Origin of the sequence: Brevibacterium sp. HMSC063G07 (assembly GCF_001810665.1) — a bacterium.
GTDB lineage: Bacteria > Actinomycetota > Actinomycetes > Actinomycetales > Brevibacteriaceae > Brevibacterium.
Genome location: NZ_KV802363.1, coordinates 197,672 through 255,342, shown reverse-complemented (window position 1 = coordinate 255,342; position 57,671 = coordinate 197,672). Strand labels below are relative to the sequence as shown.

Annotated in this window: 48 protein-coding genes, 2 tRNA genes and 1 riboswitch (2 of these 51 running past the window's edge); of the genes, 28 read left to right on the top strand and 22 right to left on the bottom strand. The window is 60.5% G+C overall.

All coding sequences use genetic code 11. The features are described from left to right. Both HMPREF2757_RS09780 and HMPREF2757_RS11940 read left to right on the top strand, forming a co-directional pair. A protein-coding gene (locus tag HMPREF2757_RS09780; RefSeq protein WP_070776642.1) for a CBS domain-containing protein crosses the window boundary here: on the top strand, positions 1-311 show its 3' portion. 430 nt of this gene lie to the left of the window's left edge; only the last 311 of its 741 coding nucleotides appear in the window; its start codon lies beyond the left edge, outside the window; its stop codon occupies positions 309-311. A 228-nt stretch (positions 312-539) separates the two neighbouring features. Next, on the top strand, positions 540-3,815 hold the full coding sequence (locus HMPREF2757_RS11940) for a type ISP restriction/modification enzyme (RefSeq protein ID WP_070576058.1): 3,276 nt from the start codon (positions 540-542) through the stop codon (positions 3,813-3,815). Positions 3,816-3,934: 119 nt separating this feature from the next. On the opposite strand, the gene HMPREF2757_RS09770 is transcribed toward HMPREF2757_RS11940, so the two are convergent. After that, the gene (locus HMPREF2757_RS09770) at positions 3,935-4,768 is read right to left on the bottom strand and encodes an aldo/keto reductase (RefSeq protein ID WP_070576055.1); all 834 of its coding nucleotides are present in this window, start codon (positions 4,766-4,768) and stop codon (positions 3,935-3,937) included. A 41-nt stretch (positions 4,769-4,809) separates the two neighbouring features. Further along, positions 4,810-5,022, bottom strand: coding sequence for a hypothetical protein (locus HMPREF2757_RS09765; protein ID WP_070576052.1), 213 nt, complete (start codon positions 5,020-5,022; stop codon positions 4,810-4,812). Between the two features lie 655 nt (positions 5,023-5,677). Between HMPREF2757_RS09765 and HMPREF2757_RS09760 the strand changes: the two genes are divergently transcribed. Genes HMPREF2757_RS09760 through HMPREF2757_RS09745 form a run of 4 tightly spaced genes read left to right on the top strand, consistent with a single transcriptional unit; the run spans position 5,678 to position 9,791 of the window. Beyond that, complete coding sequence (locus HMPREF2757_RS09760; protein ID WP_070576049.1) at positions 5,678-6,418, top strand: ABC transporter ATP-binding protein; 741 nt, start codon at positions 5,678-5,680, stop codon at positions 6,416-6,418. Then, the gene (locus HMPREF2757_RS09755) at positions 6,418-7,836 is read left to right on the top strand and encodes an ABC transporter permease (RefSeq protein WP_070576045.1); all 1,419 of its coding nucleotides are present in this window, start codon (positions 6,418-6,420) and stop codon (positions 7,834-7,836) included. The genes HMPREF2757_RS09760 and HMPREF2757_RS09755 overlap by 1 nt, the downstream gene beginning before the upstream one ends. Before the next feature lie 49 nt (positions 7,837-7,885). Continuing rightward, positions 7,886-9,121 (top strand): sensor histidine kinase, encoded by a 1,236-nt coding sequence (locus HMPREF2757_RS09750; RefSeq protein WP_070576042.1) that lies wholly within the window; start codon positions 7,886-7,888, stop codon positions 9,119-9,121. After that, the gene (locus tag HMPREF2757_RS09745; protein WP_070576039.1) at positions 9,114-9,791 is read left to right on the top strand and encodes a response regulator; all 678 of its coding nucleotides are present in this window, start codon (positions 9,114-9,116) and stop codon (positions 9,789-9,791) included. Before HMPREF2757_RS09750 ends, HMPREF2757_RS09745 begins: the two co-directional genes overlap by 8 nt. 187 nt (positions 9,792-9,978) lie before the next feature. Here HMPREF2757_RS09745 and HMPREF2757_RS11935 read toward each other — a convergent pair whose 3' ends face one another. The 11 genes from HMPREF2757_RS11935 to dnaA all read right to left on the bottom strand — a co-directional run bounded on the left by HMPREF2757_RS11935 (position 9,979) and on the right by dnaA (position 22,624). Further along, positions 9,979-10,128 (bottom strand): hypothetical protein, encoded by a 150-nt coding sequence (locus HMPREF2757_RS11935; RefSeq protein WP_176745920.1) that lies wholly within the window; start codon positions 10,126-10,128, stop codon positions 9,979-9,981. Positions 10,129-10,280: 152 nt separating this feature from the next. Next, positions 10,281-10,895, bottom strand: a complete 615-nt coding sequence (locus HMPREF2757_RS09740) for a hypothetical protein (protein WP_070576037.1) — start codon at positions 10,893-10,895, stop codon at positions 10,281-10,283. A 408-nt stretch (positions 10,896-11,303) separates the two neighbouring features. Continuing rightward, positions 11,304-11,376, bottom strand: a tRNA-Ala gene (locus HMPREF2757_RS09735). A 161-nt stretch (positions 11,377-11,537) separates the two neighbouring features. Beyond that, a tRNA-Ile gene (locus HMPREF2757_RS09730) sits at positions 11,538-11,611 on the bottom strand. Between the two features lie 130 nt (positions 11,612-11,741). After that, positions 11,742-12,314 (bottom strand): DUF3566 domain-containing protein, encoded by a 573-nt coding sequence (locus HMPREF2757_RS09725; protein ID WP_083304249.1) that lies wholly within the window; start codon positions 12,312-12,314, stop codon positions 11,742-11,744. Between the two features lie 452 nt (positions 12,315-12,766). Next, a complete protein-coding gene (gene gyrA, locus HMPREF2757_RS09720; RefSeq protein ID WP_256278316.1) occupies positions 12,767-15,337 on the bottom strand; it encodes a DNA gyrase subunit A in 2,571 nt (856 codons plus the stop codon). Positions 15,338-15,496: 159 nt separating this feature from the next. Further along, positions 15,497-17,494 (bottom strand): DNA topoisomerase (ATP-hydrolyzing) subunit B, encoded by a 1,998-nt coding sequence (gene gyrB / locus HMPREF2757_RS09715; protein WP_070576031.1) that lies wholly within the window; start codon positions 17,492-17,494, stop codon positions 15,497-15,499. 229 nt (positions 17,495-17,723) lie between these two features. After that, positions 17,724-18,230 (bottom strand): DciA family protein, encoded by a 507-nt coding sequence (locus tag HMPREF2757_RS09710; RefSeq protein ID WP_070576028.1) that lies wholly within the window; start codon positions 18,228-18,230, stop codon positions 17,724-17,726. Beyond that, the gene (gene recF, locus HMPREF2757_RS09705; protein ID WP_070576025.1) at positions 18,227-19,438 is read right to left on the bottom strand and encodes a DNA replication/repair protein RecF; all 1,212 of its coding nucleotides are present in this window, start codon (positions 19,436-19,438) and stop codon (positions 18,227-18,229) included. The genes HMPREF2757_RS09710 and recF overlap by 4 nt, the downstream gene beginning before the upstream one ends. A 10-nt stretch (positions 19,439-19,448) precedes the next feature. Beyond that, on the bottom strand, positions 19,449-20,594 hold the full coding sequence (gene dnaN, locus HMPREF2757_RS09700) for a DNA polymerase III subunit beta (protein ID WP_176745919.1): 1,146 nt from the start codon (positions 20,592-20,594) through the stop codon (positions 19,449-19,451). 464 nt (positions 20,595-21,058) lie between these two features. Next, positions 21,059-22,624 (bottom strand): chromosomal replication initiator protein DnaA, encoded by a 1,566-nt coding sequence (gene dnaA, locus HMPREF2757_RS09695; protein WP_070576021.1) that lies wholly within the window; start codon positions 22,622-22,624, stop codon positions 21,059-21,061. A gap of 473 nt (positions 22,625-23,097) precedes the next feature. On the opposite strand from dnaA, the gene rpmH reads away from it, so the two are divergent. The 8 genes from rpmH (at position 23,098) to HMPREF2757_RS09660 (ending at position 28,194) form a co-directional block, all read left to right on the top strand. Continuing rightward, positions 23,098-23,235, top strand: coding sequence for a 50S ribosomal protein L34 (rpmH, locus tag HMPREF2757_RS11505; RefSeq protein WP_083304228.1), 138 nt, complete (start codon positions 23,098-23,100; stop codon positions 23,233-23,235). A 1-nt stretch (position 23,236) separates the two neighbouring features. Continuing rightward, positions 23,237-23,575, top strand: a complete 339-nt coding sequence (rnpA, locus tag HMPREF2757_RS09690) for a ribonuclease P protein component (RefSeq protein WP_070576398.1) — start codon at positions 23,237-23,239, stop codon at positions 23,573-23,575. Between the two features lie 94 nt (positions 23,576-23,669). Beyond that, positions 23,670-23,930 (top strand): membrane protein insertion efficiency factor YidD, encoded by a 261-nt coding sequence (gene yidD / locus HMPREF2757_RS09685; protein WP_256278306.1) that lies wholly within the window; start codon positions 23,670-23,672, stop codon positions 23,928-23,930. 23 nt (positions 23,931-23,953) lie between these two features. Further along, positions 23,954-24,898: a membrane protein insertase YidC gene (gene yidC, locus HMPREF2757_RS09680; protein ID WP_070576016.1), complete on the top strand. Its 945-nt coding sequence runs from the start codon at positions 23,954-23,956 to the stop codon at positions 24,896-24,898. A 6-nt stretch (positions 24,899-24,904) separates the two neighbouring features. Continuing rightward, a complete protein-coding gene (locus HMPREF2757_RS09675; RefSeq protein WP_070576395.1) occupies positions 24,905-25,408 on the top strand; it encodes a Jag family protein in 504 nt (167 codons plus the stop codon). After that, the gene (rsmG, locus tag HMPREF2757_RS09670; protein WP_070576015.1) at positions 25,405-26,028 is read left to right on the top strand and encodes a 16S rRNA (guanine(527)-N(7))-methyltransferase RsmG; all 624 of its coding nucleotides are present in this window, start codon (positions 25,405-25,407) and stop codon (positions 26,026-26,028) included. The genes HMPREF2757_RS09675 and rsmG overlap by 4 nt, the downstream gene beginning before the upstream one ends. Before the next feature lie 95 nt (positions 26,029-26,123). Then, positions 26,124-27,023, top strand: a complete 900-nt coding sequence (locus HMPREF2757_RS09665) for a ParA family protein (RefSeq protein WP_070576012.1) — start codon at positions 26,124-26,126, stop codon at positions 27,021-27,023. Then, entirely contained in the window at positions 27,016-28,194 is a 1,179-nt protein-coding gene (locus HMPREF2757_RS09660) for a ParB/RepB/Spo0J family partition protein (protein WP_070576009.1), read from the top strand. The genes HMPREF2757_RS09665 and HMPREF2757_RS09660 overlap by 8 nt, the downstream gene beginning before the upstream one ends. Before the next feature lie 567 nt (positions 28,195-28,761). Here HMPREF2757_RS09660 and HMPREF2757_RS09655 read toward each other — a convergent pair. The 7 genes from HMPREF2757_RS09655 to HMPREF2757_RS09625 all read right to left on the bottom strand — a co-directional run bounded on the left by HMPREF2757_RS09655 (position 28,762) and on the right by HMPREF2757_RS09625 (position 38,152). After that, positions 28,762-29,886, bottom strand: coding sequence for an N-acetylmuramoyl-L-alanine amidase (locus tag HMPREF2757_RS09655; RefSeq protein WP_070576006.1), 1,125 nt, complete (start codon positions 29,884-29,886; stop codon positions 28,762-28,764). A 73-nt stretch (positions 29,887-29,959) separates the two neighbouring features. After that, a complete protein-coding gene (gene trxA, locus HMPREF2757_RS09650) occupies positions 29,960-30,280 on the bottom strand; it encodes a thioredoxin (RefSeq protein WP_070576003.1) in 321 nt (106 codons plus the stop codon). A gap of 2 nt (positions 30,281-30,282) precedes the next feature. Then, a complete protein-coding gene (gene trxB / locus HMPREF2757_RS09645; protein ID WP_070576000.1) occupies positions 30,283-31,221 on the bottom strand; it encodes a thioredoxin-disulfide reductase in 939 nt (312 codons plus the stop codon). A 114-nt stretch (positions 31,222-31,335) separates the two neighbouring features. Next, the gene (locus tag HMPREF2757_RS09640; RefSeq protein WP_070575997.1) at positions 31,336-33,603 is read right to left on the bottom strand and encodes a hypothetical protein; all 2,268 of its coding nucleotides are present in this window, start codon (positions 33,601-33,603) and stop codon (positions 31,336-31,338) included. A 53-nt stretch (positions 33,604-33,656) separates the two neighbouring features. Next, positions 33,657-35,285 carry a murein biosynthesis integral membrane protein MurJ gene (gene murJ, locus HMPREF2757_RS09635; protein ID WP_083304226.1) on the bottom strand — a complete coding sequence of 543 codons (1,629 nt, stop codon included), beginning with the start codon at positions 35,283-35,285 and terminating at the stop codon, positions 33,657-33,659. Between the two features lie 120 nt (positions 35,286-35,405). After that, complete coding sequence (locus HMPREF2757_RS09630) at positions 35,406-37,670, bottom strand: DUF6049 family protein (RefSeq protein ID WP_070575995.1); 2,265 nt, start codon at positions 37,668-37,670, stop codon at positions 35,406-35,408. Beyond that, positions 37,667-38,152: an NUDIX hydrolase gene (locus HMPREF2757_RS09625; protein ID WP_070575992.1), complete on the bottom strand. Its 486-nt coding sequence runs from the start codon at positions 38,150-38,152 to the stop codon at positions 37,667-37,669. Before HMPREF2757_RS09625 ends, HMPREF2757_RS09630 begins: the two co-directional genes overlap by 4 nt. 81 nt (positions 38,153-38,233) lie before the next feature. Between HMPREF2757_RS09625 and HMPREF2757_RS09620 the strand changes: the two genes are divergently transcribed. The 12 genes from HMPREF2757_RS09620 to HMPREF2757_RS09565 all read left to right on the top strand — a co-directional run bounded on the left by HMPREF2757_RS09620 (position 38,234) and on the right by HMPREF2757_RS09565 (position 53,345). Then, on the top strand, positions 38,234-39,751 hold the full coding sequence (locus HMPREF2757_RS09620; RefSeq protein ID WP_070575989.1) for a CCA tRNA nucleotidyltransferase: 1,518 nt from the start codon (positions 38,234-38,236) through the stop codon (positions 39,749-39,751). Positions 39,752-39,797: 46 nt separating this feature from the next. Further along, positions 39,798-41,510: an AMP-binding protein gene (locus HMPREF2757_RS09615; protein WP_070575986.1), complete on the top strand. Its 1,713-nt coding sequence runs from the start codon at positions 39,798-39,800 to the stop codon at positions 41,508-41,510. A gap of 271 nt (positions 41,511-41,781) precedes the next feature. Next, positions 41,782-44,061 carry a transglycosylase domain-containing protein gene (locus HMPREF2757_RS09610; protein WP_070575983.1) on the top strand — a complete coding sequence of 760 codons (2,280 nt, stop codon included), beginning with the start codon at positions 41,782-41,784 and terminating at the stop codon, positions 44,059-44,061. Between the two features lie 3 nt (positions 44,062-44,064). Continuing rightward, positions 44,065-45,336 carry a hypothetical protein gene (locus tag HMPREF2757_RS09605; RefSeq protein WP_070575980.1) on the top strand — a complete coding sequence of 424 codons (1,272 nt, stop codon included), beginning with the start codon at positions 44,065-44,067 and terminating at the stop codon, positions 45,334-45,336. Between the two features lie 118 nt (positions 45,337-45,454). Beyond that, positions 45,455-45,745 carry a 30S ribosomal protein S6 gene (gene rpsF / locus HMPREF2757_RS09600; RefSeq protein ID WP_019174235.1) on the top strand — a complete coding sequence of 97 codons (291 nt, stop codon included), beginning with the start codon at positions 45,455-45,457 and terminating at the stop codon, positions 45,743-45,745. A gap of 41 nt (positions 45,746-45,786) precedes the next feature. After that, positions 45,787-46,401 (top strand): single-stranded DNA-binding protein, encoded by a 615-nt coding sequence (locus HMPREF2757_RS09595; RefSeq protein ID WP_070575978.1) that lies wholly within the window; start codon positions 45,787-45,789, stop codon positions 46,399-46,401. Positions 46,402-46,474: 73 nt separating this feature from the next. Next, positions 46,475-46,714 (top strand): 30S ribosomal protein S18, encoded by a 240-nt coding sequence (rpsR, locus tag HMPREF2757_RS09590; protein WP_019174237.1) that lies wholly within the window; start codon positions 46,475-46,477, stop codon positions 46,712-46,714. 17 nt (positions 46,715-46,731) lie between these two features. Beyond that, positions 46,732-47,190, top strand: coding sequence for a 50S ribosomal protein L9 (rplI, locus tag HMPREF2757_RS09585; protein ID WP_070575975.1), 459 nt, complete (start codon positions 46,732-46,734; stop codon positions 47,188-47,190). A gap of 372 nt (positions 47,191-47,562) precedes the next feature. Continuing rightward, complete coding sequence (gene shiA, locus HMPREF2757_RS09580) at positions 47,563-48,858, top strand: shikimate transporter (protein ID WP_070575972.1); 1,296 nt, start codon at positions 47,563-47,565, stop codon at positions 48,856-48,858. A gap of 127 nt (positions 48,859-48,985) precedes the next feature. Next, positions 48,986-49,747 (top strand): sulfite exporter TauE/SafE family protein, encoded by a 762-nt coding sequence (locus HMPREF2757_RS09575; protein WP_083304225.1) that lies wholly within the window; start codon positions 48,986-48,988, stop codon positions 49,745-49,747. A 32-nt stretch (positions 49,748-49,779) separates the two neighbouring features. Continuing rightward, positions 49,780-50,196, top strand: a complete 417-nt coding sequence (locus HMPREF2757_RS09570; RefSeq protein ID WP_070575969.1) for a (deoxy)nucleoside triphosphate pyrophosphohydrolase — start codon at positions 49,780-49,782, stop codon at positions 50,194-50,196. After that, positions 50,193-53,345: a DEAD/DEAH box helicase gene (locus HMPREF2757_RS09565; protein WP_070575966.1), complete on the top strand. Its 3,153-nt coding sequence runs from the start codon at positions 50,193-50,195 to the stop codon at positions 53,343-53,345. Before HMPREF2757_RS09570 ends, HMPREF2757_RS09565 begins: the two co-directional genes overlap by 4 nt. Positions 53,346-53,452: 107 nt before the next feature. Here the strand turns inward: HMPREF2757_RS09565 and HMPREF2757_RS09560 are convergent, their stop codons facing one another. Both HMPREF2757_RS09560 and HMPREF2757_RS09555 read right to left on the bottom strand, forming a co-directional pair. Next, positions 53,453-54,607 carry a M20 family metallopeptidase gene (locus tag HMPREF2757_RS09560; protein WP_070575963.1) on the bottom strand — a complete coding sequence of 385 codons (1,155 nt, stop codon included), beginning with the start codon at positions 54,605-54,607 and terminating at the stop codon, positions 53,453-53,455. 30 nt (positions 54,608-54,637) lie between these two features. Continuing rightward, positions 54,638-56,185 (bottom strand): AbgT family transporter, encoded by a 1,548-nt coding sequence (locus HMPREF2757_RS09555; protein ID WP_070575961.1) that lies wholly within the window; start codon positions 56,183-56,185, stop codon positions 54,638-54,640. Positions 56,186-56,348: 163 nt separating this feature from the next. Then, positions 56,349-56,474: riboswitch (TPP riboswitch) on the top strand. A gap of 25 nt (positions 56,475-56,499) precedes the next feature. Between HMPREF2757_RS09555 and HMPREF2757_RS09550 the strand changes: the two genes are divergently transcribed. Then, on the top strand, positions 56,500-57,204 hold the full coding sequence (locus tag HMPREF2757_RS09550) for an ECF transporter S component (RefSeq protein ID WP_083304224.1): 705 nt from the start codon (positions 56,500-56,502) through the stop codon (positions 57,202-57,204). A gap of 14 nt (positions 57,205-57,218) precedes the next feature. Beyond that, on the top strand, positions 57,219-57,671 hold the 5' portion of the coding sequence (locus tag HMPREF2757_RS09545; RefSeq protein ID WP_070575958.1) for an ECF transporter S component. 240 nt of this gene lie beyond the right edge of the window; only the first 453 of its 693 coding nucleotides appear in the window; the start codon lies at positions 57,219-57,221; its stop codon lies beyond the right edge, outside the window.

Genomic DNA, 57,671 nt, shown 5'->3' with positions numbered 1-57,671 from the left:
TCGGCTTGTTCACCACCAATGCCATGGCGCGCTGGCTCAGTAAACACATCGATATTGACGGAGTGTTGATGGCTGAGAAAGTCACCGTTGCAGAGGTCTTGGAGTGTGCTGAGGAGAACGAGAAGGTGAAGTTCTACAAACCCACCACACCAGTCCACGAAGTCTGCAGTGATTTGGGCTCTGCCGATGGACCTGTTGCCTGCTTGATCACGACCGATGGCAAAAAGACCGGCCAGCTCCAAGGACTGGTCACACGCTTTGACGTGTCCAGGATTCTCAAGGAGACGTCGATAGAGAATAGACGTCGATGATTCACAGTGGTCGGCGTGGTTCGGCGGTGTGGTTCGGCGGCTTACGCCTCACGTGACCGTAGAGGTCCCCTGACCAGTTCCTTACCCACGAGTTCGTCATCCGGAAAGACTCCACCGTCGAGTAACAAAGGCTTGTGACGAGGGGCAGTGCGTGCTGATCCACCGTTTCAATCAGCGAATTGTCAATAATGGGTTGATAAACAAACAACTTGACAGCGGGGTGTTGGTATGGCCGTCGATGGCGAACAGATTCTGAAACTAGCTTCGGAATACTCGACCCAGGTTCAAAGTGCTATGAGACACAGCATTGCTGCTGATCCAGAGGCTCAACTGACGGTTCCGGTGTCCAACCTGTTCAAGGCTCTGTCCGAAGTGTTTGGGATCGGTGACATGGGCCTGATCCGTGAAGCACACTTGGACGGCGTTCGACCGGATTTTGCCGTGACTTTGAACGGGAGGCCATGCGGGTGGGTTGAGTTGAAAGCTCCGGAACACACCCTGGTGGGAGAGAAGTGGCGCGGTCGTGAGAAGGATCAGTGGTCGCTTCTCGCAGAGCTTGATGCATTAATCGTGTCGAACGGTGAAGAAGCATACTTTTATCGAACTGGCTCAGTTATCTCGACTGCGACACTTCCGATTGGCAGCCCTGACAAGTGGGACCCGAGTGAGCTTCAACGAATGTTGGAGTTGTTCGTGGCGACGAAACCGACCCCGATCAAGAGGGTCAGCCAGCTTGCATCACGCTTGGCTCCTTTGGCCAAGTTCATGCGCCTCCGCCTTGACGAAGGGTTGGAGAACAAACGTCGAGAGGTGCTTGAAGCAAAAGAGGCGTGGGACCAGACGGTCCACATGACCACCTCGTCCGAACAGTTCTCCAGCGATGTTGCACAGGTGATCGCCTACTCGATGGCAATTGCCGGACTCACCGGGCAAGCTGACCGAGACCATGACGGGATTGTGACACTGCTGGAGGCGAAAGACACTCTCAGCATCGGGAACCGCAATGTCTTGGCTGCTGCGCTCGGGCCTGTGCTTGGAATCCCTGAACTCATCGAATACATCAACCCGGAATTGGAAGCGATCGTTCGCCTGATTTCGAGCATGGACACCAAGGCAATCAGGTCAGCCCAGGATTCGCGTGGTGAGGCATGGCTGTGGTTCTACGAAGACTTCTTGGGGAAGTACGATCCCGAGGCGCGCAAGAGGTCTGGCGTCTACTACACCCCGACAAGTGTGGTGAACTGCCAAGTCAGGATCGTTGACGACATCCTTCGCCGTAGATTCAGACAGAGACTCGGTTTTGGTTCAAAATCAGTTGTCACTCTCGACCCTGCTGCCGGTAGCGGCACTTACCCCCTGGCGGTGATCGATCGAGCGTGCGATGTTGCCCATGATGAGCGTGGTAAGGCGGGCGTTGAGCAAGTGGCTCGCAATCTGACGAAGAACCTCCTGGCGTTCGAAATCCTTCCAGGTCCGTTCGCGGTCGCACATTTGCGTATCGGTGAACGCCTGGTCCACAACGTGAATCAGATCTTCCAAGACAATGATATCGGCGTCTACCTCACTGACACGTTGGAGGATCCACACATGCCCACACGCAGAGGCCTGTTCGGTGACGCGCGAATTCTGGCTGAAGCTGCCGAGAAAGCTCGGAAGATCAAGGCGGAGCAGAAGATCACTGTGGCGATTGGTAATCCACCCTACGATCGTGGTACTGCCGGTATGGGTGGATGGGTTGAGTCAGGTGACTCCAACAACGATCCGCTGTTCGACGATGTGATTAATCCGGCAAAAGAGAATGGCGTTATCTTCTCGGCCCAGGCATCGTTGTACAACCTGTACGTGTACTTCTGGCGATGGGCTATCTGGAAGGCGTTCCAGCAAGCCCCTGAAGACCAAGCTGTCATCTCGTTCATCACGGCGTCGTCGTGGTTGGATGGACCCGCATTCGTTGGGTTACGAAAACTCGCAGTCGACACTGCGAATGACATCTGGGTCATCGATCTCGGCGGCGAGGGACGCGGTGCTCGGAAAGAAGAAAATATCTTCGATATCCAGTCTCCGGTAGCGATTGTCACACTTGTGAAGTCAGGTAAGGCTAGTAAGACAGCGGACGTCTACTATCGCCGCGTTCATGGAACACGTGAAGAAAAATTCGCGGAGCTGGACAAAATCGATCGTCTCCACTCGGACGATGAAGGATGGACGCTGGTGTCTGCACCCAACGGCGAAAAACTTGCCCCGGAACCTGCCGTTCACGGTTGGTTCAATTACGTTCAGCTACTGGATCTATTTCCTTGGGGTCAACCGGGGATCAAGTACAACCGTCTTTGGCCCGTTGCCCCCTCAAGAAACGTGCTATCTCGACGTTGGCGAGAACTTCTCGCTGACGAGTCAGCGTCGAAACGCGCCGAGAAGTTTGTCACCTCAAAGACTGGTAGAAACATTTTCACGAAGGTGTCGTCACTACCAAAGATCGCAGATCTTCCAGTTGATGCTGAATACCAACCGTTAGTTCGTCTTGGCTGGCGATCGTTTGACAGGCAATGGACTTTTGATGACCCTCGTTTAGCAAAGACAGACAGCCCGGCTCTATGGCAATCCTTGTCGCCCAAACAGTTGTTCATGGTTTCACCCTGGTCCGCACGAATCAGCGATGGTCCGGCGGCTACGGTTTCAACCGCAGTCCCCGATTTGCACTGTTACTGCAATCGAGGAGGTAAAGACGTCATCCCTCTCTATCGAGACGCTGAGTGTCTTCAACCCAATATCGCAAGTGGTCTCCTTGAGCACCTGAAGGACGGGTTGGGTCGAGAGGTCTCACCCGAAGACTTGCTGGCCTACTGTTTCGCTTTGGTCGCACACGATGGGTACAGCCAGATGTTTCAGGAGCCGCTTGGATCCTCTCCAGTTCGCGTTCCGATGACCAAGAGCCGAGAACTCTTCGACCGTGCTGTGGTGCTTGGTGAAGAACTGTTGTGGTTACAGACATACGGCGAACGTTTCGTCAGTGACGATCGGCCTGTCGGCGTGGTGCCTAGAATTCCTGGGCTGTCGTGGGAAGAGTCAGTAACGGCTCTTCCCGAGTCGATGAAGTCGATCAGTTACGACCGCGCATCCCAGGAGCTCCACATCGGAACCGGGCTCATCAAGGGAGTTCGTCCGGAGGTATGGGACTTCAACGTTTCGGGAATGAACGTTCTGAGCAAGTGGTTGGGTTCCCGCACTAGAAAAGGGATCGGTCGTGCTGCAGGAAAAGCTGCAACGCCACTTGACCGAATTCGGCCCACTGAGTGGGAAGACGAGTGGAACGACGAGCTTCTCGATCTGCTTCGTGTCCTCACCAGAACAGTTGAACTAGGTGAACAACAGATGGAGCTTCTTGAAGCCATCGTTGAGTCAGACCTGTTCACGCCGGACGAGCTACCTAAGCCGACCGACGATCAGAGAAAAGTGCCCAAGACGATTGAACGAGAGTACGGACAGGGCACATTCAGCTTCTGACACACATCGCCCCGATGGATCGGTTCCACCGGGGCGATGCTATCTCTGAAGGTCCGGTCAGACCGGGGTTCAGGACGTGCTGTAACCGAGCCGCCCGCGCGTGAAACTCGTCACGAACCTCACCATTCTTCGTGCTCGCGGCTGTCCCAGGCGTGTTCTTCCCCGAGATCAATCGTGGCGAGCAGCGCGCGGTCATCGTCGTCCAGCTCGAAATTGAAGGTGGCATTGGAGGCCTGACGCTGCGGATCTTTCGACTTGGGAATCACGACGATGCCTCGGTCAACAATCCACTTCAGCACCACCTGGCGGGGGTCGACGCCATGCTTGCCAGCGATCTTGTGAACGACGAGCTGGTCGAGCAGGCCTTCACGCGTGCCCAGCGGGCCCCACGCCTCGGTGACGATGCCGTGCTCAGCGTGGAAGCGGACAGCCTCAGTGCGGGCCAGCGCGGGGGAGAGTTGAATCTGGTTCATCGCCGGCCACACCCCGGTGGCATCGTGCAGCTCGGTGAGCTGCTCGGGACGGAAGTTTGACACACCGATGTGGGTGATGACTCCTTCCTCCTTCAGCTGCACGAGGGTCGCCCACGTCTCGACAGTGAGCCCGCGCGACGGATTCGGCCAGTGAATGAGCACGATATCGATTGTGTCGACGCCCAGGCGGCGACGGGATTCGTCGACGGCGGTGCGCGTCGCTGCTCGACCGTGACTGCCGCCAGCCACCTTCGTCGTGATGAGCACCTCATCGCGCGCCACACCGCTTCGACGAATGCCCTCGCCGACAGCAGTTTCGTTGTTGTACTGAGCGGCGGTGTCGAGCAGACGGTAGCCCTGCTGGAGGGCTGCAGCAACGGCGTCGGCGCCAGGGTTGCCCTGCAGACAGTAGGTGCCAAGCCCGACGAGCGGGACGGGGGTGCCATCGGCAAAGTTGATGGTGGGAATGGTGAGCGTCACGGTGCCTCCTGGGAATCTGCCTTCAGTTCGAGTCTATGTCGTCACCCATGCACGGTCGGTTCTTCCGGTGTCTCACCACGAGCCCGCATGCGCAGCTCTTCGAACAACTCGAACAGCGACGGCGGTGGCCCCAGGATGATCGGTACGAATAGCACCCACAGCACCACCGCCATCACGAAAGCCGGCGGCCACACATTCGCGCGCAACCGCACCCTCAACGGGAACTGCACATCCTTGAGACTTACATACTCCACGTTCTACTCAGCCATCCATCGTCGTTTCAACTGCGAGAACCGTCATCAACTGCAGACCTTGTTCCAGAACCACAAGGTACAAAGAATCCCGGAGCCGAAGCTCCGGGATCTGACTTAGGGGCCTAGCGGGAGGTTTGTAGAACCTTGCCCCACCGGTGATCCAGCTGGTGCGAGTACACCAGTCGATCCGCTCTCGACGGCACGGGCCTCAACACCGGAGACCTTTTTCAACGAGCGGAAGCTGCCTACGCTGCCGACGGGTCCCTCAAAGTCATGGCCCGCGAGGTTGGCCTTGGACACGAGCGGTTCGCTCGCCTCCTGCTAGAACACAGTGTCATCCTCCACAACCACTCACCATGGACCAGCGAGATTCGGCTGATGCTTGCCACGTATGAGCAAGGGGCTTCACTGGACCGCGTAAGCGACAGATTTGGTTACACGGCGGGGACAACAGTTGGCACACACCTGATCATCACCGGCGTTGTGATGCGCGATACGCATGGCAGTCGAACAGTAGGCTGCCTGCGCGGCTCTGGGCTTTGGTTCTGTCCACTGGTGATGACAATTCCTTCTCTTGGCGTGACACGAGGTTGGGTAGACGGCTTTGGTTGTTGGAGGCCTTCGGACGGAGGGCTGGTGTCGAAAGGAGTGACGGGTGCAGACGAACGATGTTGGCTCGGTGAGCGCTGTTGCTGTGGGACGGCAGACCGCCAGCGGCGACTGGGTCTTGAGGGAGTGTTCGGTGGCGTTCTCTCCGGGGTCGTTGACGGCGATCGTGGGTGCCAGCGGCGCGGGAAAAACGTCGCTGATGTACTGCTTGAGCGGGTTGGACGCTCCTACCGCGGGTCAGGTTCTGGTCGAGGGGCGAGACCTCTATGCGATGTCTCGCCAGGCCCGGGCAACGTTTCTGCGGTCTCGGGTCGGGTTTGTGTTCCAGCAGTACAACCTTGTGAGCTACCTCAGCGTCGAGGAGAACGTTGCCCTACCGCTGTCTCTGGCCGGCAGGCGGGTCGACCGCCGGGTCCTTACTCGGCTGTTGGAACGTTTCGGCTTGGCGGCGAAGGCAGAATCAGCCGCGGGGGCGCTGTCGGGCGGGGAGCAACAACGAGTGGCGCTGTGCCGTGTACTGCTTCTCCGACCCGCTGTTGTATTCGCCGATGAGCCGACGGGCGCGTTGGACAGCGCCAATTCACGCTATGTCCTGGAGGTTCTGCGGGAGCTCGCGGATGAAGGGATTACGGTGGTGATGGTAACCCATGACGTGGATGCCGCTGTCCGTGCTGATCGGGTGGTGTTCATGCGCGACGGGTCGATCACGAGGGTGGGCTCCGGGCTTGACGCCGGTCAGGTGCTGGCCGGGATGCGTCAACCGGCGCTTGGGCGGGAGGCGCGGTGATGCTGCGTCATGTGGTGCTGATCCTCCGCAGCGACTGGTTCGGGTGGGCGCCAAGTATGGGTGTGGTCGCCGCGGTGACGGTCTTGGTGACGGCGTGCACGAATCAGTTCCTCTGGACCAGTTCCACCGAGTTCTTGGACGCGGCTCGGCGGTCAGGTCTCGACGGCGGCGAGTTCGCGATGGTCTCGATGACGATCTACACGGTGATCGCGCTGCTCGCGGTGTGCTCTCTGACGGTGGTGGGTTCTGCGACGGTGGAGCGCACCCGCAGCACGTTCGCCCAGTGGCGGCTGATGGGAGCTTCACCCCGGCAGGTCCGCGCCTGCCTGTGGGCGCTGGTCGTGCTGGCCAGCTTCGTCGGGGCTGCTCCGGGGGTGGTGCTTGGCTCGGTGCTGAGTTCGCTTGTGGTGCCGTGGTTCAACGAGATGGCCGGTGCGAGTTTTCCGGGCGGCACCGGTGACTTCGTTCCTCCGCTGTTCGCGCCGAGCGCTGTCGCGGGTAGCGCGGCGCTGGTGCTCTCGGTGGTGACGTGTCTGCTGGGCGCTGCCTGGCCTGCGCATCGTGCGGCTCTGGTGGAGCCCGTTGAAGCGATGCGTGAGTCCGCGGCTGTTCGGAGCCGCCGTGCGTGGGGGCGGTGGCTCATTGGAGGCTTGCTGTTGGCCTGTGCTGTGGCGATGGCGGCCGCGACCCCCCGGACGTTGGATCCTGCGCAGGTCGGGCGGTCGACCACGGCGATGGTGAATGCGGCGACGTGGGTCGGCGGGTTGAGCGCCGCTGCGGTGTACGTGACGGGACCCGCTCTGGTGCATGTCGCCCTGAGCGTCGCGCACCGGGTCCTGCGTCTCTTCCGTGTCCCCGTGGGACAGGTGGCGGCGCGCTCGGCCCGGGCGCAGGCGGCGATGAATGCGAACACGATCGCGCCGTTGGCGGCAGCGATCGGGCTGGGGGGCGTCATCTTCACTGCGACCGGCTCCTACCTGGACGTGATGACGCGGGCGGGTTTCCCGCTGGAGGATCCGAATCTGACCGACGTCGCTCTTCTCTCGGGGCTGTTCTGCGTGATGGCGATCGCGACGAGCATGGCGGTCATCGCGCTCAGCGGCCGCGACCAGGTGCGCGAGCACACTACGCTGCGAGCGTCGGGGATGAGCCCCGTACAGGTCTCACGCTTGGTCGCGTGGCAGTCGTTCTGTCTAGCTCTGTGCGCAGCCGGGATGGGGCTGCTTCCGGTGGCTCTGGTCGCGTGGCTGGTGGTCACCTGCTCACTGGCGCTGGTGGGATCCGTGGTGCTGAGCGTCCCGTGGCTGGGATTGACCGCGGGCTTCCTGGGGTGCTGGTTCGTGCTGTGGGCCGTCCAGTTCAGCCAGGCGATGCCGTGGCTGCGCCGGGAAGCAGCGGCGGGTCTGCGTCACGTCTGAAACACTGGCAAGAGCAAACATCAGCAGTCGAGTTCTGGGAGGAGCGGCGGTGCAGGCTGTTCGGGACTGGTTCGATCAGACCCGTCGCGGGCGTCGGGAAGCCGGCACGGCGTGGTTGGTGATCGTTCTCGCCTGCGTCGCGTTCCAAGCGCTGATGGTCGCGCGCCTCCTGTTCGCCGGGAGCGCGCGTGATGGCATCGCCTTGGACCTCGTCCATTCGACGTCGGGAGCCGTGAGCATCACGATCGCTGTGGTCCTCGCAGGGATGACCTTGCTGTGGAGCCCCCGTCAGCCAGTGCTGGTACTCGCAGTCATCGGAGCCGCTTACCTGGCGGCGTCCGCGATCGGCATGCACAACTACGTTACTTTCCCGCTGTTGTTTGCGCTGTTCCGCGTCGTCGCAGATTGCGGACTAGCGGCTGTGGTGGTCTCAGTCACTTCGACCTGCCTTGGCATGTTTGCCAGTGCATGGCTGACAACCTCGACGACGGTGGCTGACGAGTTCACCGGTCAGCTCAGCGTCGCGGCGCTGAGCATCCTGGCCGGGGGCGGAGCCCGCAGCATGCGCGGCTGGCAAGCAGCCACCCAGCAGTCCCACCATGATGCCGAGCGCGCCCGTGCCATCGCCGCCGAACGGGATCAGGCCGTGGCGCGCACGCGCGTAGCCGCCGAGCTTCACGACAGCGTCGGGCACAACCTGACCGCCATCATCGCCCTCTCCCAAGGTCTCGCAGGCACTACAGAGAACCCGGAACTCGACGAATCACTGGAAGACATCGAAACCCGGGCAAGGGAAGGGCTCGACGAGACCAGGCGTGCCGTCTCCCTGCTCGGACACCTTGAGAACCCGGCCGCACCTGCTCCAGACCACCACCGCGCCCATAGCTGGGACGACATCCATGCCGTGGCTGACCGCGTCCGCCCCCTCAACGTCCCGGTGACGGTGACCGAGACCGGACGACGCACCGACGACACCGGCATCGCCGGCCTCGGTTTCAGCATCGTCCGCGAAGCCCTCACCAACGCGGTGCGCCACACTGAGCCCCTCAAACGAGTATCCATCTCCATCGGCCACCACCTGACCGGAGGCGCGCGGATCACCATTCGCAGCCAGGGACATCCGCGCCACACCCACGACCACGGACCGGGCAGTGGGCTGCAGCGCCTGTCCCATCGAGTCACCAGCCAAGGCGGCACATTCGCCGCTGGCCCCGGAGAGCCCAACGAATGGATCGTCAAAGCCGAACTGCCGATCGCGCCGAACGAGGAAAACCACGATGCCTGACCAGTTGCGCATCATGCTGGTCGACGACCAGCCCATGGCACGTCGAGGATTCGCGCTCATGCTTCGACGAAGCCCGAACCTCACCGTGACCGTTGAAGCCGGCAACGGCCAGGAAGCCATCAATCTGCTGACCGCCAGACGGAGCGAAGCGGCTCCGCTTCCCGATGTGATCCTGATGGATGTGCGCATGCCGGTGCTCGACGGCATCGAAACCACTCGTGAGATCACCCGCGCATTCCCGTCCGTGAAGGTTCTCGTGCTGACCACCTACGACGAAGATGACTACGCCTTCGGAGCACTTACCGCCGGCGCCTCTGGGTACCTCCTCAAGGACGTCCGCACACCCGATCTCATCGCAGCCGTCGAAGCCGTCGCCCGCGGCGACGCAATCCTCACCCCACGCATCACCCGTCAAGTCCTCGACCGCGGCATCCCACGCACACTCCCACACCACCAGCAGACCGAGATGCGAGCACTGCTCGACCTGCTCACGCCCCGCGAACGCGACATAGCTGGCCTCATCGCCGACGGCGAATCCAATGCCGAAATCTCGGAACGCCTCGCCATCGAACCCGCATCCGTACGCCGCAACGTCAGCCGCATCCTCGCCAAGCTCAATCTGCGCGACCGCGTCCAGCTCGCCGTGCACTGGCACAAAGCGGGGCTATGACACCCGGGGTCTTGCCCTCCCTGACTACGCTCGAACGTCAAGGATCGGACGCGCTGTGCAACCAGACCGGCTCGTCTTTCTATGCATTCCTGATGACCGAAGCCGTCGTCATGGTCTTCTTGGATGGATTCACGATGGACAGAGACACCGCTGTCACACCCCTCGACCAGGCACCAGCGTCGGACAGCTACACGATCAGCGACGAGCGGATCGTCCGCGTAGGAGCGGAAGCGACGGCGTCGGCTCCAGGGTTTCCCTGCAGACCGTAGGTGCCAAGCCCGACGAGTGGGACGGGGGTGCCGTCGGCAAAGTTGATGGTGGGAATGGTGAGCGTCACGGTGCCTCCTGGGAATCGGCGTTCAGTTCGAGTCTATGCCGTCTCACACAAGCCAGCCGCCAGCATTGGGCAGTTAGGTGGCAGATCAGCGCAACCACCATGGCGCCTCGTCATGCCCTCAACGCACACCGTCGCCCATCACAGCTGTGACGTCACCAATGCGCGGCAGGGTCGTCAGGTTTCTCGCCCTCTTCCGGGTTCTCACCGCGGGCCTGCATCCACAGCTTCTCCAACAGCTCAACCAGCCAATTGATAGGCGGATCCGTAGCGAACTGCGTCCTGATTACATTCCGCCGTGGCAAAAGCCCCCCGGTCCCGAGCGGGTAACCGGAGTCCCACCGATTCCCCCGGCGCAACTCATTCGTCCAGGCATGATCCTCAATTTCAAACCAAACCTGACTGTCCTGGTCAGGATTCATGCTGAACGGAATATGCAACCACAGCGAGCTCACATCCTTCCAGCGCACTCGCCACGAATGAGTCCGAATCTCATCCTCAGTCACTGTCAAGTGCCGCGGACGACGCCACGCCATCCACGTGTAAACCTGGTACAGGCACACTGCCGGAAATGCAAGCACCACGAATACTCGCAGCGTTAGCAGCTTGGTGCCGCCCCATTCGAACAATGCCGAAGGCACCCCCAGGATGATCGGCACAGCTAACACCCACATTACTACTCCGAACACAAAGGCTCGGGCCCACAGATTCGTACGCACCCGCACCTGTAAAGGGAACTGCACATCCTTAAGCCTCACCTGCTCAGCCACCCATCGCCCTTTCAACTCCACGAAACCTCAATAGCCACAAATCAGCTTCCAGAACCACACGGTTCGACAACCCCACCGACACCGACGCCACAACACGACGAAAGCGAGAACAGGACGATGCCGACCGAGGCCTTCCACACCACCTCAAAGGCAGGTCCAGAAGATTGCGTTCCCTTCGCGCACCAGGATAGACAGCGGGAGAGGCCCGGGCATAAACCAATTCGAAATCCGAATCTTCAGAACTGAGTTTGAACGCATGTCTTCGGGCCAAGGCGCACGTTCTGGCCCAGCCGTGCAGATCCACCAGCAGCAAGTAGTGAAGCCTCAGCGGGGGAGTGGTAACCCAACGGCACCCACCGAACCCCAAACACAAAAAGTCCCGAAGCCGAAGCTTCGGGATTTCATTTGTGGAGGTAAGGGGACTCGAACCCCTAACCCTCTGCTTGCAAAGCAGATGCGCTACCAATTGCGCCATACCCCCAAGAGGTAGGTCTCATTCTACCTTGTCGGTGTATTGAGACCAAGTGCTGTGACCATCTTGCCTCTTCTTGCGAAAAATCAAGACTGTCAACAGTCCGGCTGCGGTTGTTGCCGCAACACCGTACCATCTCTTCACGAAATCCTCCGATCTGAGTTGGTTCGTGGGCCTACGTGGACTTGAACCACGGACCTCTTCGTTATCAGCGAAGCGCTCTAACCGCCTGAGCTATAGGCCCCTTCGGGGTGAACCGAAAAACAACTATAGCCCTAGCTTCGCCACAATGCAAAATCGATCCCGATCGCCCCAACCTGGCCACAAAAACGCAGGCCCCGAGCGTACTCGGGGCCTGTGCTGTGAAGAGGAAATCAGTCGTCCGTGAGCGTCAGGTGGAAACCGCCCACCAGACTCGAACCGATGTTGTAGATGATCGACGTAAGGGTCGACAGCGCGGTCATGAGAATCACATTGACCACGGCGATGATCACGCCGAAGCTGAGAATTCTGCCCAACCCGAACACCTCCAGCAGCTGGTCAGCCCCTTCATCGCCGGCGAATTCAGAAAGCGCAGACTGCAGATTTCCGAACGTGCCCGTCACATGGAGCACCAGCCACAGCACGAACAGCACAACGATCGTTGCGATGCCCAGTGCGAGTGCCAGCATAAAAGTCATCTTCATCACCGACCACGGGTCGACTTTCGCCACCGCCAGTCTCACGGTGCGCGGACCCTTGCGCTGTGCACTGCCGGACATCCGCAGCCCCTGCGACGAGGATGCCTGCACGGAGGAGGGCCCAGACGCGGAGCTGTGCGAAGCTGCACCTGAACCAGACGCCGCTCCGGTTGCATGGGAACCCGCTCCGCCGGAGGCACTAACCGACTGGGTCTGCGTGGCGTTCTGCGAACCCTGCGCCGTGGTCCGCGTGCCGCTGGTCTTCATGACCGCAGTCTGCGAATCTCCCTGCCGAGAACTCCCGGTTCCGCTGGATGAGGGTCCCGAAGCTGCCGAGGTGCCTGCCCCACTGCCGCTTGTGGTAGCACCGCCGCTTGTGCTGGCCCCGCTGCTGGCGCTGGCACTCTTACTGCCGCTGCCACCACTGCTGCCAGCGCCGCGAGATTCGGCTCCGTCTTTTTTGCCGCCGATCCGCACGCCCTTCGACGACGAGTGCACCGGTCCCGAAGCACTGTGATTTGGTGCAGATTGCGACTTTTCGGCCGAGCTTTCGGCACTGCCGCCAGATTCTTTGGCAGCCGACGACCCCGAGCTGCTGCGCTGAGAACCGGATTCTGGGGTTTCAGCCGCAGATTTGGCCTCATCGGCATCGCTGGATGCTGTCAGGCGTGTTGATCCGGACGACGTCCGAATGACCTTGCTTGGCGTTTCGCTATTGCTCACTGCTCATCACTCCCGTTGGCGGCGGAGTCCTGCACGTCGCCTTCCACTGCGAGAGCGTCCTCTTCCAAGGTGCCCGAAACAGTTTCGTCGACTGCGTCTTCGTCAAGTTCTTCGTCTTCGTGGCCGGAACCGCGGGTCACGGCCATAATACGGTCGCGCTTGCCCGGCTTGGCGAAAACAACGCCCATTGTATTGCGTCCGGTCTGCGGAACCTCAGCGACTGAGGAGCGGACGATCTTGCCGCGCTCCATAATGACGAACACTTCGTCATCATCTTCGACAATGAGACCGCCGACCAGCTCGCCGCGCTGATCAGAGAAGCGGATAGCGCGGATGCCGATTCCGCCTCGTCCCTGGAGGCGGTATTCCTCAACGGGAGTGCGCTTGGCATAACCGCCGGAGGTCACAACGAACACATCGGTTCCCGGGGTGACAACGTCCATGGCGAGCAGGGCATCGTCATCCCGGAACTTCATACCGGTAACACCCGAGGTGGCACGTCCGGTGGGACGGATCGTTTCGTCATCCGCGGAGAAGCGAATGGACATGCCCTTCTTCGAAATGAGCAGTAGGTGGTCTTCGCTGTTGACCAGGCGGGCCGAAACGAGTTCGTCCACTGCTCCGTCCGGGGTTTCGCGCAGGTTAATGGCGATGACCCCGCCGGTGCGGTTCGAATCGTATTCGCCCAGCCGTGTTTTCTTCACCAAACCGGACTTGGTTGCCAGCACCAGGTAGTCCGCCGCATCGTAGTCGGCAATGGACAGAACCTGTGCGATTTCTTCGTCCGGCTGCAGAGCCAGGAGGTTAGCAACGTGCTGTCCGCGCGCATCCCGGTGAGCTTCGGGAAGTTCGTAGGCCTTAGCGCGGTAAACCCTGCCCTTGTTGGTGAAGAACAGCAGCCAGTTGTGGGTCGAGGTGACAAAGAAGTGTTCGACTACGTCCTCACCGCGCAGGCGAGCACCGGCAACGCCCTTGCCGCCCCTGCGCTGTGCACGGTAGAGGTTGGTCTGCGTTCGCTTGGCATAGCCTCCGCGGGTGATGGTGACGACCACCTGCTCTTCGGGGATGAGGTCTTCCATCGACATGTCCCCGTCAAAGCCGGCCAGAATCTGAGTGCGGCGATCATCGCCGTAGCGTTCGACAATCGCATCGAGTTCTTCCGACACGATTTCGCGCTGCCGGGCCGGAGTTTCAAGGATGTGGTTGTATTCCTTGATCAGCTCTTCGATCTTCTGCGCTTCTTCTTCGATCTTGAGGCGCTCAAGCGCTGCAAGACGGCGAAGCTGCAGGTCAAGAATTGCGTTTGCCTGGATTTCGTCAACGTCGAGCAGTTCCATCAGTCCGGTGCGTGCTTCGTCAGACGACGGTGAACGGCGAATGAGGGCAATCACTTCGTCCAGTGCTGAAAGCGCCTTGAGGTAGCCGCGCAGAATGTGTGCGCGCTCCTCGGCCTTGCGCAGGCGGAAGCGGGTGCGGCGAACGATCACGTCAATCTGGTGCTTGACCCACAGGCGCAAGAACGCGTCAATCGACAGAGTGCGCGGCACATTGTCGACAAGTGCCAGCATGTTCGCCGAGAAGTTCTCCTGCAGCTGCGTGTGCTTGTACAGGTTGTTCAGCACGACCTTCGCCACGGCATCGCGCTTGAGCACAATCACCAAACGCTGACCGGTGCGGCCGGACGATTCGTCGCGCATATCGGCAATGCCCGCAACCTTGCCGTCCTTGACGTAGCTGGCGATCTTCGCTGCAAGCGAGTCCGGGTTGACCTGGTAGGGGAGTTCAGTGACGACCAGGCACGTGCGTCCGTGGATTTCCTCGACTTCAACAACCGCGCGCTGCGTAATCGACCCGCGGCCGGTGCGGTAGGCGTCCTCAATGCCCTGGCGGCCCAGAATTGTGGCCCCACCCGGGAAATCGGGACCCTTGATGATGCCGAGCAGCGCCTCGAGCGCCTCTTCGTTAGAGGCCTCGGGGTGGCTCAGCAGCCACTGTGCACCGGCTGCGACTTCGCGCAGGTTGTGCGGCGGAATGTTGGTGGCCATGCCGACGGCAATACCTGCCGAACCGTTGACCAGCAGGTTCGGAAAGCGCGACGGCAGGTAGACCGGTTCCTGGTTGCGTCCGTCGTAGTTGTCCTGGAAGTCGACGGTCTCCTCTTCAATGTCCCGGACCATCTCCAGGGACAGAGGTGCCATCTTGCACTCTGTGTAACGCGGTGCTGCCGCGCCGTCATCACCGGCCGAACCGAAGTTTCCCTGACCTGAGATGAGCGGATAGCGCATGTTCCACGGTTGGACCAGACGCACGAGCGCGTCGTAGATGGCCGAGTCGCCGTGCGGGTGGAAGTGGCCCATGACATCGCCGACCACGCGCGAACACTTGGAGAAGCTGCGATCCGGCCGGTAGCCGCCGTCGTACATGGCGTACAGCACACGCCGGTGGACCGGCTTGAGGCCATCGCGGACATCCGGCAGAGCACGGCCCACAATGACCGACATGGCGTAGTCCAGGTAGGACCGCTGCATTTCGGCATTGAGGTTGACCTGCTCAACACGGGCAGCCACCTGGGTGCCTGCGCCGTCGACCGGGTGCTGTTCTTCAGCGTTTACGTTATTGTTGTCTTCTTCGGCCACCTGACCGGATCCTCCGTTGATAGAAGCCTAAGCGGATCTGTGTCGAAACTGCGCCGCCCGAGCACTCATGCCCGGGGGCGCATCCCGGCATCAGATGTCCAAGAAGCGGACGTCCTTGGCGTTTTCCTGAATGAAGCGCTTGCGCGATTCGACATCGTCACCCATCAGCACGGTGAAGATTTCGTCAGCCACGAGCGCGTCTTCGAGTTCAACCTGCTTGAGCAGACGGTTTTCGGGGTTCATCGTGGTTTCCCACAGTTCCTGGTAGTTCATTTCGCCCAGACCCTTGTAGCGCTGAATGGCGAGGTCCTTCGGCAGACGCTTGCCGGCTGCACGGCCTTCTGTCAGCAGCTTGTCGCGCTCGACATCCGAATAGGCGAAGTCATCATCCGCGTTGGACCACTTGATGCGGTACAGCGGCGGGGTCGCCAGGTAGACGCAGCCGTTTTCAATCAGCGGCTTCATATAGCGGAAGATGAGTGTCAGCAGCAGCGTAGTGATGTGCTGGCCGTCAACATCTGCGTCTGCCATGAGGATGATCTTGTGGTAGCGCAGCTTCTCGATGTCGAATTCGTCGCCGATTCCAGTGCCGAACGCCGTGATCATCGACTGCACTTCGTTATTGCCCAAAGCGCGGTCCAGGCGGGCCTTCTCCACATTGAGGATCTTGCCTCGCAGGGGGAGGATGGCCTGCGTCATCGGGTTGCGACCCTGCACCGCCGAACCGCCTGCCGAGTCACCCTCGACGATGAACACTTCCGAAATCGTCGGATCTTTCGACTGGTTGTCCCGCAGCTTCCCGGGCATGCCGGAGGTTTCCAGCAGGCCCTTGCGGCGCGTGGCTTCGCGGGCTTTGCGCGCAGCCAGGCGCGCCTGGGAAGCCTGCACGGCCTTGCGCACAACTTCGCGCGCGTTTGCGGGATTGGATTCCAGCCAGTGGGTCAGTTCGTCGCGCACTACCCGGCTGACGAAGTTGCGGGCCTCTGAATTGCCCAGCTTGGTCTTCGTCTGACCTTCAAACTGCGGTTCGCCCAGTTTGATCGACACGACTGCGGTCAGACCCTCGCGAATGTCCTCACCGGTGAGGTTGGCGTCCTTTTCGCGCAGCAGCCTCTGTTCGCGCGCATAGCTGTTGAGCACGGAAGTCAGTGCGGTGCGGAAGCCCTCTTCGTGCGTACCGCCTTCGTGGGTGTTGATGGTGTTGGCGTAGGTGTGCACGCCCTCCTGGAAGCCGGTGGTCCACTGCATGGCCACTTCCAGGGCGATCGCCTGTTCTTTGTCTTCGTGTTCAAACGCGATGACGTCGTCGTGGACGGTTTCGCTCTTCTTGGCCGAATTGAGGTAGGCCACGTAGTCCAGCAGACCCTTGTCGTATTTGAATACGACTTCACGCGGCTTGAACTCTTCTGCCTCTTCGTCTTCCAGCTGGACGTCGTCATCGTCGATTTCGGGCTGGCGTTCGTCTGTCAGCGTGATCTTGAGGCCCTTGTTGAGGAACGCCATCTGCTGGAAGCGCGCCCGCAGGGTCTCAAAGCTGAATTCAGTGGTGTCGAAGATCTCCGGGTCGGGCCAGAAGGTGATGTCGGTTCCGGTCTGGTCGGTGGCTTCGCCTTCCACCACGTCCGAGGTGGGGACACCGCGTTCGTAGGACTGTCGCCACACTTTGCCGTCACGGCGCACAACCGCGTCCATGCGCAGCGAGAGCGCGTTGACGACGGACGAACCGACTCCGTGCAGGCCACCGGAGACCGCGTAGCCGCCGCCGCCGAATTTGCCTCCCGCGTGCAGAACGGTGAGGACGACTTCCAGGGTCGGTCGGCCTTCCGAGGGGTGCATGGCCACGGGGATTCCGCGCCCGTGGTCGACCACGCGCACACCGCCGTCGGCGAGGATGGTCACTTCGATGCTGTCGTTGTAGCCTGCCAGGGCTTCGTCGACCGAATTGTCGACGATTTCATAGACCAAGTGGTGAAGACCGCGTTCGGATGTCGACCCGATGTACATGCCCGGCCGCTTGCGGACCGCTTCGAGCCCTTCAAGAACGGTGATATCACCGGCATCGTAATGCGGTTTGTGCTCGTCGGCCATGAAACTCCTCGGATCTGTGCAGATTTCCGTCCAAGTCTACAGCGTTCGGGCTTGAAACAGCGGGTGACAGGCACGCAATGGCCGTTTCCGCGCATTTTCAGATCCGCCGATGAGGGGCGGGCCGTCTGAAGACCTCTCAGAGGCCTGTGCGGGCCGCCACAGATTCACGCAGCTGCGAAGTTCTGTTTTGGCACCACGCCGTCGCCAATCGGGCAGCTGAAAGCGTGGATCATCCGTAGGTGTCGCGCGGACCGCGGCCGGGCACGGACAACCGGCCCTTCTTCCATGACTTCTGCTTGGGGCCGATGATCTCGATGTCGTCAATCACCCGCCGCCCCAGCTCCCGCTCCAGACGGTCCAACAGCATGTCGCGCATCAGCCGCAGCTGTGTCGCCCATGTGGTCGAGGAGGCGCGCACCGTGAGCTTCGGCGGTTCGCACAGTTCGGGAACACAGTGCTGGGCTACGTTCTCACCGACAAGCTCCGGCCACCGTCCCAGCAGCGATCCGACATCCATCGAGGACGTCCACCCGCGGGCCTTCGTCAATGCCGACAGGTCTGCCGACAGCTTCTTGGGATCCCTGGGGTCCTCGCCGGCTCCGGAATACTGCGGTTCGCGGATACCCCGCGGCACTCTGCGCAGGGACCCGCTGTAGCGCGCCTGCACCGAGCCCATGCGCCTGATCCGGTCCAGCGCTTCGAGAGCGGCGGTTGAGACCGGCAGCTTCTGGTTCATCCGCTCTGTCCTCCCGCCTGATCACCTTCCGAGGTGCCTGCTGTCAGATCGATGATCTCACCTGCGAGGTTGTTGGGTATATGGCCGGCCACGGCGGTTGTTATGAGGACCTGCTGCGCTTCTTGAATGATGTCGGCGAGTCTGCGAGTGCGGCCTTGGTCAAGCTCAGAGAACACGTCATCGAGAACGAGGACGGGTGAATCGTCAGGTTCGTCTGGATTGGCCTGCAGCACTCGCCAGCTGGCCAAACGCAAAGCAAGTGCGAGTGACCAGCTTTCGCCGTGACTGGCATAGCCCTTGGCCGGGGCTGCCCCGATCTGCAGGTCAAGATCATCGCGCTGCGGGCCTACGAGGGTGACACCCCTTTCGATTTCGACGCGGCGGCGCTTGCCAAGCTCATCGAGGATGAGGTCTTCCATGGCCTGCTGCGCACCCGGCAGAGAACGGTCGATCACCGAATAGTCAACGCGTGATGCGTACTTCGCCGCCGCTGTGCGCCTTTCCGGGCGAGCATCTTCGGCCAGTCTGGCGAAATCATCGGCCAGCGGCTGCGCCAGGCGGTCAAGAAGACCCAGCCGACCGGTGACAAGGGCAGCCGCGGCGCGGGCAAAGGCGTGATCCCATATCTCCAGGGTCGCTTCAAGGCCCAGGCTGGGTCGCAGAGGATCGTCCCCCGCGCCCGAACGCTCTTCGTAGCGGGCCTTGCGCAGAGATTTCAGCAGGGCGTTGCGCTGCTTCAAAGCTCGCTCGAAATCGGCGATGACGGCGGAATAGCGGGGAGTGAGTGCCACCAGGAGCTCATCGAGGTAGGCCCGCCGCTCAGCGGGTTCCCCCTTGACCAAACCGAGGTCCTCCGGAGCGAACACAACCGCCGGCAGCAGGCCCAGAAGCTCGCGCACCCGCACGGCCTGCTTGTTGATTCGGGCGGTATTGGCGCCCTTGGCCTTGATCGTGACCTCGACCCTGACCTGCCGTTTGCCGCGATGAGCAAGAGCAGACACAACGGCCCGTTCGCTGCCGGTGCGCACAAGGGGAAAATCGTTTGTCACACGGTGGCTGCGCAGAGTCGAAACGTAGCCGAGAGCCTCAACCAGGTTCGTCTTGCCCCAACCGTTGGGGGCAAGAAAGACCGTCACACCGGGGGCAAGTTCAAGATTGAGCCGCGAATAGGAGCGGAACTGGTCCAGAATCAGCCGACTGACCCACATGGGGCCGCCGTCAGAATCGCAGAATCGGCATGAGGAGGTAGCGGTACGACGTATCCTCTTCGCCGTCAGCCTCGGTCATGCCCGAAATGACAACCGGCTTCTTCGGTTCGGTGAGCGCGAATCGCACAAAGGGAGTGTCGATCTGCGCAAGGCCTTCGGCGATGTAACCGGGGTTGAAGCCGGTCGTGATCTCCCCGCCCTCAATGGTTGCAGGCAGAGCTTCAGTCGCCTGAGCGTCATCACCGGCACCAGCGCGCAGCACCAGCGAACCGTCGGCAAACTCAAACTTGATGGGGCTGTTGCGCTCGGCAACAAGCGACACGCGGCGCACGGCTTCGCGCAGAGCGCTTGTCTCCATGACAGCCGAGATTGCGACGTCCTTGGGAAAGAGCGAACGAACCTTCGGGTAGTCACCTTCGACCAGCAGCGACGTGGTGACACGACCCTCGGAAGAGAACGCCAACATCTCCTTGCCACCGGATTCCGCCAGGGCAATCTCAATGTCACCGCTCATGGCCTTCGCGGCCTCAGCCATCGTCTTGCCGCGGACCAGAGCAACAGCCTCAACCTGCGGGTTGCGCGGATTCCACGTGAACTCCCGCACCGCCAGGCGGTAGCGGTCAGTTGCCAGCAGGGTGACACGGTCACCTTCGATTTCAACTCGCATGGCCGTGAGAATCGGCAGGGTTTCATCCTTCGAGGTCGCAATGTTGACCTGCCCGACAGCACCCTGGAAGTCCGAAGCCGACATGACACCGGTGGTTTCGGGAACGGCAGGAAGCGCGGGGTATTCCTCCACCGGCATGGTCATGAGCGCAAAGCGCGAGGACCCGCACGTGACGTTGACCTTTGTCCCTTCGAGTTCGAACACGACAGGCTGAGGCGGAAGAGCGCGAGCGATGTCAGCAAGAAGGCGACCGGAAACGAGAATGGTTCCCTCCGCCTCGACATCGGCGCCAATACGGGCGCGAGCCGAGACTTCGTAGTCGAAAACAGCAAGATCAACCGAACCATCGGCGTGAGCTGAGATGAGAAGGCCGGTGAGAACCGGAACCGCGGGGCGCTGCGGAATCGACTTGGTGGTCCAGGTGACGGCGTCGGCCAGGACGTCGCGGTCCACTTTGAACTTCACGGACTGAGCAGCTTCAGCGTTCACATCTCTCCTGGTCGGTTCTTCTCAGCAGCGCCGAGGATTCCAGCCTTTTCGCTTGCGCCACTACTCACGGCATAAGCAGAAAGCAACATTACACGCCGATCTTACGCCGAATCAACGAGGGCAGGCCGCTGTGACCAGAACTCAGTGAAGTTGATGTGAGCAAGCGTTGCGCAGAGCAATCGGCGGGTTCCCTCTTGAGTCTTTGAGTAAGTACAGAAGCAGTATTAGGTCCTGTGGATTCTGTGGAATTACATCGATGTCATCGAAAGTCTATGCGACCAAGCGCCACACAGACCCCGTTGACAACTCTGTTCATGAATCGGTGGGGTTCAGTGGACGCCTGCTGGTTACATCGATGTGATTACACAGCCATCCACCGAGCACCGTTGGTCCCTCCAGAGGTTCGATAACAGATAACGCACGTTATCCACCAGGTTTTCCACAGGTGTGGAATCTCGCCGCCGTTACAGCCGGTGCTGCTGTTTGATACGGTTTGTCAGCTCTGTGACCTGCGTATACAGCGCTCTGCGCTCGGCCATCTGCGTCTTGATCTTCTTATTTGCGTGCATCACGGTGGTGTGGTCGCGCCCGCCGAAAGCCTGGCCGATCTTCGGCAGCGACAGATCCGTGAGTTCACGGCACAGGTACATGGCGATCTGGCGCGCGGTCGACAGCGTGCGCGAACGGCTGGTTCCCTTGAGATCATCGAGGGTCAGGCTGAAGTACTGGGCGGTCTGGCCCATGATGTCCACGGCCGTGATCTCAGGGGTGTCATCCTGCGTGATGAAGTCCTTGAGCACGGTTTCTGCCAGATCGACGTCGATGACCTGATCATTGAGGTTTGAAAACGCCGTTACGCGAATGAGCGCCCCTTCGAGTTCGCGAATGTTGGAGGACACGCGCGATGCGATGTACTCCAGAACATCGTCGGGAACATCCAGGTTCTCTCCGTGGGCCTTGTTGCGCAGAATCGCAAAGCGGGTTTCGAGATCCGGCGGCTGCACATCCGTCAGCAGCCCCCATTCGAAGCGCGAACGCAGTCGCTCCTCGAAGCCGCTGAGCAGCTTCGGCGGCTGGTCGGAGGTGATGATGACCTGCTTCTGTTCGTTGTGCAGAGCATTGAACGTGTGGAAGAACTCTTCGACGGTCGCGTCCTTGCCCTGCAGGAACTGGATGTCGTCGATCATGAGGATGTCGACTTCGCGGTAGCGCTTCTGGAACGCCGGGCGCAGCGAATTCGACGTGGTCGACGAACCGATTGTGTTGATGAAGTCGTTGACGAACTCTTCTGAGCTGACGTAGCGCACCCGCAGATTGGGAAACAGCTGCATTGAGTAGTGCCCGATGGCGTGCAGCAGGTGCGTTTTGCCCAGGCCCGACTCTCCGTAGATGAACAGCGGGTTGTACGCCTTGGCCGGTGCTTCGGCCACAGCCAGGGCAGCCGCGTGGGCGAACCGGTTCGATGCGCCGATGACAAAGGACTCGAACGTGTACTTGGAGTTGAGGTCCGCCGCTCCGCTGGCTGCCGCGGTGAAGCCGCTGTCCTCATCGGCCGAGGTGTGGGCAGCGGTGGGTGCCTGTTCTGCCGGTGCCGCGTGGTGCGGCACGGAAGATGCGGACGGCGCGGGGGCGGGCGGGGCTGTCGCGGCTGGCGTGGGTGCTGATGCCGGGGGCTGGGACCCGAGCGGCGGCTGCGCTGGGGGAGTGGGGTGTGGATCGTAGCTGCTGTCGTCTTCGACGATTTCATTGTCGCCGGGCAGTTCGAGGTTTTCGTCCAGCGCAATGGCAAACGTGACCGTCTTGCCCAGTGCTCGAGAGAACTCCTCCTGCAGACGATCCCGCAGGTCGACTTCGAGGGTTTTGCGAGTCAGATCATTGCGCACAGACAGGACGATGAGCTCGTCTCCGACAAGTGCCGTGGGAACGGCGAGTGCCAGGAAGCCCTTGTGGCGGGCGTGGATGGCGGGATCGGCCATAAGGGCGGTGAGCACCTCTTGCCAGATTGTCTGCAGTCGTGTCTTGTCGCTCATCGGCCTTCCCAAGGGTTATCCACACATGTGAAAACTGGTTCGAGTCAGTCCCCATAGTTTTCCACAGAATGTGGAGCAAATCGATAGCTGAGGCCAAGATATGCACATTGGTGGACAAGTTTGTGGATAACTACACGCGTGTCATTTGTGGACGCGGCCGTGAACATCGTGTGAACAGGGGAGTGAACTACAGAAATGTAACTTCAAAGTTCTCCACGGGCGGCTGTGTATGCATGCTGTGATCCGCGACAGCATGCGGAACGAGAGAGCTGGTCCGAGCCGTGGTCGTTTTGACCCGAACCGGAAGCAAAGGCTAAGCTGGAGCGTCCTGTGTTTGTGGGCCCGTTTGAGTTGTGTGAACTTCCCCTTGGCCTGAAGGCGCAGGAAGCAAGACAGCCCCTGAAGCTTTCTTAAGGAAGATCTGCGCCACATGCCTGATCTTCGGGCACAGACTGACCTAGACGGAGAAACAAGTGAGCAAGCGTACCTTCCAGCCCAATAACCGCAAGCGCGCCAAGACCCACGGCTTCCGTGCTCGCATGCGCACGCGTGCAGGCCGTTCCGTCCTCGCCGCTCGTCGCCGCAAGGGCCGCTCAAACCTTTCAGCCTGACGTGCTTCCGGCACGGAACCGCATCCGGCGCCCCGAAGACTTCAAGCGGATCTTCCGCTCAGGACGAAAAGCGGGCAGCCAGGCGCTGGTCATCCACGCCGACTTCGATACGGCCCACGCCCCGCGCGTGGGCTTTATCGTCTCCAAAGCTGTAGGCAACGCCGTCACCCGCAACCTGGTCAAAAGGCGACTGCGCGCCATCAGCAGCGAACTCATGGGACAGCTGACCGGCGATTACGTCATCCGCGCCCTGCCCAAAGCCGCGCACTGTGACTATGCACAGCTCAAAGACAGCACCCTGACGGCACTGCAGCGCATCAATGCTGACCAAAGACTCTGAGAACACCCCATCGTCACTGCCTCCCGTGCCACACGGCGGCAGTCGAGTCCTCCACGGACTCCGCTTGGCACCTCGTATGCCATTCGTATGGTTAATGCGGCTGTACAGACAACTGATCTCGCCGCTGTACGGCGACCGATGCAAGTTCTACCCGTCGTGCTCGAAGTACGCGCTCGACGCCTTTGAAGTCCACGGGGCAATCCGCGGCGCCATCGCCACAGCGTGGCGGCTGCTGCGCTGCAACCCCCTTTCACCCGGCGGCCTCGACTATGTGCCCGGGTCGTTCATGGAGAAGCAATCGCGCACCATGAAGGCCCGCTCCGCGAAAGGTGGCACAATAGACACGGCCGACTGACCGCCTAGGAGAACGAAAACTTCATGGACACAATCCTGAAGCCCATTCAGTGGGTGATTGCGTGGATCCTCAGTCTGTTCCACGACATCTTCACTGCCATCGGCATGCCCGCTGAAAACGGGTGGACTTGGGCCGTTGCGATCATTGCAATGACAATGCTGATCCGCGCGATCCTCATACCGCTGTTCGTCTATCAGATCAAGGCGCAGCGGAAGATGCAGCTGCTCCAGCCGGATATGCAGCGACTGCGCGAAAAATACAAGGGCAAGCGCGACCAGTACTCCCGGCAGCAGATGGCCGAAGAACAGCAGGCCCTGTTCAAGAAACACGGCACAAATCCGCTGGCCTCCTGCCTGCCGATGCTCGTTCAGATTCCGGTGTTCTTTTCGCTCTTCCGCGTGATCCACAACGTTCCGGAAATCGCAGCCGGAAACATGGGCGCCATCGGCGGCATGACGCAGGAGCTTGCCAAGCAGATGGACAACGCAACCATCTTCGGCATCTACCTGCGCGATACCTTCATGAGCGACGGCATCGGCGTCAAGGTGCTCACTGCCGTCATGATCATCATCATGGCTGCCACGCAGTTCATCACGCAGAAGCAGATGATGTCCAAGAACATGTCTGCGCAGGCCATGGACAACCCGTTCATGCAGCAGCAGAAGATGCTCCTGTACCTGTTTCCGATCATCTTCGCCGTCGGCGGCATCTACTTCCCGCTTGGTGTGCTCATCTACTGGCTTGCCACCAACACGTGGACGATGGTTCAGCAGTTCATCGTCATCCGCAATATGCCCGCCCCCGGTTCCAAGGCCGAGAAGGAAATGCAGGCCCGCTACGCCAAGAAGGGCCGGGAACTGCCCAAGCACATGCAGCCGAAGGCCGAAGAAGAAGCACCGGCCAAGAAGGGCGGCCAGCGCCAGCAGCCGATCAGCAAGAATCGTCAGAAGAAGAAAAAGAAGAAGTGAGTGACGATGACTGACTCGACAGAAGACAAGAAGCCCACCCGCGCCGAACTTCTTGAAGAAGAAGGCGACATCGCCGCGGACTACCTCGAAGAACTTCTCGACATTGTCGACCTTGACGGTGATATCGACATCGACGTCGTTGAAGGCCGTGCCCAGGTTGCCATTGTTCCACCTGAAGAGGACTCCGAGGTCGACATTCTGGTAGGCCGCGAAGGTGAGGTCCTCAACTCGCTGCAGGAACTGACGCGCCTTGCTGTGCAGACTGCTACCGGCCAGCGCTCGTGGCTCATGCTCGATATCGACGGCTTCCGCAGCAGGCGCCGCGACCAGCTGAAGGAACTGGCCAACAAGAAGATCGATCAGGTCAAGGCCACCGGCGAATCCGTTGCGCTTAAGCCCATGAACTCTTTTGAGCGCAAGGTCATCCACGACCAGGTTTCACGCGCAGGCCTGGTCTCTGAATCTGCAGACGAAGGCCCCAAGCGCCACGTGGTCATCAGCCTGCCATGACCGAACCTCGTCCCCAGGCCGCGGCAGAGGTCTTCGGCGATCGTCTTGCGATTGCCGAGGCCTACGCCCAGCACCTTGCCACGACAGGTGTTGAATGGGGCCTTATCGGACCGCGCGAAGTCGACCGGCTGTGGACGCGGCACATTCTCAACTGCGCTGTTGTCAGGGAACTGCTTCGTCCCGGTGATTCCGTTGGCGACGTCGGGTCCGGGGCTGGCCTGCCCGGGCTCGCCCTGGCTATTGCCTGCCCGGATATTTCCTTCACTCTGATTGAGGCGATGGAACGCCGTGTTGACTGGCTCGCCATGGTTGTCGAAGACCTCGGGATTGAAAACGTGCGCATTGTGCGCGCTAGGGCCGAAGACCTCGTGGACATCGAAATGTTCACCGCCGTCACCGCACGTGCGGTCAAGGCGCTGCCGCAGCTGATCGACTGGTGTGCTCCACTGCTGAGCCCGGAGGGCAGACTGCTGGCGATCAAGGGGGACCGTGCGCAGGAAGAAATCTACAAGTCTAAGAAGGCAGTAAAGGTTCACCGTTGCCACACCCCGGTTATAAAACATGTGGGCGAAGGAGTCTTGGAACAGCCAACGCGCGTAGTAGAAGTCATTCGTCGCTGACTGTTCGAATAGTGTTCTAATCCTCCGCCGTGATGTTTCACGTGAAACGCGTAGAATAGGAAGCAATCAAAATCAACGGCGCAAATGGAGGGCGAATGGCTATCTTGGATGAGTCGACTCCCTTGGGTGCGGCGATTGCACGTGATAATCAGCGTGCTGCCCGTCTCTCGAGAGCGACCTTCCCCAAACCGGACTCAACAAGAATCTTCACTGTCGCCAATCAAAAGGGCGGCGTAGGAAAGACAACTACGGCGGTCAACCTGGCAGCAGCGCTGGCAAAGCATGGTCTCGAAGTGCTCGTCATCGATTCTGACCCCCAGGGCAATGCGAGTACTGCCCTTGACATCGATCACTCAACTGAAGTTCCAAGCATCTACGACGTCATCATCGACGACATGGACATTGCGGACACCATCGCCTACTGCCCAGAGTTCGAAACCCTTGCAGTGGTCCCGGCAACTATCGATCTTGCCGGCGCAGAAATCGAGCTGGTTTCTAGGGTTGCCCGCGAACAGCGCCTATCAGTTGCTCTCGACGCGTATCTGCAGAAAAGGGAAGAAGAGGGCTCGCGCGTCGACTATGTATTCATCGACTGCCCGCCCAGCTTGGGACTTTTGACCGTCAACGCTTTTGTTGCAGCAAACGAAGTCCTGATCCCCATTCAGTGCGAGTACTACGCGCTTGAGGGGCTGAGCCAACTGCTCAGCAATATTCAACTCATTCAAAAGCACCTGAATCCTGCCTTGGAGCTCAGCACGATCCTGCTGACCATGTACGATTCGCGCACCAACCTGAGCTCCCAAGTTGCGGAAGATGTCCGAGCTCATTTTCCCAAGCAGGTTCTCAACACATCCATACCGCGCTCAGTACGCATTTCCGAAGCGCCCAGCTTTGCGCAAACCGTTATCGCCTATGAACCTAGTTCGTCCGGCGCGCTTTCCTATCGCGAAGCCGCCCAAGAGATCGCACAGCGAGGAGTAAAGCACAGTGAGTGAAGCACCGAAGTCGCGTCGTCGGGGCCTTGGTCGTGGAATTGGAGCGCTCATCCCGGACGTAGTCAGCGAAGAACGACCTATCGATGTCTTCTTTTCCGGGGATGGAGAAAAGAAGGATAGTGTTTCACGTGAAACAATAGTTGACCCGGCAGCCGGTATGCGGCAATCCCGGACCAAAGCCAAATCAGCTAAGTCGGCCGCGCCCGCGAAGACCGCCCCAAAGCCTTCTGCTGATTCGGCTAAGAAAACGACACCTGGGTCCAAGAAGGATGCAACCAAGGCGAAGTCAGCGAGCACGGCAGCAAACAACAATGTTTCACGTGAAACGCAACAGGATGTTTCACGTGAAACCGACCTCCAAGACGTTCCGGGCGCCGCGTTCGGCCTGATCCCTGTTGAGCAGATTTCGCCGAACCCACGTCAGCCCCGTGATGTATTCGACGAAGACGCTCTCGCTGAGCTGGTCACGTCCATCAAGGAAGTCGGCGTCCTTCAGCCAGTAGTGGTCCGCGTCGTTGACCCGAAGAAGCCTTCCTACCAGCTGATTATGGGGGAGCGCCGATTCCGCGCTTCTCAAGAAGCCGGATTGAAGGAAATTCCGGCCATTATCCGCGACGTTCGTGATGATGACCTCCTGCGTGATGCTCTTCTCGAAAACCTTCACCGCGTTGACCTCAACCCACTCGAAGAAGCAGCCGCCTACCAGCAGCTTCTCGAAGACTTCAACTGCACGCAGGAACAGCTTTCAGAGCGCATTGGTCGCTCGCGTCCGCAGATTTCGAACACACTGCGCTTGTTGAAGCTGCCTGGCCTGGTGCAACGCCGTGTAGCTGCGGGAGTTCTATCTCAGGGCCATGCGCGTGCGCTTCTTGGTCTCGAGGATGCTGCGCACATGGAGGTACTGGCTCAGCGCATCGTCGCAGAAGGCCTCTCAGTTCGCGCAACAGAAGAGTCGGTCGTGCTCATGAATAGGGGAGACGATAAGCCCGTTTCACGTGAAACATCGAAACCCAATCCGGAACTTGAGTCGATTGCACGAACTATTGGCGACAAGCTCGACACAAGGGTCAAAATTTCAATGGGCCGACGCAAAGGTCGGATCAGTGTAGAGTTCGCTGATGAGAATGACCTTAAGCGAATTATTGAAGCTCTTGGGATGCAGCAGCCCTAACGTCGCAAGAACCTAAGCCCCTGTGTGAACTGAGGCCGGCGCCGAAAGGAGCCGGCCTCAGTTGTATTTGTGTGCAAACGGTCGAGACGGCCTGAGCGCGCAATTCCGCGCGTCTCTTCGGGCGACACCGTTCAACGCTGCCGCTGAAAACTGAGCAGCGGATGACGATAGACGTAAATGCAGTGGTCCGTCGCGACGTCGTTCGCTAATCAAACACGTCGGTGTTCTCGCGGCTCGGTTGCGGGCAGCGAACTTTGCAGGCCGATTCGACGGATGAGCACAACCCGCTGCGCTGTGGTCTTTCGGCAGGCGGTTGCGGAGATACGGCTATCGGGTCCGGCGGGGCTTTCCCACATAATTCGTCCCAACTAATCAAGCGCTGCCGCTTTGTGTGAGCACCTCGTCGAGAAGATTTGAAAGTAAGATGACCGAGCAGAAACTCAACTTGAATGTAAAATCCCGGGGCATCGAGTGAACGATGTCCCGGGATTTTACGGTCCAGGTGGCTGGAGGATAGGCGGGGCAGGAAGTGCCAGGCGCGACGAGACCGAGGCGGAGAACCTGAGTTTAAGAGCGAGTAGCCCAGGGGACGTTGCTGAGGTCAAGCGTGCCGGTGTCATAGTCATTCTGCTCTGTTAGGAACAGCCGCTGAATCGCCGCGACTATTGCTTCGGCGATATCCACTCGCACCGATGCGCCTTCGAGAAGTGCAATGTCGTGTTGACTGCTGACGTATCCAGCAAGGACGTAGATCTTCGGTGTGTTGAGATTGCGAAGAGATTCCCACGACTTGGCGTGTGAGCGACAGTTCAGCAGGGGAGTGCGCGAATCGATTTCACGTGAAACCAGGTTCGCGAGTTCCCGGCCTACGGGCGAGAAGATCGAGGGTGTCCTGGTTGAACCAAAGTAGTAGGTGGCGACCCCGTTCGGCAGCGGAGAAGGGCTGTTGTCTAGTGCGATCGAGATGAGCGCGGAGGACCCAAGCTCGTCGGCAATGTTGGGGTTGTCGTCCGTGGCATGCACGACTGCGGCCCCAAGTGCAGTGAGACGACCGTCAACACGGCGGGCAATATCGTCACTGATCCGGCGTTGAAGTTCTCGCTGCTCAGCAGAGAATTCGGCGGTGGGGAAGTGGTGGGTCGACGCAGCGGACTCCAGCACAATCACCTGTCCAGCCAGGGACGGGCCCAGGGACTTGACGCGTGCACGTTCAGTGAGGTTATAGATGTTGCCCACGGCATGGTCACGGTGCACATCCATAAGGGCCTTGATGGTCTTCGGTCCGACAATGCCGTCGGAGTTCAGCCCCAGTTCGCGCTGCGCGCTGCGAACTGCGGTGTCAGTGGATTCCTCAAACCGAAAGCTGATCCAAGAGGTGAGCAGGCCAAGATTGGCAAGACGCTTCTGAAGCTCAGCCACATCGTCCCCGATCTGGGGTCTGCTTGGATCGTACTTGAGAATTCGATCGCCCAAGCGAAAACGTGCAAGCTCAATTTCGTCCAGAGACTCTTTGCCAAGGACACCGTCCACTACGATTCCGCGATCCTGTTGAAACTGCCGAAGACCCGATTCGAACGTGTGATCGAATACGGCGTTGTCCGGTGCGCCCACAACGTAGCCCAGTCGGCCAAGGTGCCCTTTGGTCACGGCAATGATGGGATCGCTGTCCCCGTGTGAAAAATAGGTGTCCATAGATTCTTCCGTTAAAGTGTCAGGCGCCCAATGATTCTACATTGGGCGCCTGAAGCGGTCTGGGCTGCGAAAATCAGCCGATGAATTCGGCGAGTTCCTCTTCGAGTGCAGGTTTGGGCCTTGCGCCGACAATCTGTTTGACAACTTCACCGTTGCTGAAGACATACATAGCCGGAATTCCGGTAATCCCGTACGCGGCTGCCGTCTTCATATTGTCGTCAGTGTTGAGCTTGACGACCTTGAGTTTGTCAGCATTTTCTTCGCCGATCTGATCGACGATTGGTCCGACCTGCCGGCACGGGCCACACCACGGGGCCCAGAAGTCGACAAGGACGGGCTTGTCGTGCTTGAGGACTTCCGCCTCGAAATCGGCGTCGGTGACTTCTTGAGACATGTTTACTCCTTATCGGCGTGATCGGCCAGGTACTTTTCAGCATCAAGGGCTGCGGCACAGCCGGAACCGGCTGCCGTAACGGCCTGTCGGTACACAGAGTCTACGACGTCGCCGGCAGCGAACACACCTTCTACGCTTGTTCGCGAAGACCGGCCGTCAACCTTGATGTAGCCGTTGTCGTGCAGGTCGAGCTGACCCTTGAACAGGTTGGTGCGCGGGTCGGACCCGATGGCGATGAACAGGCCAGTGACGTCGAGTTCAGATTCTGAGCCGTCTGTGGTGTTGCGGACCGTGACGCCCGTGAGCTTGTCGTCACCATGGACGGCTGTGACTTCAGCGTCGAGAAGAAACTCGATCTTGGGATCACTCTGAGCCCGTTTGACCATGGTGTGCGATGCGCTGAAACCCTGACGGCGGTGGATAAGGGTGACCTTCGAGGCGAAGCGCGACAGGAAGGTGGCTTCTTCCATTGCGGAATCGCCGCCGCCGACCACTGCGATGTGCTGGTCTTTGAAGAAGAACCCGTCACAGGTGGCACACCAGCTTACGCCTTTGCCGGTGAGAGCCTTCTCGTTGTCCAGACCGAGCTCGCGGTAAGCCGACCCCGTGGCGAGAATAACGGTTTCGGCAGTGAACTCTTCGCCCATTTCTGTGGTGAGGCTGTGCGCACCGGGGGAGAAGTCAATGGTCTTGACATCGTCGTAGAGAACTTCGGCACCGAAGCGCTCGGCCTGTTGGCGCATGTTCTCCATGAGGTCAGGCCCCAGGATTCCCTCGGGGAAGCCGGGGAAGTTCTCGACGTCTGTTGTGTTCATCAGTTCGCCGCCTGCAGTGACAGAACCGGCGATGATGAGCGGTTCGAATCCGGCGCGGGCCGCGTATACGCCGGCGGTGTATCCGGCTGGCCCGGAGCCGACGATGATGAGCTTCTTATTGGTCACGGGTGTTCTCCTTGGAAGCGTTGCTCCGGCTGATCCGGCGCCTGTGGTCTTCTCCTGGGTGCAACGGCGGTGTTCGGACCGTTATTCCGCGGGTGAAACGAGCCCGGTGCCAGGTCAGCCCTTGTTGGCGTAGGCGGTGATCTGGCTGATGGCGGCCTTTGAATTGCCTTCGTAGGTGGGCAGTTCGATGATCCACACGTAGAAGCTGTCGGTCTTGACGGGTTCGTCGAGTTCGACTTCGGTGTTCTTGCCGAATTTGCCCTTGCCGACGGTCTTGGCATCTTCGGGGCTGCTGCCGATGCGGATTTCGAAAGCACCGCCCTTGGCCTTGGAATCGAGGATGACCTTGGTCAGTTCCTGTTCGTCCTTCAGCGTCAGCTGTAGGCCGAGGCCGTCTTTGAGCCCGCCGAACTTCGCGGAGTTGTAGCGGTCGGAAGTCCAGTTGTCCTTCTTCTTCAGGACGTTCTTTGCCCTCGCGCTGTTCTCCTTGCCGTCACCCTGCGGGTCCAGGGCCTTGGCCTTGGTGATTTCGACCTTGACCGGTTCCGGCTTCTTCTCTTCTTCGGCAGGCGCTGTTGTGTTGGTTTGCGGGGCCGGCTGTGGGGCTGCGGTGTCGGCGTCGCCTCCGTCGCTGCCGGACATGCGGAAAATGCTCACGCTGATAATGATGATGCCGATGGCGATGAGAGCCAGGGCTGCGTAGACGACACCGCGCTTCTTCGCAGACTCAGCCTGGCTGCCCTGACTTTTCGCCGTGTTCGAGGTGTTGGATGATGTGCCGCTCTTTCCGGTGGCAGCGCCGCTGGTTGCAGCTGCAAGCGTCTCCGTGCCTTTTGCCGAAGTTCCGACCGATTCGGAAGCTCCGGCCGATGTCGAGGTGCCGCCGACTGCCGCTGTGCGTTTGTCTGCGGTGTGATGGGCGGGCGCTGTTGACTGTGCAGCCGGCTTTGTCTGGGTTGCAGACGCTTGGCCTTTGCCGTCGGAAGCCTGTGGTTTCTGGACCGGCTGCTTCGCGGTTTCAGCGTGTTGTTTTGCCTGTGCAGATTCTGCGAGACGGCGGGAGTGTTCCTGCAGGCGGCGTTCGTGGTCGTATTCGGCGCGCTGGCGGGCGTACTCTTGTTCGCGGGTTTGGAAAACGCCGCCCAAGAACCACGAACCGTCGCCGTCGTCTGCAAGCGGCTCTTCGGGTTCGTGGATGACCGGCATTGCCTGGGTGCTCGGCTCTGAGTCATCGCGGTGCACGATCGGCACCGTCAGGTTCGGGTCGTGCGCACTGGCGGTGCTTGCCGGGGAGTTCTCGGCCGTCCACTCCGGTTTGCCGGCCAGCTGGTCTGGTGACAGCGGAAAGCGGGTGGCCTTTGCCATTTTCATGCGGTCGTCGTAAGGAGTGACGCCCACGCCGCTGAGGCCGGCGGCGGCTCCGGAAACACCTGGACGAACGAGCCCGATACGAGCCCAGGCGTTGGCCATCTGCGCATCAGAAGCGCTGGCCTGGGGCTCGACTTCCTCCGGTTCCGGGTGGGCAGGGCCGGCGCTTTCGGCAAAGAGTTCGCTTTCGGTGCGTGAAAGCTGGGGCAGTTCGGTCAGCAGGCTCGTGTCCCACTTGTCCAGGTAGCGAACGATTTCGCTGGGGGAGCGCGGGCCGGGATCGGTGCCGCCGACAACACCGGAGATGAACACTTCGAGTTCGTCTGAAAGTTCGCTTGTAAAAGCCCCGACGGGTGTGATTCGACGGTTTTTGCGTCCGGCCGCGGGCAATCCCGCGCGGTCGTGGTCGCCAGGCCAGTGGCCGGTGAGAGCAGAGTAGAAGACGTTGATGATGTCCAGCGCGTCGCGGCGGGCTGCCCGGCTGGGTGTGAGCAGGTCGATTTCGAGGCTTTCGACAGCATCGGCAACTGCTGCATCTATGCCGACACCTCGGACAATCACTTCGCCTTCGGGGGTGACGGCAACCGATTCGGGCCCAAGCATCAGGTGGTGCAGGCCCCTTTTGTCAGCGTGGGTCAGTGCGGTTGCGACTTCCCCGATCACGGCCCGGGCCTGGTCGACGGACAGAGGACCGTTGGCGAGCATCTTCGACAGGGGTGTGCCGCCTGTGCGATCGCATACGATGTACACGAGGTCGTCCTGCATGCCGACGTCTTTGATAGCCGGAATGCGCGGATCAGCCAGCAGGGCCGCGCGATTGGCGGTGCTGAAGAGCCCGGCCGCGGTGTCTTCGCGGGCGGTGTACACGATGACGGGGGCGTCGAGAACGGCGTCGAGGCCGAGGTTGACCTGGCCGACTTCTGGATGGTCGGGAAGCCAGGGTCGGAGCACTTCAGATATGACGTAGCGGTCGGCGACGACTGTGCCGCGGTCTGCGCTTGTCAGCTGTCCCACCTCCCGTGTGTGCTATGGCTATCGATTCTAACCGGCATAGGCTGAAAACATGATCAGCGCCCGAGTTTGGCTCGCACCGTTGTTATGAGTGAGCGCAGCTCTGGAACGCGCAGCGCCCAGCAGATGCCGAAGTAGATGATCAGCATGAGCGTTCCGATGCCGGCGGCTGCGAGGAAGGCGGTCCCACGGCTTGCCCAGAAATCACCGAGTCTGCTCAGCAGGAAAGAGCCGATGACGCCGGACACCGCTGCTGCGAGGCCGAACTTGATGTGGGCGAACACGATCGTCTTGCCGCCGAGGTTGCCGATCTTCCTGTGCAACAGGATAAACGACAGCAGCATCGCGATGACGTAGCCGGTGCTCATGGACAGGCCGATGCCGGCGACGATCAGGTGGCGGGGCAGGACGAGAGCCGACATGATCACCCCGATGGAGGTCAGCACCACCTGGGGCAGATTGATCCAGAAAGGGGTTTTGGCGTCTTCGTAGGCGTAGAAGACTCGTTGGAGCAGATAGTTTGCGCTGAAGGGCACCAGCCCGATGATCATGGCGATGATGACCAGGCTGAGGGCTCGGGCCTGTTCGAAGCCCGCTCCGCCGACGACCATTGCGGCGGGCCCGGCCAGTGCGATGAAGGCGGCGGTGAAGAACATGTTGACCAGACCTACGAGGTTCACACCGGTGCGGAAGCTGTCTTTGACAGCGGGGGTGTCGCCGGCGGCGGCGTACTTCGACAGCGGTGTGAAGAGCGCTGTTGCCAGTGATACCGCGACGAGTGAGTGCGGCAGCATGAAGATCAGGTAGGAAACGGTGTATGCGGCGTTGGATGCGCTGACTTCGCCGCCCTGAGATGTGCCGAGGGCAGCCGCGCGCGAAATCACGAGGAAGCCCAGCTGGCCGACGACCAGCGCACCGAAGGTCCAACCGGCGACACGCGCGGCTGTTCCCAGTCCGACACCTCGGAAGTTGAAGCGGGGTGTGTAGCGAAAGCCCATTCGCCTAAGCGGCCAGATGAGTACCAGGGCCTGCGCGACCACGCCGAGGGTTGCGGATCCGGCCAGTACGACGATCATGGGGCCGGTCCATTCGCCCACGGGGTGCTGGCCTTCGGAGCCGGGACCGAACATCCAGATGAACACGAGCAGCCCGGCGATGGCCACTACGTTGTTCAGAACCGGCGCCCACATGTAGGGCCCGAAGGAAGAATTGGCGTTGAGCACCTGGCCGAGCATGGTGTACAGCCCGTAGAAGAACAGCTGGGGCAGACACCAGAAGGCGAAGGCGACGGCAAGTGAGGTCTGCTCGGGCGACCAGGTTGACGATGAATACAGCCAGATAAGTACGGGCGCCAGGGCTGTGGCGAGGATCGTGAGCCCACCCAGAAGCAGGATCGACAGGGTCAGCAGCCTGTCGGTGTAGTCCTTGCCTCCGTCGGGCTGTTCGGCGGCGCGGACGATCTGCGGGACGAGAACGGCGTTGAGCACACCGCCGGCCAGGAGCATGTACAGGTTGTTGGGGATTTTGTTGGCAACGTCGAAGGCGTCGGCCGCACCGCCGATTGTGACGCCGATGGCCACGGTCAGCAGCATGGTCTTGGCCAGCCCGAGGACGCGCGAGACGAGCGTCCCGGCTCCCATGATCGCGGAGGATTTGGCGAATGACGCTGCTTTCGATGTGCTCACAAAACTCCTCTTCGGCTGTGCGCTGTTGTCAGGCTGTGCGCTTCTGTGTGGTGGGTCGTGTGTCTGCGCTGTTGCTTAAGGGACCGAGGTGCCAGGTGCTGGTGCCACAAGCACAGCAGACTAGTCGTTTTGGCTTTCTGCTCGTGCCACGGCTGCTTCCAGTTGGCTCTGGGGGAGCTTAGGCCGTCCGCGGCGTACGGAGAAGTACAGGCCGACGATGAACACGATCGCCAGACCGGACCCGACGATTGCGGTGCCGATGTTCTCCCAGTCGGCGCGGACGCGCACGAACATCTGTTCGTCGGTGGGGATCACTGTGCCGTCTTCGGCTACCAGGTTGACGCGGCTGGGCACGTCGGCATTGGCGATGCCTTTGACGGGGACGGTGAAGCGAGCGTGTTCGCCGGGCCCGATTGTCTGTGTGGGGGAGGTTTCGGCCTGCAGCTGTGCCGTTTCGGGGCGCAGGTTGACGGCGAGTTTGGCGGTGCGGGTCGAATTGTTGTGCACCGTAATCGGGATTGTCGTTGATTCGCCGGTGACCAGAAGGACGGTTGATCCGCGTTCAATGCCAATGCGACCGCCGAAGCCCTCGGCGGCTTGGGATGCGCTTGCGACGCATTCGCCGAGATGCTTCGGCTGGTTCTTCCAGCCGACAGACGCGCAGGTCAGAAGCATGCGCGAATCGGCTGTGCGGGCTTCGCCCGGGTCGGCGAACAGCGAATCGAAGACGCCGATGTCTTTGTACAGGCCCGGCAGCGGTGCCATCGTAGGGGCCGGCAGGGTTGTCGTCTGAGCTGATTGGAAGGCTTCGCGGTCGGATTTATCGGTCTTTTCCAATTGGGGCAGGCTGATGGGATCCAGCCAGGGGAGGTCCTGTGGCATGGCGGCTAATTGTGCCCAGTCGGATTCTGCTGTGTGGCGCGGCAGGTTCATGAGGATGGAGCGCTGATCGAAGGGACGTTCGGCGGTGATTGCGGCGGTCAAAGCAATAACGCGGCTGATGTCTTCAGCTGACCTGGGCGACTGCGGGCTTGCCGCGGATGCTGCCTGCGTGCTGCTGTTTTTGCTGTCGGCAGGTCCTTCGTCCCCGGAGCTTGGCGGTGCGGTGATGCCGAGTGCCTGATTGAGGTGACGGTTGGTCACAAGCACGGGGATATTCGATCCGAGATCGTCAATGGTCAGCTGGGCCCGCGCATTCGCCGTGTGGGAGGCGCTGGTCGGCAGCTGGTCTTCGCTCAGCAGCACGGCATCGTGGCCGGTGGAGTGGAGCGTGTTGAGGGTCTTGCTGTCGGCTCCGGCCGCAGCCGGCCACGCGTAGCGAAGAATCCGGTTGCTGCCTTCGAGTTCTGGCACGGCTTCTGCTATCTGTCGGGAGGCGGCCTGTGCCAAATCGGCCAGTTTGGCTTCGCCGACGGCCCGGACGCTGCGCAGGTCTGCATCAGCGTAGGGCAGCGGGATGATGTCGTGTTTGGTCAGCTCTTCGCGGAACTCGCTCCAGAAGGCTTCGAGTTCTCTGTATTCGCCCGGTGCGGCTTCGCCGCTATCGCTTCCGCCGGTGGCTTCTGTCTGTTCGGAGTTCTGATGGGCTTCAAGGGTGCTGCTGATGCTCAGCAGCAGGCGGGGGTCGACGGCGATCGCAGCGTCCGGTGCCTTTTTCATCGCGTCAAGAAGGTCGCTGAGCTCCCCTCCGGCGGCGGCTTTTTCAAGCTCTTGGGGCACGTACTTCCCGTCGAGGCCGAAGCGGGTGATGGTGGCGGGGATGACCACCCCGAGCTGCGTTTGGTCGATTTTCGGTTCTGGGTACCACGTGGTGTAGGCGGTTGTCGGCTGTTCGAAGGCGCCGGCTTGTGTCGTCACGGCTGCGCGGATGCCGCGCGGGCCCCACGCGGACAGCGGGTCTTTGGCTGACAGCCCGAGCTTTGCAGCCGGGATTGTCACGCTGAAGCGGGCCGTGGTGTTGGCTTTGATGGTCTCAGGCAGCGGGCTGGCGGTGATGGGGTCATCGCCCGTTTCCGGTTTGAAGTCCGGGGCGATGCTCGTCAGCGACCGGTGGGGGTTGGGGCTGCGCGCCCACCCGTTGACGGCTTCGGCGGAATTGAGAATCTGGGAGGACATGCCCACCTGAAGCGTGGGCTGTTTCAGTTCCTTCTTTCCGCTGCGCACGTGTCCGGTGATGGACAGGGTGCCCTTGTCATCGAGCCACGGGGTGATCGAGGTGATCTCGATGCCGGGCTCTTTCGCACGGTTTGTGCCCTGTTCTTCTGCCGAGGCGGAGGTCTGCTCCTGCGCGGGTTGGGCCTGCGCTGGGGTGGGCAGGGGAGCGGTTCCCAGCAGGACTGTCAGGGCCGCTGCTGTCGCAGCGGCGATTGGGCGAATGATCTTCATGAGGGGTATCGAAGGAGTCGTCCGGCGGCGAGGGCAATGCGGCGTTCGTTGGCGAATGACAGCCGTTCGCTCAGATCAGCGTAGGGAACCCACTCGGCTGCCACCGCCTCGTGATCGGGGTCGTTCTCGACAGTGAGTTCCCCGCCCACCGCACGCAGCAGGAAGTGGTGAACAACTTTGTGGATGCGGAATCCGGCGGCGGAGAACCAGTAGTCGACGCTGCCCAGGGGTGCGATGACCTTGCCTTCGATGCCGGTTTCCTCAGCAACTTCGCGGCGGGCGGCCTGGGCTGCTGTTTCGTCGGCTTCCAGGTGGCCCTTCGGCAGGCACCACTCGAGCCTGCCGGCCCGGTTGATGCGGGCTATGACGGCGACCTCACGGCCGCGGGATGAGAAATCGACCACGAGCCCGCCGGCGGAGGTTTCCTCCACAGCCTGCGAGCGTGCCGGGAAGGGTCCCGGTTTGGGGAGCGGTCGAATCATGAGTTCTACCCTACCGTTCAGGTCTCCGCGGGTTCTGTGAGAGCGCGGGTACCCTTGTACGGGACAAAAAAGGAGGTCTGCGTGGACGCAGCGACAGCGCACTTTCGACTGGCTGAGGCACTCGAGAAACTGGACGATGTTCTCGGTCCTCTGGGCCGGACCTTCGCCGATGCCGGTTTTGAACTGGCTCTTGTGGGCGGTTCTGTGCGCGACGCTCTGCTGGGCCGGGACATGCCGGACCTCGATTTCACGACTGACGCCAGGCCGGATGACATTGTGCGGCTGATCCGAGACCTGGCGGACACGTGGTGGGATATCGGCAAGAAGTTCGGGACCATCGGGATGGTCAAAAAGGGTCGGCAGATTGAGATCACCACCTACCGTGCGGAAGCCTATGATTCCGAGTCCCGCAAGCCGGCAGTGGCGTTCGGAGACAACCTCGATGACGATCTTGTGCGCCGCGATTTCACTATCGGGGCGATGGCCGTTCGCCTGCCCGGAGGTGTTTTCGTCGATCCCTTTGGCGGGCTTGACGACCTGACCGCCGGGAAGATTCGCACTCCCGGAAAAGCGGAGGACTCCTTCAGCGACGACCCGCTGCGCATGATGCGCGCGGCCCGCTTCACTTCTCAGCTGGACTTCGAGCTCACCGATGACGTCCGTGAAGCCATGACCGATATGGCCGGGCGAATGGACATTGTGTCGGCCGAGCGGATCAAAGACGAACTGGTCAAGCTCATCTGCGGAAAAGCACCGTGGAAGGGCATTGACCTGCTTGTTGTCACGGGCCTTGCCGATGTTTTTCTGCCCGAGGTTGCGCGCCTGCGGGAAGAAAAGGACGAACACGGTCGCCACAAGGACGTCTACCGGCATTCGCTGACGGTGCTGCGCCAGGCCGTTGAACTCGAAGAGCGCTACGCCCGCAAGCAGGCCGAAGCAGATGCCGCGGCGGCAGAAGACGACGAAGCGGACGAACCGCTGCCGGCCGATTCGCAGCTGCGGATTTCGGTCCCGGATTTCACGGTTCGCTTTGCCGCTCTCATGCACGACATCGGCAAACCCGACACCCGCCGCTTTGAACCCAACGGCGCGGTCACCTTCTACCACCACGATGTTGTCGGCGCGAAGCTTGTGCGCAAGAGGATGCGCGCACTCGCCTTCGACAACGCAACCACCAAGCGGGTGGCCCGCCTGGTGGAGCTGCACCTGCGCTTCTACGGCTACGGCGACGCCGGCTGGACCGATTCTGCAGTCCGCCGCTACGTCACTGATGCCGGCGACCAGCTGACCCGCCTGCACATTCTCACCCGCAGCGACGTCACCACCCGCAACAGGCGCAAAGCAGACCGTTTGGCGCGGGCCTATGACGACCTTGAACGGCGTATCGAAAACCTGCAGCGTCAGGAAAAACTCGACGCCATCCGGCCTGACCTGGACGGACAGCAGATCATGCAGATTCTGGGCATCGCACCCGGGCCGGTTGTAGGCCGGGCGTACAAGCACATGTTGGAGCTGCGGATGGAGAACGGGCCAACCGATTTCGACACGGCCAAGGCTGCTCTGCTGGCCTGGTGGGCAGGACAGCCGGAAGCGGGCTAGTCTTAGACCTGGCAAAGAGGCCCAGATCACAGAAGGAGAACCCCATATGGGCGACGTCACCACCACTTTCCGCGAAGCTCGCGACACGCTTCTGCGGTATCGGACCGACCTCGAAGCAGCCCGCCGGGAATTCACCTGGCCGCGCTTTGAGGAGTTCAACTTCGCACTGGACTGGTTCGACCAGGTAGCTGACGGCAACGACAATCCCGCGCTGTGGATCGTCGAAGAAGACGGTCAGGAGAACATCTACTCCTATGACAAGCTGCGCCGTCGCTCCAACCAGGTGGCCAACTTCCTCCGCGAAGCCGGTGTGAAGCGCGGCGATCACGTCATGGTCATGCTCAACAACCAGGTTGAGCTGTGGGAGACCATGCTCGCCGGCATCAAACTCGGTGCTGTCCTGATGCCCACCACCGTGCAGCTGGGCCCCATCGATCTGCAGGACCGCGCCGACCGCGGCAAAGCGCAGTACGTCGTCGTCGAAGGCCCTTCGGCTTCGAAATTCGACGATGTCGCAGTCGACCTCAAGCGGATCGTCGTCGGCGGCGAACCCCAGCGCGAACAGGACCTCGCCTACGCAGACTCGACCGGCGCCTCGGAAGACTTCCAGGCTGACGGCGTGACAAAAGCCGACGACCTCCTGCTGCTGTACTTCACGTCCGGCACCACGTCGAAGGCGAAAATGGTCGCCCACACCCACACCTCGTACCCGGTGGGACACCTGTCGACCATGTACTGGATCGGCATGGAGCCCGGCGATATTCACCTCAACATCTCCTCACCCGGCTGGGCCAAGCACGCGTGGTCGAACCTGTTCACCCCGCTGATCGCAGAATCGTGCATCTTCATCTACAACTACGCACGCTTCGACGCGGCAGCGCTCATGAAGACCATGGAACGGGTCGGTGTCACCAGCTTCTGCGCTCCACCGACCGTGTGGCGCATGCTCATCCACGCCGATCTCAGCCTGCTGCCCACCCCGCCGCAGAAGACCATGTCCGCCGGCGAACCGCTGAACCCGGAAGTCATTTCGCGCGTTCGCGCCGAATGGGGCACCGACATCCGCGACGGCTTCGGCCAGACCGAAACCACGCTCATGGTGGGCAATTCCCCCGGCCAGGAAATGGTTCCCGGATCCATGGGCCGCCCGCTGCCCGGCTATGACATCGTGCTGCGCGACCCTGCCACCGGCGAACTCGGCGACGAAGGCGAAGTGTGCGCTGTTCTCGACCCGCGCCCGGTCGGCATCACCCAGGGCTACTGGGGCGACGAAGTCAAAACCGCAGAAGCCTTCTACGACGGCGTCTTCCACACCGGCGACGTCGCAGCGAAAGACGAAAACGGCTACATCACCTTCGTCGGCCGAGCCGACGACGTGTTCAAGGCAAGCGACTACCGATTGTCGCCGTTCGAACTCGAATCCGCACTCATCGAACACGAAGCGGTTGCCGAAGCTGCAGTCGTTCCATCACCGGACCCAGTGCGCCTGGCAGTGCCCAAGGCGTATGTCGTCCTCGCCCCGGGCTGGGAGCCCACTGCGGCCACCGCGGAATCGATTCTGAAGTTCTGCCGCGAAACGCTCGCACCCTATAAGCGCATCCGCCGCATTGAGTTCACGGAACTGCCCAAGACCATTTCCGGAAAAATCCGCCGTGTTGAGCTGCGCACCCGCGAACTCGAACTCCACCCCGAATTCGGCGAAGCCACCGTCACCGCTCAGGAATGGGCAGACACGGACTTTCCCGGACTCAAAGGCTGAACCGCCTCTACTGAAGAACCCTGAACCGCCGGGCGTGACAGCGCTCGTGTGATCAGATCAGTGCCGACGGCCGGTGCCCTGCGCACCGGCCGTCGGCTTTGCCACTCGGGCAGCACCCGGGTGAGACGCTAGCGGCAGCCGGCGGCGCCTCGTGATTGAGATGCGTCACAGAAGAAGACACGGCAGAATGAAATTCGGCACATTTTTAGGACGACTCACAGTGAACTGTGGTTGACTGAAATGATTTGATTTGTCGTATTGGGGGAAAACTGTGTCCACTGCTCAGCGAAAGGCAGCGGCAAAGAGTTCCAGTGCCAGCCGCTTCCTCAACTATCCGAGGAGGAACAAACAGGGCTGGACGCGATGGCTGCCGTCCGCTCGCCTGTGGGGCCTCGGCCTGCTCGGTGCACTCCTGCTGGCAATTGCCGGCTTCACCGTCGGCTACGCGCTCACACCCATCCCAGAGCCGAACGCGCAGGCCGCAGGTCAGACCTCGTACGTCTACTACAAGGGCGGTGACGATGTCATCGGCACCTTCAAGGACCAAAACCGCAAGATCCTCAAACCCGACGAGATCTCGCCGAACATGGCGCACGCTGCCCAGGCCGCCGAAGACAAGAGCTTCTACGAAAACCGCGGCATTTCGATCAAGGGCATCTTCCGCGCCGCGGTCGGCATCGTCACCAACGACTACGCCGGCGGTGGTTCGTCAATCACCCAGCAGTACGTCAAGAACTACTACCTGACGAACGAATTCTCCTTAAAGCGCAAGGTCAAGGAGATGTTCATCGCCATCAAGCTGGACCAGGAACTGTCCAAGGACCAGATTATGGCGAACTACCTCAACACCATCTACCTGGGCCGTCGTGCCTATGGAGTAGAGGTGGCCTCACAGTCCTACTTCGACAAGGACGCCAAGGACCTCACGGTCGAAGAAGCTGCGGCATTCGCAGCGATGATCCAGACGCCTGGGGCAAAAGACCCGGCCGAAGATCCCTCGCGCCTGCAGGAGCGCTTCGACTACGTGATCGACAATATGGTCGACCTGGAGTACTTGACGCAGGAAGAAGCCGACAAGATGGAACTGCCCAAGTTCCACAAACCCAAATCAGACAATGAACGCAAGGGTCAAACCGGCTATCTGATGGATTCGGTGCGCCACGAACTGAAGACCAACGCTGGTCTCACCGACGAACAGATTGACCGCGGCGGACTGCAGATCCACACCGGAATCGACAAGAAGATGATGAAGTCGGCGGTCGAATCCGTGGAAGACCTGCCGAAACTCAAATCCGGGATGCACGTAGGGCTGTCCTCGGTGGACCCCAAGACCGGCCAAATCCGTGCGATCTACGGCGGCAAGAACTACTTCAAGCGGATGCACAACTCATCCACGCAGGACACCGCGCAAGCCGGTTCGACGTTCAAACCGTTCACCCTGGTGGCGGGCCTGGAAAACGGCTTCCGGCTCAATGACTCGTTCACCGGTTCGCCGCAGACCTTCCAGCTGCCCGGCGGGGGTACATGGGCGCCGCAGAACTACGGCGGCAAGACCTACGGCCAGGTCACACTGCTGAAGGCAACCCAGAACTCGATCAACACCGCCTACGCCCAGCTCAACATCGACGTGGGACCGGAGAAGACCAAGGACGTCGCCGTGCGCGCCGGGCTGCCGGAGGACACGCAGGGCCTGGACTCCAACGCCTCGAACGTGCTCGGCACCGCCAGCCCCACTACGCTGCAGATGGCCAGCGCGTTTGCGACCTTCGCCGCTGAGGGTGTTCACCGCACACCGCACTTTGTGGTCAAAACGGTCGACCCCGACGGCGAAACGATCTACGAGGCCGAAAATGAGGGCGAAAAGAAGTTCGACAAGAACGTCATGGCCGAGACCACCTACGCGCTGACCCAGGTGGTGCAGGGAGGTTCCGCCAGCTACGCCTCGAACCTGGGCCGCCCTGTTGCCGGAAAGACGGGTACTTCAAACGATTCGAAGTCGGCCTGGTTCGTCGGCTACACCCCGCAGCTGGCGACAGCCGTGTCGATCTTCCGGTATGACGACAAGGGTGTTCCCATCGACATCGGGTCCTATGGCGGACGCGGGTCGATTACCGGTGGTTCGTACCCCACGATCGCGTGGACGAAATACATGCAGGGGGCTATGAAGGGCATGGATGTCGAGCAGTTCCCCGAGCGGGGCGAACTTCCGAATGTCCAAAAGCCGGAGAACAAGAGCGGCGGTTCGCGCGAAGTTCCCCAACAGCCGCGCAATACCGAGCGCCCGCGGACCGGACCTCGGGACGAAGGCGGCAGCGAAAAACAGCCGAAGGAAACCAAGGCTCCGGAAATCAACAACCCGGACGAAGAGTCCAGTCCCGAAAAGGGCCGACAGCTGGAACGCCCAACCGAGCTGCCGGACGATATCGAAAAGCGGAACCCGCAGGACCCCAAGGAGCGCGAGCAGCCGCAACCGGAGCAGCCCAAGAAGGAGAAGCGCAAGAAGGACGACCCGCCGAAGAACCCCAACCCGGATTCGCAGGGTGGCAACTGACCCGTGCGCTCACCGGCTGATGTCGCAGCGCCCCTGCTCGGGGGAGGTCGGGGAAAGTTCCTCGGCGCCCCCGGCAGGGCGTATCTGCGTTTTCAGGGTGCAGCGGCGATTGCCCTGCTGGGGTGCGTGGGCCTGGCCGGCATTCTGCGTCAGGTGCCGTGTATTGCCGCAGGGTGGGGCATGCCGCATGCCTCCTACCGCATGTGTGCGTCGCCTATCGCCAACGGACTGCTGGGCACCGAGTGGCCGCAAGCGCCGGGCCGCACTGGCACTGCGCTGACCGGACCTGCTGCCGAGTGGTTCGTATTCGGATTCGGCGCCGCTTTCTCCCCGACAGTGAGCATGGCGATTCTGCTGGTTCTCAACTTCGCTGCGTTTCTGCTGGCGGGCATGGCCCTTCTGCGGCTGCTGGGGGACCGGTCGTGGTTTGCCGTGTTTGCGCTGTCGCCCGTGGTGTTCTTTTCCATTGGGCAGTCGCTTGACCCGGTGGGACTTGCTCTGGCCCTGTGGGCACTCGTGCTGGTTGGGGAAGGCCGTGTGGCGGATGCCGAGGGGCCGTCTGGCAAGGGGCACTCTGCGAAAGGGCCGGAGCGCAAGCCGCTGGCGCCTCTGGCGGTGGTGGCGATCATGTTCGCTCTGGCCGCTGTCATCAGCCCGCTGGCTGTTGTCGTGGTCATCGGATGGTGCATTTCCGCGATGCTGCGCGGCTTCACACAGTCGGCTCTGACCGTCACGGGACTGTTCATGGTTGCCCTGGGGGCGCTGGTAGTGGTCGACGGCAGGATCATCGGGCGAATCCAGGTGTGGCTGACCGACGGCATTGACCGCGGCTCGCTCTACTCGCTGGCGGCCTACTGTGTTGAGAGTGCAGTTCTCAACACGTCGGCGCTGATCGTGTTCATTGCGGCGGTGGCGATCGCGGCTCTTGTGCTCTTCCTGCGTGGAGGCACCCGCGCCGACCCCTTGTCGATAACAGCGATGCTGTTGGCAGCGGCACTGTTGACGGCGCCTCGTGCCGGTGTGGGGGAGGCCCTGTGGCTGGTGCCGTTTGCAGCGGCAGCCGTGCACAGCCTCGTCCTGCATTTCTTCTGGATGCTGTCCGAGGCCGCGCTGTTCATCGCGGTCAACCTGTCAGACGCCGATGCAATCGACCCCGGCAAGGGGCTCGCACCGGGATGGCTGTTTGTATTCACGGCGCTGCGCTGGATGGCAATCGCAGGCCTGTTGGTGTGGCTGCTTGCCGCAAAGTGGCGCAAAATCAGAGTCAACGACTAAGATGGAACGGCTTGTGTCATGGGCTCAGTGTAGAACTGGGCTATGACGGAAGCACTGCACATACCCTCCTGCCATGGAAAGACCATGGCCGCTTCAGACCAAAGGAGGTGGGTTACACGTGCGTAAGTACGAGCTCATGCTCATTCTGGAACCGGAACTCGAAGAGCGTTCCGTGGACTCCACTGTTGAAAACCTGCTCAAGGTCGTTGCCGCTGACGGCGGAACGGTCGACAACGTGGACGTGTGGGGCCGCCGTCGCTTCGCCTACGAAATCAACAAGAAGACCGAAGGCTACTACGTAGTCGTCGACTTCACCGCGAAGCCGGAAACCTCACACGAACTCGACCGCCAGCTCGGCCTCAACGAGGCTGTTCTGCGCACCAAGATCCTTCGTCCCGAAGCTCAGTAATCACTTTCGAACAACAGACAGCGTTCAGCTAAGGAGTCAGAATGGCCGGAGATCCAGTAATCACACTCGTCGGCAACCTCACCTCGGACCCTGAACTTCGGTTCACGCCCAACGGTGCTGCGGTTGCCAACTTCACGGTCGCTTCGACTCCTCGCATGTTCGACCGCAAAGCCGGCGAATTCCGCGACGGTGAAACCCTCTTCATGCGCTGCTCCCTGTGGCGCGATGCCGCTGAAAACGTAGCTGAATCACTCAGCCGCGGCACCCGCGTGATCGTTCAGGGACGGCTGAAGTCGCGTTCTTTCGACACGAAGGAAGGCGAGCGTCGCACCGTTATGGAACTCGACGTCGACGAAATCGGCCCCAGCCTGCGCTTCGCAAAAGCACAGGTGTCCAAGGTCGAACGCTCTGGTGGATTCCAGGGCGGCGGTCAGCAAGGCGGTTATGGCGGCGGTCAGGGCTATGGCGGCCAGCAGACCGGCGGCGGTTGGGGCCAGCAGGGCGGACAGCCCGGTGGTGGCCAGGGCGGCTACGGCGGTGGTCAGCAAGGCGGCTTCGGCGGCCAGCAGAATGACCCCTGGGCCGCATCCGATCCCAACCAGAATCAGGGCGGTGGCGGCTGGGGAAGCCCCACTGAAAGCGAACCCCCGTTCTGATCCGCTGCTTGACTTCTAGCGTTTAGCTTCTGCGCCGTCTGTTTCGACGCATATTTTCAACAGGAGTTTAAAAATGGCAAAGCCGGAAATCCGGAAGCCGGTGAAGAAGAAGGCCAACCCGCTGGGTGCGGGTGAGACCTCCTACATCGACTACAAAGACACTGCAACTCTGCGTAAGTTCATCTCCGACCGCGGCAAGATCCGTGCTCGCCGCGTCACGGGTGTGACTGTGCAGGAACAGCGCAAGATCGCCAAGGCCGTTAAGAACGCCCGCGAAATGGCGCTGCTGCCCTACACGAGCTCAGCTCGCTGATCGGAGGGGTAACGAAAATGGCAAACATCAAACTCATCCTGAATCAGGAAGTTGACCGCCTCGGCGCTGCTGGTGACGTCGTCACCGTTCGCGCTGGCTACGCTCGCAACCTGCTTCTGCCCCGCGGTTGGGCTCAGCCCTGGACCGCAGGTGCCGAAAAGCAGGTTGAAGCACTGCGCAAGGCACGTCAGGCTCGTCAGATTGCTGACCGCGAAGAGGCAATCGCCCTCAAGGAAAAGCTTGAGGCGACCACCGCTCGCATCGAAATGAAGGCAGGCAAGGGCGGCCGTCTGTTCGGTGCCGTCACAACCACCGCAGTTGCTGACGCACTGAAGGAAGCCGTCGGTCACGAATTCGACCGCCGTCAGATCGCCCTGCCCAAGCACATCAAGGAGGCCGGTTCCTACACCGCGACCGTCCGCGTGCACGACGAAATCACCGCGAACGCCAAGTTCGACGTGATCGGCAAGGCCTGATTTTCAGGTTTTTCAGCCGGGTGGGCCGGAGCACTTGGCCTTAACGGCTTGCCCTAGCCTGCTGGCTTAAGGCAGAAGCCGGGATTGACACCGTTGGGTGTTGGTCCCGGCTTTTGCGTTGAATGCGGTTGGTGGGTTGGGTTTGGGCTGGTTGGTGTGGCGCTGCTGGGCTGCATCTGCGGTTTAATGCGGTTTTGCGCGTTAAAGCGCTGCATTAGCGCGTGACTTTGCATTACTGCGTGAGTCTGGCCGTCGGAAGGGCCGCCACCACCGCCCGCAAGCCCGCCAAACGCCCACTACTCGGACACTTGCGCACACCAAGGCGTGATGTCTGCCACAATGAGCCGGTTAACAGAAAAGGGAAGGGCAACTATGAGCACTCCGTCTGCAGCGCAGAGCCGAAGGGCCGCACTGGGTTCATTCGTCGGCGCGGTTGTCGAATGGTACGACTTTCTGCTGTACGGTTTGGTCGCGGCAACTGTGCTGGGGCAGGTGTTCTTCCCCGAATCAAGTCCCATCGCATCGCGCCTGGCGGCCTTCGCAACACTGGGCGTGGGCTTCCTGTTCAGGCCTTTGGGCGGCATCATCTTCGGCCACTTCGGTGACCGTATTGGCCGTAAGCGGATGCTCGTGTGGACCATGACCATCATGGGTGTTGCGACTGCTCTCATCGGCCTTCTGCCTACGTATGCGCAGATCGGCTGGGTGGCTCCGCTGCTGCTGGTGGTTTTGCGCTGCGTGCAGGGCATGGCTGTTGGCGGTGAGTGGGGTGGCGCGGCGATGCTCGCCGTTGAAAACGCTCCGCGGGGTCTGCGTGCACTGTTTTCATCAGGTGTGCAGATTGGCTATTCGGTGGGTCTGCTCCTGTCGACTGCGGCGGTGTCGATTCTCAACAGCGTCCTGTCTGACGAGGCGTTCACGGCATGGGGCTGGCGCATTCCGTTCATCTTCAGCGCTCTGCTGGTGGCTTTGGGCCTGTGGGTCCGCGCGGGTGTTGAAGAGTCCCAAGAGTTCATCCAGGTCGAAAAGCGCCTGCAGCAGGAGGACGAACCTAAGCGTTTGCCGCTGCTGGAGGCGGTGCGCCGCTACCCGGCCCAGCTGGTGCAGATCATCGGTCTGCGGTTCATCGAACTGTTCTCGATGTACGTTGTGACAACCTTCGCGCTGGCCTTCGCGGTCGACAACTTGGGCTTTGAGCGCCAGACCATGCTCAACGTCAATCTGTTCGTTGGCGGTTTGGGCATTCTGACGATCCCGCTGTTTGCCTACCTCGCCGACAGGTTCGGCCGAATGCGCGTGTACCTGTTCGGTGTGGTTGTCGGTGCAATCTTCGCGTTCCCGTTCTTCTTCGCCCTGGATAAGGGTGCGTTCATCGGCATTGTCATCTGCGCGATCATCCTGGTGAATATCGCCCACGATGCTGTGGTCGCTGTCCAGCAGCCGCTGTTCGCGTCAATGTTCCCGGCTGAGTTCCGCTACTCCGGTGCTGGCACCGCTTACCAGGTGGCGGCTGCGATTGCCGGTGGTTTCACGCCGTTTGTTGCCACCTGGTTGGTCGCCCTGGGCAATGGTTCGTGGCTTGGTGTGGCGATCTACCTGTTGGGCGGCTGCCTCATCTCGGGGCTGTGCGGCATTTGGGTTGCGCGCACGCACCGTGAAGTTGACTGAGTGGCTGACCGGTGCCGGCCAGATGAATAACGAGGTGCCGCTGCCCGGTTTCTGAACCTCCCCCTCGTGAGGGGGCGTAGCCTGGGAGTGACCTGCCGGTGTCGTTGGGAAGTGGAATGCGGCGGATATGACTGTGACTGCGCCGATCGTTGTCGCGTTGATCCTGGCTTTGCTTGTTGGGGTGACGATTGGGCTGTTCGGCGGTGGGGGTGGGATTCTCACGCTGCCGATCCTGACCTATGCGGCGGGTTTCCCAACGGAGCAGGCGATTGCGATGTCGTTGTTCATTGTGGGAACAACGTCGCTGATCAGCGCGGTGCGGCATGCGTTCAGCCATCGGGTGCAGTGGAAGATCGGGACGGCTTTTGCGCTCGGTTCGATGCTGGGTTCGTTTTTCGGCGGGAAGCTGTCGGGGTACCTGCCGGGGACTGTGCTCATGCTGATCTTCGGGACTGTGATGTTCGCTGCTGGTGTCGGCATGATTCGCCGCCGTCGAGGTGACACTGTTGAACGCCGTCCAAAGGTGTGGCTGGTGGTTGTGCTGGGCACGATGATCGGTGTGATTGCCGGTCTGGTCGGTGCTGGGGGAGGGTTCCTCATTGTGCCAGCGCTCGCCCTGGTGGGCGGTTTGGGTATGAACTTTGCGGTGGCCACGAGTGTGTACATCATTGCGCTGCAGTCAGCGGCCGGTCTGCTGGGTCATGTGGGGCAGACGGAGATCCCGTGGGTGTTCACGCTGGTGTTCACGGGACTGTCGATTGTGGGTTCGATGATCGGGGCATCGTTCATCGGCAACGTGCCCGAAAAGAAGCTCAAGAAGGGCTTTGGAGTGTTCGTCCTGGCCATGGCGGTGTTCGTGCTGGGCGAGCAGATTCTGTCGGCGGTCTAACTTATGTCAGTGCCTGCGGCTACTGTGTGAGCATGAGCACATCAATCCGTGTAGTCGGGGCAGTCATTCACCGTGAACGCCAAGTCTTGGCGTGTCGGCGGAAACCGGAAAAGTCTGCCGGTGGGCGGTGGGAATTCCCTGGTGGAAAGGTCGAGCTCGGAGAAGACCCTCGGGTGGCTCTAGCGCGCGAACTCAAGGAAGAGCTCGGATTGACCGATGCGGTAGTCGGCGACCTCGTCACACGCGAAGTGACCCCTGTCGGCACCAATAACATCGACCTTGCCTGCTACTGGGTGACAACCTCAGCAGATATTTCTTCGAGCACGGACCACGATGCTTTTCAGTGGCTGGCGCCCGAAGAATTTGCGACTGTCACGTGGGCAAAGCCCGATCTTCCCGCTTTGCGAACAATTGAACAGAACGGGTTCCCGGTGGAAGGCCAGTCATGAACGTTCCGGAACTACAGCCAGGCCTGTACGAAAGCCTTGTGACCACGGGGCTTGAGCGTGTTCTGCAAGAACATGAAGACGAGCTTAGAAACGCTGTGCACAATATCGATGAAGCTGACCTTCCGCACGTTTTGTCCCGCTATGTTGCGCAGCACGTGGAACAGGAACTAAAGGCACTGAAGACAACGGAGCAGCGTGTTGAGTTCGTGAACGCCATCCTCGCGAGCATTCGGTCGCTACCACAGGACGGCCAGCTGTCTACGAATCACAAACCTAGGCAGTTGCGAGGTGTGGCCCGGCCTCCTCATGCACTACCTAATCCGCCGAGCACGCCTTTGTCGGATGTCGCACTTCTTACCAACGCTAAGGGCGATCCACAGCTTGGGCCCGAAATCAGGCTCGAAATGCAGAGTGCAGATCGGGTCGACGTCATCATGTCGTTCATCAAGTGGTCCGGTATCCGTGTTCTTGAAGACCAACTGCTTGATCTGCGGCGTAGAGGAGTGCCGGTTCGCGTACTCACAACCACCTATATGGGTGCCACCGAAAAGAAGGCGCTCGACTTCCTGGTCAACAAATGTGGGGCCGAAGTCCACATCAGCTACGACAACAAGACAACCCGGCTGCATGCCAAGGCATGGGTCTTTCATCGGAAAACTGGTTACGACACCGCGTACATCGGAAGCTCAAACCTGAGCCATGCGGCAATGGTCGACGGTCTGGAATGGAATGTTCGTGCCTCGCGAGTACAGACACCGGAACTCGTCGAAAAGTTCGAAACGACTTTCGAAAGCTACTGGCAGTCGCCGATGTTCGAACCATATGGCCCAGAAGCTGACGGTGAGCGGCTCGAAAAGGCGCTCAACGAAAGTTCAACGAACAAAACCCCGGTTTCGTTGTTGGCCAGTTCGCTCGACGTTCGGCCCTACCCTCACCAGGCCATCATCCTGGATGACCTCCAACACGAACGCCAAGTTCTAGGCATCCACAAGAACCTCGTGGTCGCTGCAACTGGTACTGGTAAAACCGTGGTTGCAGCACTGGATTACCGCAGACAGTGCGAAGACACCGACGGGCCGCGTCCGCGCTTGCTGTTCATTGCTCATAGGCAAGAAATTCTTGAACAATCCCTACGAACGTTCCGCGATGTCCTAGGCGACGGTTCCTTCGGTGAACTTTTCTGCAGCGGGTACCTACCAACCACATGGGACCACGTGTTCGCGTCGATTCAGTCGTTCTCAAAAGAAGAACAGCTCTCTCGCTTCGACCCAGGCCATTTTGATGTCATCATCATCGACGAATTCCACCACGGGTCGGCAGTTTCGTACAGCAGGCTCATTAGCCACTTCACTGAGTACCGCGAATTTCTAGGCCTCACCGCGACCCCCGAAAGGGCGGACGGGCAAAACATCGTTGCGCACTATTTCGGCGGCCGCATCGCTAGCGAACTCAGACTGTGGACAGCGCTCGACAACGACCTCCTGGTGCCGTTCCACTACTTCGGAGTCGCTGATGGTGTCGATGTTTCTCGCGTCCAGTTCACGGCCGGCGGATACAGCGTTGCCGGCCTGAACAAGGTATACACGGGCAATGACGCCCGCGCACGGAAGATCATTGCGGCAACTAACGACATCGTCTCTGACCCGAGCACCATGAAAGCTTTGGGCTTCTGTGTGTCTGTAGAACATGCCGAGTACATGGCGCGAGTCTTTAACGAAGCTGGAATCCCATCCGAAGCGGTCACCGGACATACGGATCCGACTATTCGGGCTGAAGCGATCGACAAACTTGCTCATGGCGAACTCAATTGCCTCATGGCTGTCGACGTCTTCAACGAAGGCTTCGACCTTCCCGCGATCGACACCATCCTCATGATGCGCCCAACCCAGTCGGCCACCATCTTTATTCAGCAGCTGGGCCGCGGACTGCGCCGAACTCAAGGTAAATCTGTCCTCACGGTCCTCGATTTCGTCGGTCATCAGCACAAGGACTTCCGATTCGACATCAAACTACGTGCTCTCACGGGTCAAGGGCGAAAAAGCCTTCAGCACTCAGCCAAGGAAGGGTTCCCATTCCTGCCGGCGGGATCGCAGATCGTGCTCGACTCAGTGGTCCGGGAAGAGGTTGTGAACAACCTCAAGAGTCAGTTGGACATGAAGATCGGTGCCTTCCTGGTGGATGTTCACGAACACTCTTCGGAAATCGAAAGACAGCAAGGTCTGCGGTTGAAGGAGTACCTCGACCGGACGGATCGGGGTCTTTCGACTGTGTATAAAGCCAGCGCCAAACGCACGTACAAAGGTGTTTCTGGGCCTAACTCATGGAGGCAGTACGAAGCGTGGGCTAACACGCGACGCAGCTTTAACCCCAGTGTTGCCGAACAGCTTCTGCTTGAACGGATGCGCAGTTTCGTGCACGTTGATGACCCCGATCGGTTCCGCGGCTATCGTCGAATTCTGAACGCAGACGCCGTAACACCCGAGCTTGCGCGGGACCCGCTGGCAATCATGCTCTATTACTCGTTCTGGCCAAGCGGGCATTCGGAGGGCATCGAAGTAGGCCTCGAACGACTCCTGCGGGCGGACTATGTGCGTGACGAACTGGATCAGATCATTGAGTTCCAAGAGTCCCGTTCGCGGGTAGTGCCACAACCCTTAAGTGGTGGTCTGGAAACTCAACCGGTACGCAGTCACGCAACCTACTCACGCGAAGAACTGCTTGCGGGCCTTGGAGTGGGGTCAATAAACAGTGAAAAACCCGGCAGCATTCGTGAAGGCGTCAAATGGGTGCCCGAACTGAAAACCGACATCCTTCTGGTGACTTTGAACAAGTCGGCAGCTGACTATTCGCCAAGCACCATGTACCGCGACTACGCATTGACGGAAACGCTCTTCCACTGGGAATCGCAAAGCCTGACGCGGGCGGAATCAGCTACCGGACAGAGGTACATCAACCACGAACGCGATGGTTCAAACGTCGTGCTGTTTGTGCGTGAATCCAAGGTCGGTGAGATCGGCACCGAACCGTACACCTGCCTGGGTAATGCGCGGTACGTCAGTCACGAGGGCGAAAAACCCATGCAGATCGTGTGGGAACTTGAACGACCAATGCCAGCGCGGCTCTATGAGATCGCTAAGGCCGTTCAATAGGCTTTATGGAGGCGGCACTCACCCCCAGTAGATGAGCGGTCCAGCGCTCGCCTGCATCTCACCTGCCGTTTCTAATACAGGCGCCAAACAGTGACCACCAGTGCGGGTCACTTGGTCAAATGCGCTGCCAATCCGGCCATGACAGCCGTCTGTCGGGGCAGTCCGCTTACGGTGATGTGCTCGTGCCGGGCGTGCGGCCCGGCACCGATACCGCCAAGGCCGTCGATCACCGGAAGCCCCAAGGCTGCAATGAAATTGCCATCGCTAGCTCCGCCTACGGGCTTTGTCGAAATCGTGCTGCCCAGCTCATTGCCGATCGCTTCGACGACAGCGACCAGCTCGTTGACCCGCTCACTCGGGTTCATCGGCGGGCGATTGCGATCAATCTCGGTTGTGACGGTGCAGCGGCTGTCGTATGGCGAAAGATCTTCCAGCTCCGCTACAACACGGTCTTCTTCATCAGCGTCCTGTATGCGAACGTCAACTTCACACCGTGCTGTACCGGCAACAACATTCCTGCCGGAACCGCCGTTGATGATCCCAACATTGATGGTCGTTCCCTTTTCCGGGTCCGCAAGGTCCGCAACTCGGCCAACAAGCCGGGCGAGTTCATGGATCGCGCTTGCGCCCTTTTCTGGATCGAGGCCAGCATGCGATTCGACTCCCTGAACCGTGATGTCGGCCATCACCGTTCCCTTTCGCTGTACCTTGATATCCCCTCCGGCGCTTGGCTCAGCAATCAAGGTCAGAAGGCTTTCGGATGCCGCATCTTCAATATGCTGACGGCTGGCAGTAGAGCCGATCTCTTCATCGCCGGTCAGCAGCAGGCGGATTGCAGGATGCGGTATCGCCAATTCCCGCAGCGCGGTGACCATCCATATGGTCTGCACAATTCCGGCTTTCATATCCAGAACGCCCGGGCCGGTCAGAACGTCGCCCTTACGGGTCAGCGGCCAATCAGCAAGTGTGCCTTCTGGCCAAACAGTGTCGTAGTGGCAGACTGACAGCAACGTGCCCTCAACGCCGGGCGACCCTTCCCATGTGAGATCAAGGACGTCACCCCGATCCCCGCCATTGTGGAGCTGGCGTTTGGCTGGCGTGCCAAGGCGCTGCTCGACAAAAGGCTCAAATTCCCGGAGAAATCTGTCCAAAAGTCGACGATCGCTGCTCGGTGTTTCGAGACTGACAAGCCGGTCGAGGTCATCGAGGACAGCTTCGATGTTCTTTTCGACAAAATCATGCACTGCACGTACGTGCGACATAGAGCTATCTCCTTTCACAGGCAGCGAAGATCAGCGAACCGGCACACCGGGGCCCAGCGGCAGGCCGAGGGCATACCAGAGGGCGAAGAAGGCAAACCAGCCCACGAGCATCGCCACAGACAGCGGCAAGGTCAGAGAAAGCAGAGTGCCGATCCGGGCGCGCGAATAGTACTGCTGTACATAGCCGAGCGCCAAGGCGAAGTACGGGCTCATGGGGCTGATGATATTGGTCGGCGAATCGCCGATGCGGAACAGCATCTGAGTGACTTCGGGCGACACGTCCAACAGCATAAACATGGGGACGATAACCGGGGCCATCAGCGCGTACTGCGCGGATCCGCTTGTGATCAGCAGATTCAGCAGCGCCACCAGAAGCACCAGCCCGGCGAACATCACCAGGGTCGGCATCTGTGCTTGCTGCAGAAGTTCAGACGCCTTGATCGCAATGATCGGCCCAATATTCGACCATTTGAAATAGGCCACGAACTGCGCCGCCGCAAAGAACAGAACCATGACGGGCGCCAGGGAAAGAAGTCCCTTGCCCATCATCTCCGGAATGTCCTGCGCTTTGGTGATGGAACGAGTCACAAGACCGTAGACCACACCAACAACCGCGAACATCAGCGCGATAGGCACAACGATGGCGCTCAGCAGCGGACTGTCGAGGACTCCCTCCTCCCCTTGGAAAATGGAATTCGGCCACAGGAGGGCGGCAAGGTAGAGCGCGAGGAAGACGAAGCCGACGATGAAGGCCAGGATGACTCCGCGCTTCTCAGCCGGGCTAAGACGGAACTCATCAGCTGAGGCAGCCTCTTCGTCAGGCTCGTCATCGATCATGTCCTTTGTGGTTCGAACCAGCAGCAGCTCAGTGACCAGTGTGACGATCAGAGCAAGGACGATCGCAGAAGCTATTGAGAAGAAATAGTTGGCGACGGGCGAAACGGTGACGGATTCGTCGATCAGCTGAGCGGCACTGGTGGAAAGCCCAGCCAGAATTGCGTCAGTGGCGGTGACGAGCAGCGAAGCGTTGAAGCCGGCACTGCACGACCCGAATGCCACAACCGCGCCCAGCACAGGTGAACGTCCCGCTGTCTTAAACGTGACGGCGCCAAGCGGAATGAGCACGACGTAGACAGCATCGGAGGCGACCGAACCAGTGACCCCGGCGAGGGCAAGAACGAATGTCAGCCACTTCGGCGAGACCCTGGCGACCACGCCGCGGATGGAAGCGGAGATCAGGCCGGACTGTTCTGCGACTGCCACTCCGAGCATCACAATGATGATCAGGCCAAGGGGAGGGAAGCCGGTGAAGTTCGGCACGGCTTCCGTGATCATCTTGTTGATGCCGTCAGGGCTGAGCAGGTTGACGACGGCGACTTCCTTGTTGTCGGCCGGTGAAACCGCGCTGACTCCCAGCTTCGAAAGAAGGGCGCTCAGCAGAAGGGTGATGACCGCAAGCCCGGCGAAGAGCCAGAAGGGGTGGGGCAGTTTGTTGCCGGCCCGCTCGATCCCAGTCAGTAGATTGACAAGCCAAGTGCCGCGTTGCTTACCGGTGTCTGTCTGTGCTGATGACGACATCGTATTCCTTCGCTTTGGCGGACGGATTGCGGAAAGCCTACCGGAGCCGTTGGCCTGCTGCTAATGAACTGAAATATTCTTTCCGTTCAGTTGAAGCCTCCCTATGCCGCCGTTCACCCCAGCCAATCCCGTGCGCCAGCGCACTGTCCTTGCTAAGGTATCGGCCGTACGACAGGGGAGCGCCTCGGATCAAACGTAGAGATCCGAACAAGGGCGCTGAGAGTGCGATGCCGCAGACCCTCGAACCTGCCCGGTTAGCACCGGCGAAGGAAGTCGAGCACACTCTTGACCCCTCCTTGCCTTGAGGAGGACTCATGACACACAACAACCGTGTCCATACCGGACACCAAACCAACCCACACAACCCAACCACCTCGTCAGCACAGACGAAAAACCCACAGAGCACGCAGACAAAAACCAGCCTGCCCTGGCGGACCGTCGACATCATCGTCACCGTCGTCATCGCAGTAGCCGTCGGCGTCATCTTTTGGGGTGTCGCCGCCATATGGGGCGTTTTCGAACTCTGGACCGTCGCATTCCCACCGCTGGTCGGCCTGTTCGGCGGCATCTGGGTGCTCGCAGGCCCACTCGCAGGAATCATCGTCCGCAAACCCGGCGCCGCCCTCATCGCCGAAACACTCGCCGCAGCCGTCGAAGCCGTGCTGGGCTCCCACTTCGGTGCAACCGCCATCATCTCCGGCCTCCTGCAGGGCGCCGGCGCCGAAATCGTGTTCCTCGCCGTCCTCTACCGCAAATGGAACCTGCCCGTCATGCTCCTGTCCGGCCTCGGCGCAGGCATCGCACTGGTGGTCGGCGAAATCGTCATGTACTACGCCGAATGGGCTATGACATTCAAGGTCGTCTACGCCGTCTGCGGAATCGCATCCAGCATTATCATTTCCGGGTTGGGTGCATGGCTGCTGTGGAAGGCAATCGTGCCCACCGGCGCACTGTCAGCCTTCGCCTCCGGGCGGACGACAACCACACCCCGCCAGCACACAACCCCCAACCGCACATGAACTGAAAGACCCCGATGACCCACACCGCACACACCACGCCCACACGCAGCCTGAAATGGCGCACCGTTGACATCATCGTCGCGGCAGTACTCGCCGTGGCACTCGGTGCCGTGTACTTCGCGTGGACGTCCCTGCGGCCCATCATCGACGTCCCGTTCAACCTCGTGTTCCCACCCACCACGGGCCTGGTCGGCGGCCTCTACCTGCTGGCCGGGCCCGTGGGGGCACTCATCATCCGCAAACCCGGCGCCGCAATCGTGTGCGAACTCATCGCTGCAGCAACCGAAGCCCTCCTGGGTTCGGTCTTCGGTCCGGTCATCCTGTTCACCGGCCTGTGCCAGGGCATCATGACCGAACTCGTCTTCGCCCTGACCCGCTACCGCCGCTACACCCTCGGCATTTCCGTACTCGCAGGCCTCGCACCGGCCATTTCGGTGTCCATCACCGACAACATCTTCTGGAACGCC

Excerpts from the sequence above, each read along its gene's own strand:
- HMPREF2757_RS09630 (WP_070575995.1), bottom strand. The coding sequence starts at position 37,670 with ATGAAGATCATTCGCCCAATCGCCGCTGCGACAGCAGCGGCCCTGACA.
- HMPREF2757_RS09725 (WP_083304249.1), bottom strand. The coding sequence starts at position 12,314 with ATGAAGACCAGCGGCACGCGGACCACGGCGCAGGGTTCGCAGAACGCC.
- HMPREF2757_RS09560 (WP_070575963.1), bottom strand. The coding sequence starts at position 54,607 with ATGTCGCACGTACGTGCAGTGCATGATTTTGTCGAAAAGAACATCGAA.
- HMPREF2757_RS11940 (WP_070576058.1), top strand. The coding sequence starts at position 540 with ATGGCCGTCGATGGCGAACAGATTCTGAAACTAGCTTCGGAATACTCG.
- gyrB (WP_070576031.1), bottom strand. The coding sequence starts at position 17,494 with ATGGCCGACGAGCACAAACCGCATTACGATGCCGGTGATATCACCGTT.
- yidD (WP_256278306.1), top strand. The coding sequence starts at position 23,670 with ATGCGGCTGTACAGACAACTGATCTCGCCGCTGTACGGCGACCGATGC.
- HMPREF2757_RS09675 (WP_070576395.1), top strand. The coding sequence starts at position 24,905 with ATGACTGACTCGACAGAAGACAAGAAGCCCACCCGCGCCGAACTTCTT.
- rsmG (WP_070576015.1), top strand. The coding sequence starts at position 25,405 with ATGACCGAACCTCGTCCCCAGGCCGCGGCAGAGGTCTTCGGCGATCGT.
- HMPREF2757_RS09570 (WP_070575969.1), top strand. The coding sequence starts at position 49,780 with ATGAGCACATCAATCCGTGTAGTCGGGGCAGTCATTCACCGTGAACGC.
- HMPREF2757_RS09615 (WP_070575986.1), top strand. The coding sequence starts at position 39,798 with ATGGGCGACGTCACCACCACTTTCCGCGAAGCTCGCGACACGCTTCTG.
- HMPREF2757_RS09745 (WP_070576039.1), top strand. The coding sequence starts at position 9,114 with ATGCCTGACCAGTTGCGCATCATGCTGGTCGACGACCAGCCCATGGCA.
- HMPREF2757_RS09755 (WP_070576045.1), top strand. The coding sequence starts at position 6,418 with ATGCTGCGTCATGTGGTGCTGATCCTCCGCAGCGACTGGTTCGGGTGG.
- HMPREF2757_RS09575 (WP_083304225.1), top strand. The coding sequence starts at position 48,986 with ATGACTGTGACTGCGCCGATCGTTGTCGCGTTGATCCTGGCTTTGCTT.
- HMPREF2757_RS09550 (WP_083304224.1), top strand. The coding sequence starts at position 56,500 with ATGACACACAACAACCGTGTCCATACCGGACACCAAACCAACCCACAC.
- HMPREF2757_RS09665 (WP_070576012.1), top strand. The coding sequence starts at position 26,124 with ATGGCTATCTTGGATGAGTCGACTCCCTTGGGTGCGGCGATTGCACGT.
- yidC (WP_070576016.1), top strand. The coding sequence starts at position 23,954 with ATGGACACAATCCTGAAGCCCATTCAGTGGGTGATTGCGTGGATCCTC.
- recF (WP_070576025.1), bottom strand. The coding sequence starts at position 19,438 with ATGTGGGTCAGTCGGCTGATTCTGGACCAGTTCCGCTCCTATTCGCGG.
- HMPREF2757_RS09555 (WP_070575961.1), bottom strand. The coding sequence starts at position 56,185 with ATGTCGTCATCAGCACAGACAGACACCGGTAAGCAACGCGGCACTTGG.
- rplI (WP_070575975.1), top strand. The coding sequence starts at position 46,732 with ATGGCAAACATCAAACTCATCCTGAATCAGGAAGTTGACCGCCTCGGC.
- dnaA (WP_070576021.1), bottom strand. The coding sequence starts at position 22,624 with ATGAGCGACAAGACACGACTGCAGACAATCTGGCAAGAGGTGCTCACC.
- rpsR (WP_019174237.1), top strand. The coding sequence starts at position 46,475 with ATGGCAAAGCCGGAAATCCGGAAGCCGGTGAAGAAGAAGGCCAACCCG.
- trxA (WP_070576003.1), bottom strand. The coding sequence starts at position 30,280 with ATGTCTCAAGAAGTCACCGACGCCGATTTCGAGGCGGAAGTCCTCAAG.
- HMPREF2757_RS09595 (WP_070575978.1), top strand. The coding sequence starts at position 45,787 with ATGGCCGGAGATCCAGTAATCACACTCGTCGGCAACCTCACCTCGGAC.
- HMPREF2757_RS09655 (WP_070576006.1), bottom strand. The coding sequence starts at position 29,886 with ATGGACACCTATTTTTCACACGGGGACAGCGATCCCATCATTGCCGTG.
- HMPREF2757_RS09625 (WP_070575992.1), bottom strand. The coding sequence starts at position 38,152 with ATGATTCGACCGCTCCCCAAACCGGGACCCTTCCCGGCACGCTCGCAG.
- HMPREF2757_RS09710 (WP_070576028.1), bottom strand. The coding sequence starts at position 18,230 with ATGAACCAGAAGCTGCCGGTCTCAACCGCCGCTCTCGAAGCGCTGGAC.
- HMPREF2757_RS09565 (WP_070575966.1), top strand. The coding sequence starts at position 50,193 with ATGAACGTTCCGGAACTACAGCCAGGCCTGTACGAAAGCCTTGTGACC.
- shiA (WP_070575972.1), top strand. The coding sequence starts at position 47,563 with ATGAGCACTCCGTCTGCAGCGCAGAGCCGAAGGGCCGCACTGGGTTCA.